50 protein-coding genes (1 of these 50 running past the window's edge) are annotated in these 57,167 nt (G+C 72.5%); 30 read left to right on the top strand and 20 right to left on the bottom strand.

Annotated elements, in window-relative coordinates:
- The 4 genes from SGA01_RS42620 to deoC all read right to left on the bottom strand — a co-directional run.
- A protein-coding gene (locus tag SGA01_RS42620; protein WP_141300284.1) for a TerD family protein crosses the window boundary here: on the bottom strand, window positions 1-1,297 show its 5' portion. 38 nt of this gene lie to the left of the window's left edge; 1,297 of the gene's 1,335 nt are visible here — the first part of the coding sequence; it begins with the start codon at window positions 1,295-1,297; its stop codon lies off the left edge, out of view.
- A gap of 76 nt (window positions 1,298-1,373) precedes the next feature.
- Window positions 1,374-2,270 (bottom strand): aldehyde dehydrogenase family protein, encoded by an 897-nt coding sequence (locus SGA01_RS29955; protein WP_055641684.1) that lies wholly within the window; start codon window positions 2,268-2,270, stop codon window positions 1,374-1,376.
- Window positions 2,263-3,699: an aldehyde dehydrogenase family protein gene (locus SGA01_RS29950; protein WP_141300282.1), complete on the bottom strand. Its 1,437-nt coding sequence runs from the start codon at window positions 3,697-3,699 to the stop codon at window positions 2,263-2,265. The genes SGA01_RS29955 and SGA01_RS29950 overlap by 8 nt, the downstream gene beginning before the upstream one ends.
- Window positions 3,700-3,704: 5 nt before the next feature.
- A complete protein-coding gene (gene deoC, locus SGA01_RS29945) occupies window positions 3,705-4,664 on the bottom strand; it encodes a deoxyribose-phosphate aldolase (RefSeq protein WP_024755353.1) in 960 nt (319 codons plus the stop codon).
- Between the two features lie 273 nt (window positions 4,665-4,937).
- Here deoC and SGA01_RS41470 point away from each other — a divergent pair, with 273 nt between their 5' ends.
- From SGA01_RS41470 to SGA01_RS29885, 12 genes are all read left to right on the top strand, one after another.
- Window positions 4,938-6,737, top strand: a complete 1,800-nt coding sequence (locus SGA01_RS41470) for a hypothetical protein (protein ID WP_174867544.1) — start codon at window positions 4,938-4,940, stop codon at window positions 6,735-6,737.
- 130 nt (window positions 6,738-6,867) lie between these two features.
- Complete coding sequence (locus tag SGA01_RS29935; protein ID WP_141300280.1) at window positions 6,868-7,500, top strand: class F sortase; 633 nt, start codon at window positions 6,868-6,870, stop codon at window positions 7,498-7,500.
- Window positions 7,501-7,681: 181 nt separating this feature from the next.
- Window positions 7,682-8,377, top strand: a complete 696-nt coding sequence (locus tag SGA01_RS29930) for a PH domain-containing protein (RefSeq protein ID WP_141300360.1) — start codon at window positions 7,682-7,684, stop codon at window positions 8,375-8,377.
- A gap of 156 nt (window positions 8,378-8,533) precedes the next feature.
- Window positions 8,534-8,887 (top strand): DUF1508 domain-containing protein, encoded by a 354-nt coding sequence (locus SGA01_RS29925; RefSeq protein WP_167534220.1) that lies wholly within the window; start codon window positions 8,534-8,536, stop codon window positions 8,885-8,887.
- A 78-nt stretch (window positions 8,888-8,965) separates the two neighbouring features.
- The gene (gene pstC, locus SGA01_RS29920; RefSeq protein WP_229918319.1) at window positions 8,966-10,018 is read left to right on the top strand and encodes a phosphate ABC transporter permease subunit PstC; all 1,053 of its coding nucleotides are present in this window, start codon (window positions 8,966-8,968) and stop codon (window positions 10,016-10,018) included.
- A gap of 135 nt (window positions 10,019-10,153) precedes the next feature.
- A complete protein-coding gene (gene pstA / locus SGA01_RS29915) occupies window positions 10,154-11,380 on the top strand; it encodes a phosphate ABC transporter permease PstA (RefSeq protein WP_141300276.1) in 1,227 nt (408 codons plus the stop codon).
- Window positions 11,377-13,281, top strand: coding sequence for a phosphate ABC transporter substrate-binding protein PstS (gene pstS / locus SGA01_RS29910; RefSeq protein WP_218037855.1), 1,905 nt, complete (start codon window positions 11,377-11,379; stop codon window positions 13,279-13,281). The genes pstA and pstS overlap by 4 nt, the downstream gene beginning before the upstream one ends.
- Entirely contained in the window at window positions 13,278-15,920 is a 2,643-nt protein-coding gene (locus SGA01_RS41245; RefSeq protein WP_167534219.1) for a hypothetical protein, read from the top strand. The genes pstS and SGA01_RS41245 overlap by 4 nt, the downstream gene beginning before the upstream one ends.
- Before the next feature lie 130 nt (window positions 15,921-16,050).
- Window positions 16,051-17,025, top strand: coding sequence for a substrate-binding domain-containing protein (locus SGA01_RS29900; protein ID WP_141300274.1), 975 nt, complete (start codon window positions 16,051-16,053; stop codon window positions 17,023-17,025).
- A 187-nt stretch (window positions 17,026-17,212) separates the two neighbouring features.
- Window positions 17,213-18,538, top strand: coding sequence for a hypothetical protein (locus tag SGA01_RS41520; RefSeq protein WP_176602606.1), 1,326 nt, complete (start codon window positions 17,213-17,215; stop codon window positions 18,536-18,538).
- Complete coding sequence (locus SGA01_RS29890) at window positions 18,535-19,413, top strand: sortase (protein WP_141300272.1); 879 nt, start codon at window positions 18,535-18,537, stop codon at window positions 19,411-19,413. The genes SGA01_RS41520 and SGA01_RS29890 overlap by 4 nt, the downstream gene beginning before the upstream one ends.
- 65 nt (window positions 19,414-19,478) lie before the next feature.
- Window positions 19,479-20,282: a phosphate ABC transporter ATP-binding protein gene (locus tag SGA01_RS29885; protein WP_371866213.1), complete on the top strand. Its 804-nt coding sequence runs from the start codon at window positions 19,479-19,481 to the stop codon at window positions 20,280-20,282.
- Between the two features lie 78 nt (window positions 20,283-20,360).
- Here the strand turns inward: SGA01_RS29885 and SGA01_RS29880 are convergent, their stop codons facing one another.
- The 3 genes from SGA01_RS29880 to SGA01_RS29870 form a co-directional block, all read right to left on the bottom strand.
- The gene (locus SGA01_RS29880; RefSeq protein ID WP_141300270.1) at window positions 20,361-22,013 is read right to left on the bottom strand and encodes a phospho-sugar mutase; all 1,653 of its coding nucleotides are present in this window, start codon (window positions 22,011-22,013) and stop codon (window positions 20,361-20,363) included.
- A 266-nt stretch (window positions 22,014-22,279) separates the two neighbouring features.
- Window positions 22,280-23,083 carry a purine-nucleoside phosphorylase gene (locus SGA01_RS29875; RefSeq protein ID WP_141300268.1) on the bottom strand — a complete coding sequence of 268 codons (804 nt, stop codon included), beginning with the start codon at window positions 23,081-23,083 and terminating at the stop codon, window positions 22,280-22,282.
- 201 nt (window positions 23,084-23,284) lie between these two features.
- The gene (locus tag SGA01_RS29870) at window positions 23,285-23,722 is read right to left on the bottom strand and encodes a gamma-glutamylcyclotransferase family protein (RefSeq protein WP_141300266.1); all 438 of its coding nucleotides are present in this window, start codon (window positions 23,720-23,722) and stop codon (window positions 23,285-23,287) included.
- Between the two features lie 259 nt (window positions 23,723-23,981).
- On the opposite strand from SGA01_RS29870, the gene SGA01_RS29865 reads away from it, so the two are divergent.
- Together SGA01_RS29865 and SGA01_RS29860 are read left to right on the top strand one after the other, a co-directional pair.
- Window positions 23,982-25,421: an NAD(P)H-quinone dehydrogenase gene (locus SGA01_RS29865; protein ID WP_141300264.1), complete on the top strand. Its 1,440-nt coding sequence runs from the start codon at window positions 23,982-23,984 to the stop codon at window positions 25,419-25,421.
- A 201-nt stretch (window positions 25,422-25,622) separates the two neighbouring features.
- Window positions 25,623-26,588 carry a DeoR/GlpR family DNA-binding transcription regulator gene (locus SGA01_RS29860; RefSeq protein ID WP_255325285.1) on the top strand — a complete coding sequence of 322 codons (966 nt, stop codon included), beginning with the start codon at window positions 25,623-25,625 and terminating at the stop codon, window positions 26,586-26,588.
- Between the two features lie 88 nt (window positions 26,589-26,676).
- Here SGA01_RS29860 and SGA01_RS29855 read toward each other — a convergent pair whose 3' ends face one another.
- Together SGA01_RS29855 and SGA01_RS29850 are read right to left on the bottom strand one after the other, a co-directional pair.
- Window positions 26,677-27,222, bottom strand: coding sequence for a TetR/AcrR family transcriptional regulator (locus SGA01_RS29855; protein WP_055641668.1), 546 nt, complete (start codon window positions 27,220-27,222; stop codon window positions 26,677-26,679).
- Window positions 27,223-27,307: 85 nt separating this feature from the next.
- On the bottom strand, window positions 27,308-29,062 hold the full coding sequence (locus SGA01_RS29850; RefSeq protein ID WP_141300262.1) for an acetyl/propionyl/methylcrotonyl-CoA carboxylase subunit alpha: 1,755 nt from the start codon (window positions 29,060-29,062) through the stop codon (window positions 27,308-27,310).
- A gap of 375 nt (window positions 29,063-29,437) precedes the next feature.
- Between SGA01_RS29850 and SGA01_RS29845 the strand changes: the two genes are divergently transcribed.
- Complete coding sequence (locus SGA01_RS29845) at window positions 29,438-29,875, top strand: hypothetical protein (RefSeq protein ID WP_371866208.1); 438 nt, start codon at window positions 29,438-29,440, stop codon at window positions 29,873-29,875.
- Between the two features lie 21 nt (window positions 29,876-29,896).
- On the opposite strand, the gene SGA01_RS29840 is transcribed toward SGA01_RS29845, so the two are convergent.
- The 3 genes from SGA01_RS29840 to SGA01_RS29835 all read right to left on the bottom strand — a co-directional run bounded on the left by SGA01_RS29840 (window position 29,897) and on the right by SGA01_RS29835 (window position 31,396).
- Window positions 29,897-30,502: a Maf family protein gene (locus tag SGA01_RS29840; RefSeq protein WP_055641666.1), complete on the bottom strand. Its 606-nt coding sequence runs from the start codon at window positions 30,500-30,502 to the stop codon at window positions 29,897-29,899.
- A gap of 59 nt (window positions 30,503-30,561) precedes the next feature.
- Window positions 30,562-30,690: a morphogenic membrane protein MmpB gene (mmpB, locus tag SGA01_RS42330; protein WP_099054328.1), complete on the bottom strand. Its 129-nt coding sequence runs from the start codon at window positions 30,688-30,690 to the stop codon at window positions 30,562-30,564.
- A gap of 70 nt (window positions 30,691-30,760) precedes the next feature.
- Window positions 30,761-31,396, bottom strand: a complete 636-nt coding sequence (locus tag SGA01_RS29835; protein WP_229918318.1) for a TetR/AcrR family transcriptional regulator — start codon at window positions 31,394-31,396, stop codon at window positions 30,761-30,763.
- Window positions 31,397-31,466: 70 nt separating this feature from the next.
- Between SGA01_RS29835 and SGA01_RS29830 the strand changes: the two genes are divergently transcribed.
- Window positions 31,467-32,861: an MFS transporter gene (locus SGA01_RS29830; RefSeq protein ID WP_141300256.1), complete on the top strand. Its 1,395-nt coding sequence runs from the start codon at window positions 31,467-31,469 to the stop codon at window positions 32,859-32,861.
- Window positions 32,862-32,935: 74 nt separating this feature from the next.
- Here the strand turns inward: SGA01_RS29830 and SGA01_RS29825 are convergent, their stop codons facing one another.
- Window positions 32,936-33,148, bottom strand: a complete 213-nt coding sequence (locus tag SGA01_RS29825; RefSeq protein ID WP_055641663.1) for an acyl-CoA carboxylase subunit epsilon — start codon at window positions 33,146-33,148, stop codon at window positions 32,936-32,938.
- Window positions 33,149-33,175: 27 nt separating this feature from the next.
- The gene (locus tag SGA01_RS29820) at window positions 33,176-34,777 is read right to left on the bottom strand and encodes an acyl-CoA carboxylase subunit beta (protein WP_141300254.1); all 1,602 of its coding nucleotides are present in this window, start codon (window positions 34,775-34,777) and stop codon (window positions 33,176-33,178) included.
- Between the two features lie 134 nt (window positions 34,778-34,911).
- Between SGA01_RS29820 and SGA01_RS29815 the strand changes: the two genes are divergently transcribed.
- The 4 genes from SGA01_RS29815 (at window position 34,912) to SGA01_RS29800 (ending at window position 39,205) form a co-directional block, all read left to right on the top strand.
- On the top strand, window positions 34,912-35,763 hold the full coding sequence (locus SGA01_RS29815) for a biotin--[acetyl-CoA-carboxylase] ligase (protein ID WP_141300252.1): 852 nt from the start codon (window positions 34,912-34,914) through the stop codon (window positions 35,761-35,763).
- A gap of 155 nt (window positions 35,764-35,918) precedes the next feature.
- Window positions 35,919-37,085: an adenylate/guanylate cyclase domain-containing protein gene (locus tag SGA01_RS29810; RefSeq protein ID WP_141300250.1), complete on the top strand. Its 1,167-nt coding sequence runs from the start codon at window positions 35,919-35,921 to the stop codon at window positions 37,083-37,085.
- A gap of 64 nt (window positions 37,086-37,149) precedes the next feature.
- Complete coding sequence (locus SGA01_RS29805; protein WP_055641659.1) at window positions 37,150-37,938, top strand: enoyl-CoA hydratase/isomerase family protein; 789 nt, start codon at window positions 37,150-37,152, stop codon at window positions 37,936-37,938.
- Window positions 37,939-38,056: 118 nt separating this feature from the next.
- On the top strand, window positions 38,057-39,205 hold the full coding sequence (locus SGA01_RS29800; protein WP_141300248.1) for a GGDEF domain-containing protein: 1,149 nt from the start codon (window positions 38,057-38,059) through the stop codon (window positions 39,203-39,205).
- Between the two features lie 168 nt (window positions 39,206-39,373).
- Here SGA01_RS29800 and SGA01_RS29795 read toward each other — a convergent pair whose 3' ends face one another.
- Window positions 39,374-40,153 (bottom strand): hypothetical protein, encoded by a 780-nt coding sequence (locus tag SGA01_RS29795; RefSeq protein WP_174867542.1) that lies wholly within the window; start codon window positions 40,151-40,153, stop codon window positions 39,374-39,376.
- A gap of 284 nt (window positions 40,154-40,437) precedes the next feature.
- Here SGA01_RS29795 and SGA01_RS29790 point away from each other — a divergent pair, with 284 nt between their 5' ends.
- Window positions 40,438-41,004, top strand: coding sequence for a dihydrofolate reductase family protein (locus SGA01_RS29790; RefSeq protein ID WP_141300246.1), 567 nt, complete (start codon window positions 40,438-40,440; stop codon window positions 41,002-41,004).
- On the opposite strand, the gene SGA01_RS29785 is transcribed toward SGA01_RS29790, so the two are convergent.
- The gene (locus SGA01_RS29785; RefSeq protein WP_141300244.1) at window positions 41,001-42,035 is read right to left on the bottom strand and encodes a hypothetical protein; all 1,035 of its coding nucleotides are present in this window, start codon (window positions 42,033-42,035) and stop codon (window positions 41,001-41,003) included. The two genes, SGA01_RS29790 and SGA01_RS29785, sit on opposite strands and share 4 nt — an antisense overlap.
- A 503-nt stretch (window positions 42,036-42,538) precedes the next feature.
- Between SGA01_RS29785 and SGA01_RS29780 the strand changes: the two genes are divergently transcribed.
- Together SGA01_RS29780 and SGA01_RS29775 are read left to right on the top strand one after the other, a co-directional pair.
- Window positions 42,539-43,753 (top strand): esterase/lipase family protein, encoded by a 1,215-nt coding sequence (locus SGA01_RS29780; protein ID WP_141300242.1) that lies wholly within the window; start codon window positions 42,539-42,541, stop codon window positions 43,751-43,753.
- A gap of 65 nt (window positions 43,754-43,818) precedes the next feature.
- A complete protein-coding gene (locus tag SGA01_RS29775; protein WP_141300240.1) occupies window positions 43,819-44,340 on the top strand; it encodes a hypothetical protein in 522 nt (173 codons plus the stop codon).
- 32 nt (window positions 44,341-44,372) lie between these two features.
- On the opposite strand, the gene SGA01_RS29770 is transcribed toward SGA01_RS29775, so the two are convergent.
- Window positions 44,373-45,392 carry a hypothetical protein gene (locus SGA01_RS29770; protein ID WP_141300238.1) on the bottom strand — a complete coding sequence of 340 codons (1,020 nt, stop codon included), beginning with the start codon at window positions 45,390-45,392 and terminating at the stop codon, window positions 44,373-44,375.
- Between the two features lie 75 nt (window positions 45,393-45,467).
- Between SGA01_RS29770 and SGA01_RS29765 the strand changes: the two genes are divergently transcribed.
- The 3 genes from SGA01_RS29765 to hutH all read left to right on the top strand — a co-directional run bounded on the left by SGA01_RS29765 (window position 45,468) and on the right by hutH (window position 49,687).
- Window positions 45,468-45,866 (top strand): hypothetical protein, encoded by a 399-nt coding sequence (locus tag SGA01_RS29765; protein ID WP_024756774.1) that lies wholly within the window; start codon window positions 45,468-45,470, stop codon window positions 45,864-45,866.
- Entirely contained in the window at window positions 45,863-48,001 is a 2,139-nt protein-coding gene (locus SGA01_RS29760; RefSeq protein ID WP_141300236.1) for a tetratricopeptide repeat protein, read from the top strand. The genes SGA01_RS29765 and SGA01_RS29760 overlap by 4 nt, the downstream gene beginning before the upstream one ends.
- 144 nt (window positions 48,002-48,145) lie before the next feature.
- Window positions 48,146-49,687 (top strand): histidine ammonia-lyase, encoded by a 1,542-nt coding sequence (gene hutH / locus SGA01_RS29755; RefSeq protein WP_141300352.1) that lies wholly within the window; start codon window positions 48,146-48,148, stop codon window positions 49,685-49,687.
- A gap of 130 nt (window positions 49,688-49,817) precedes the next feature.
- Here hutH and SGA01_RS29750 read toward each other — a convergent pair whose 3' ends face one another.
- Entirely contained in the window at window positions 49,818-50,093 is a 276-nt protein-coding gene (locus tag SGA01_RS29750; protein ID WP_174867540.1) for a hypothetical protein, read from the bottom strand.
- 111 nt (window positions 50,094-50,204) lie between these two features.
- On the opposite strand from SGA01_RS29750, the gene SGA01_RS29745 reads away from it, so the two are divergent.
- A complete protein-coding gene (locus SGA01_RS29745) occupies window positions 50,205-50,579 on the top strand; it encodes a hypothetical protein (protein WP_141300234.1) in 375 nt (124 codons plus the stop codon).
- A 193-nt stretch (window positions 50,580-50,772) separates the two neighbouring features.
- The gene (locus tag SGA01_RS29740) at window positions 50,773-52,041 is read left to right on the top strand and encodes a L,D-transpeptidase (protein ID WP_141300232.1); all 1,269 of its coding nucleotides are present in this window, start codon (window positions 50,773-50,775) and stop codon (window positions 52,039-52,041) included.
- Window positions 52,042-52,092: 51 nt separating this feature from the next.
- Here SGA01_RS29740 and SGA01_RS29735 read toward each other — a convergent pair whose 3' ends face one another.
- Window positions 52,093-52,959 carry a helix-turn-helix transcriptional regulator gene (locus SGA01_RS29735; RefSeq protein WP_141300230.1) on the bottom strand — a complete coding sequence of 289 codons (867 nt, stop codon included), beginning with the start codon at window positions 52,957-52,959 and terminating at the stop codon, window positions 52,093-52,095.
- A gap of 128 nt (window positions 52,960-53,087) precedes the next feature.
- On the opposite strand from SGA01_RS29735, the gene SGA01_RS29730 reads away from it, so the two are divergent.
- Window positions 53,088-54,140, top strand: coding sequence for an NAD(P)-dependent alcohol dehydrogenase (locus tag SGA01_RS29730; RefSeq protein WP_141300228.1), 1,053 nt, complete (start codon window positions 53,088-53,090; stop codon window positions 54,138-54,140).
- 85 nt (window positions 54,141-54,225) lie between these two features.
- Here SGA01_RS29730 and SGA01_RS29725 read toward each other — a convergent pair whose 3' ends face one another.
- Window positions 54,226-56,622, bottom strand: coding sequence for a glycoside hydrolase family 84 protein (locus SGA01_RS29725; protein WP_167534218.1), 2,397 nt, complete (start codon window positions 56,620-56,622; stop codon window positions 54,226-54,228).
- Between the two features lie 322 nt (window positions 56,623-56,944).
- Between SGA01_RS29725 and SGA01_RS29720 the strand changes: the two genes are divergently transcribed.
- Window positions 56,945-57,167: S-adenosylmethionine synthetase N-terminal domain-containing protein (locus SGA01_RS29720; protein WP_304364581.1), on the top strand; the 223-nt coding region annotated here is incomplete at its 3' end.

The raw sequence follows: 57,167 nt of genomic DNA, 5'->3' as shown, positions 1-57,167 counted from the left end.
TCGGCTGCTTCAGCCGTGCGCGCCACGGGCCGTCCGCCCGCTGCACGTGGACGAGGACCGTGTCCGAGGGCACGGGCAGGGCCTCGCGGCGCCTGCCGATCTCGTTGATGTACGGGAAGCGGGACTTCGGGAGCTTGGCGGGGTCCTTGTGCCCCGTCAGGACGTAGGAGTCGACGATGAAGTTGCTGTCGCCGCGGTAGTGGAAGGACACGTCGGTCGCCTCGCCCGTGTGCAGCAGGACCTCGGGGCCCCAGCACTCCAAGGCGTCCTCCGTCAGGCGACGGGCCGCCGCGAGCGGCAGGACGCGCGCGTGCCAGGGCCCCTCGGCCTTGAGCTTCAGGCGCAGCCGTCCGTCGAGGGGGACGACGGCGAGGAGGCGGCCCCGCCAGTCCTTCTTGGTGCTGTTGACGAGGAGGTCTTCTTCCTTGTTGGCCGGGGTGAGCGTCCAGACGGCCGTGTGCCGCTCGGTCCGGAGGGCGAGGTCGACCAGGACGGGGCCGGGCGGGAGGCCCTCGACGGCGAGGACGTCGTTGCCGGAGCCTTCGAGCGTGTGCGGCTCGAAGAGGTGGCCGTACGGCCAGTCCGGTACGGGCAGGTCTACGGGCGCGAGTGCGGCGGCCGGCACCGGCGCGACCTGGGCCGGGAGCTGCGCCGGGGGCGCCGCGTCCTTGGCGGCGCCGGGAAGGGCTTCGGGCGCCCGCGGCGCCCGGGGCTCCGGGAGCGTCTCCGCGGGCTCCGGAAGGGCATCCTCCGGCGTCTCCTCCGGCGTTTCCTCCGCCGGGGAGTCCTCCACCGGTGCCCCCTCCGCCACCTCCACCCCGTGGTGCACCGCCAGGCCGACGAGCCCGTCGACGTACCCCTGGCCGACCGCACGGAACTTCCAGCCGCCCGCCCGCCGGTACAGCTCCGCGAGGACCATCGCCGTCTCGCCGCCGGCGTCGGTCACCTCGTACCCCACGACCGTCGTGCCGTCGGGTCCGAAGACCTCCACGGAGAGCCCTCGCGCGTCCCGCAGCGCGCCCTCCTCCGCCGACGCGACGACGAGGACGCGGGTGACGGCCTCCTCGACGCCCGCGAGGTCGGCGTCGAGCCACGCCGTCCCGTCCTCGCCGGCGGACAGCCGTACCGCGCCCGACGGGTGCGCCGGAGCGCCGTGGAACACGATGTCGGCGTCCCCCCGGACCCTGCCCTCTTCCGTCACGAGCAGCGCCGCCACGTCGATGTCGTTCCGGACGGCGACGCGCAGCGCCACCGTCGGGACGAAGACGTTGTCTCCCTTGATCAATCCCCTCAGCATGAGCGGATCTTGCGATCGATCGCGGACATGCGCAAGGCCCCCGGGTGCGGACACCCGGGGGCCTTGCGGAGTGGGACTAGTACGAGGAGCCGCTCGCGCCCAGCGAACCCGTGGGGTGCCAGACCGTCTTGGTCTCCAGGAAGGCGGTCATACGGTCCGTGCCGGGGGACTCGGTGAAGTCCTCCGTGCGCGGGCGCAGGACGCGCTTGAGGTTGTCCGCCGCCGCGATCTCCAGGTCGCGGGCGAGGTCGCCCTCGGTGGCGCCGGTGAGGTCGATCGCGTTGACGTCCTGGTGGGCCGCGAGGTGCGGGCCCATCTCGGAGGCCTTGCCGGAGAGGATGTTGACCACGCCGCCCGGGAGGTCGGAGGTGGCCAGGACCTCGCCCAGGGAGAGGGCGGGGAGCGGGGACTTCTCCGAGGCGACGACCACGACCGTGTTGCCCGTCGCGATCGCCGGGGCGATCACCGAGACCAGGCCCAGGAAGGACGACTCCTGGGGGGCGATCACCGTGACGACGCCGGTCGGCTCGGGGGAGGAGAGGTTGAAGTACGGGCCGGCCACCGGGTTGGCACCGCCGACGACCTGGGCGATCTTGTCCGTCCAGCCCGCGTACCAGACCCAGCGGTCGATCGCCGCGTCGACGACCGCGGCCGCCTTCGACTTCGACAGGCCCTCCGCGTCCGCGACCTCGCGGACGAACTGCTCGCGGCGGCCCTCCAGCATCTCGGCGACGCGGTAGAGGATCTGGCCGCGGTTGTACGCGGTCGCGCCCGCCCAGCCGCCGAAGGCCTTGCGGGCGGCGACGACCGCGTCACGGGCGTCCTTGCGGGAGGACAGCGGTACGTTCGCCAGCCACTTGCCCTTGGAGTCGCTCACCTCGTACACCCGGCCGCTCTCGGAGCGGGGGAACTTGCCCCCGACGTACAGCTTGTAGGTCTTGAAGACGCTCAGCCGCGTCGCCGACTCAGACATCGAGGTAGGCCTCCAGACCGTGACGGCCGCCCTCGCGGCCGAAGCCCGACTCCTTGTATCCGCCGAAGGGCGAGGTCGGGTCGAACTTGTTGAACGTGTTGGCCCAGACGACACCGGCGCGGAGCTTGGAGGCGACCGCCAGGATGCGGGAGCCCTTCTCCGTCCAGATGCCGGCGGACAGGCCGTACTGGCTGTTGTTGGCCTTCGCGACCGCCTCGTCGGGGGTACGGAAGGACAGCACCGACAGGACCGGGCCGAAGATCTCGTCGCGGGCGATCCGGTGCGCCTGCGTGACGTTCGTGAAGAGCGTCGGGGCGAACCAGTAACCGGCCGACGGGATCTCGCAGGAGGCGGTCCAGCGCTCGGCGCCCTCCGCCTCGCCCTGCTCCACCAGCGAGGTGATCCGGGCCAGCTGCTCCGAGGAGTTGATGGCGCCGATGTCGGTGTTCTTGTCCAGCGGGTCGCCGAGGCGCAGCGTGTTCAGACGGCGCTTGAGCGAGTCGAGCAGCTCGTCCTGGATCGACTCCTGGACCAGGAGGCGCGAGCCCGCGCAGCAGACCTGGCCCTGGTTGAAGAAGATGCCGTTGACGATGCCCTCGACGGCCTGGTCGATGGGGGCGTCGTCGAAGACGATGTTGGCGCCCTTGCCGCCCAGCTCCAGGGTGACCTTCTTGTGCGTGCCGGCGACGGAGCGGGCGATCGACTTGCCGACCGCGGTCGAGCCGGTGAAGGCGACCTTGTTCACGTCCGGGTGCTCGACCAGAGCGGCGCCCGCGTCCCCGTAACCGGGAAGGATGTTGACGACGCCCTTCGGCAGCCCGGCCTGGCGGCAGATGTCCGCGAAGAACAGGGCGGAGAGCGGGGTCGTCTCGGCCGGCTTCAGGACGACGGTGTTGCCCGTCGCGAGCGCCGGGGCGATCTTCCACGCCAGCATCAGGAGGGGGAAGTTCCAGGGGATGACCTGGCCGGCCACGCCCAGCGGCTTCGGGTTCGCCCCGTAGCCCGCGTGGTCGAGCTTGTCGGCCCAGCCCGCGTAGTAGAAGAAGTGCGCGGCGACCAGGGGGAGGTCCGCGTCGCGGGTCTCCTTGATCGGCTTGCCGTTGTCCAGGGTCTCCAGGACGGCCAGCTCGCGGCTGCGCTCCTGGATGATCCGGGCGATCCGGAAGAGGTACTTGGCGCGCTCGGAGCCGGGCAGCGCCGACCACTTCTCGAAGGCCTTGCGGGCGGCCTTCACCGCGCGGTCCACGTCCTCGGAGCCCGCCTGGGCGATCTCGGACAGGACCTCCTCGGAGGAGGGGGAGACGGTCTTGAAGACCTTGCCGTCGGCAGCCTCGACGAACTCGCCGTCGATGAACAGGCCGTACGAAGGGGCGATGTCGACGACGGACCGGGACTCGGGTGCCGGTGCGTACTCGAATGCAGATGCCATGTTGATCAGTCCACCGTCACGTAATCGGGGCCGGAGTAACGGCCGGTCGCCAGCTTCTGGCGCTGCATCAGCAGGTCGTTGAGCAGGCTGGAGGCGCCGAAACGGAACCAGTGGTTATCCAGCCAGTCCTCACCGACGGTCTCGTTGACGAGGACGAGGAACTTGATCGCTTCCTTGGTGTTGCGGATGCCGCCGGCCGGCTTCACGCCGATCTGCACGCCGGTCTGCGCGCGGAAGTCCCGCACGGCCTCCAGCATGAGCAGCGTGTTCGCCGGGGTGGCGTTGACCGCGACCTTGCCGGTCGAGGTCTTGATGAAGTCCGCGCCGGCCATCATGCCGAGCCAGGAGGCGCGGCGGATGTTGTCGTACGTGGACAGCTCGCCGGTCTCGAAGATCACCTTGAGGCGGGCGCGGTCGCCGCACTCCGCCTTGATCGCGGCGATCTGCTCGTAGACCTTCAGGTAGTGGCCGGCGAGGAACGCGCCACGGTCGATGACCATGTCGATCTCGTCGGCGCCCGCGGCGATGGCGTCGGCGGTGTCGGCCAGCTTCACGGGGAGCGCGGCGCGCCCGGCCGGGAAGGCGGTGGCGACCGAGGCGACCTTGACGCCGGAGCCCGCGACGGCGGCCTTGGCGGTGGCCACCATGTCGGGGTAGACGCAGACGGCGGCGGTCGTCGGGGTCGTGCGGTCGGTCGGATCGGGGTTGACGGCCTTGGCGGCGAGCGCCCGGACCTTGCCCGGGGTGTCCGCGCCTTCGAGCGTCGTCAGGTCGATCATGGAAATGGCCAGGTCGATGGCGTACGCCTTGGCCGTGGTCTTGATCGAGCGGGTGCCGAGGGACGCGGCGCGCGCCTCCAGGCCGACGGCGTCGACGCCGGGCAGCCCGTGGAGGAAGCGGCGCAGCGCACTGTCGGACGCGGTCACGTCGGCGAATGCGGATGCTGCGGATGCAGTGGTGGGCATGGTCACCAGTCGAGCATATCTACGCGCGTAGCGACCTGTACAGGGGAGCTGCTTCGCAGAGCCCGAGGTCACAGGGGTCGGTCGGCGTGGTGGCCGTCGCGCGACGGGGGCCGTGACCCCTGTCACACGGCCGTGACATGGAGCGGACGGGTCCCGCATACAAGATCTTTAGATTTTTATCAGCAGCCAGCCAGACCTCACCGGAACCAGTCGGACCGAGAAAAAGCGGCATGCGACTCACGCCAACCATCTACCTGAATCACAGGAGTCGTTATGCGCACCGCCCTTCGCACCGCCATCGCCACCGCCGTCGTCGCGGGTGTCGCGATCACCCCGGCCCTCGCCGCCGGAGCCGCTTTCGCCGCGGACGGCCCGGTGGCCGTCAAGCCGGCGGCGGCCACGTCCGTCACCGCGACGCAGGCCGGTACTGGCGAGGCTGCGAAGGCCAAGGCTCCGACTACGAAGGCTCCGGCGACCACGGCGCCGAAGACGGAGGCCCCGAAGACCGAGGCGCCGAAGACGGCCCCGGCGGCCAAGGTCCCGGCGGCCACGACCCCGGCGACCGGGATCCCGAAGACGGAGGCCCCGGAGGCGGACGCCGCGGCGGGCGAGGGGACCGGCACCTACATCCGGACCATGACCCTCCCGAACGGCGCCAAGGCCAAGATCTTCAAGGTCGGCTCGCTCCACTTCCGCGCCGAGCTCTACAAGCAGGGCCAGCGCGTCGGCACCCTGGACGCCGACGGCATCGCGGTGGCCGGCAACGACGACGGCACCTTCCTCGCGCTCTTCCCGAACGGCGACGCCCACACCTGGCGCGGCAACCACGTCCCCGGCGCCCGCCCGGGCACGTACGAGCTCGCGAACGGCTCCCGCGTGGAGCTCGTGGTCCAGCTGGGCCGCAAGTACCTCAAGGCCGGGGGCCAGGTCATCGCCGCCGTGAACGGCGCCCGCCAGGTCACCCGCTACGGCAACGCCGTCATCGTCATGGAGCCCGACGGCGGCCTCGCCGCCTACATCCCGGGCTCGGCCACGCAGGCCGCCCCGCGGCTCCTCGTCACGACCGGCCACGTCCGCACCGTGAAGCTGGCGAACGGCGCCGAGGCCAAGATCTTCAAGGTCGCCGACGGCCACCACCGCGCCGAGCTCTACCAGCAGGGCAAGCGCGTCGGCACGCTCGACGCCGACCACTGGTCGGTCGCCGCCAACAACAACGGCGCCTTCTTCGTCCTCAACTCCGACGGCACCAGCTACGACTGGGTCGGCAACTACCTCCCGGGCGCCAAGCCCGGCCAGTACAAGCTGGCCAACGGCATCCGCCTGGAGCTTGTCAAGAAGGACGGCCGCTACGGCATCCAGGAGATCCGCCTGGGCGTCGGCACCGGCGTCTCCTACCTGAAGGGAGACCGCCAGGTCTTCCAGTTCACCGGCGGTGGCCTCGTCGTCCTGGAGCGGGACGGCGGCCTCGCCGCCTACATCCCCGGCGCCGCCAAGCAGTCCGCCCCGATGCCGTACACCCGTGACGACGCCTGCACCATCCACACCGAGGTCGGCATCGGCGCGGGCACCAAGGCCGAGCTCACCATGAGCCCGAACGGCCCGACCGCCACCCTCCGCGACATCGGCAGCGACAAGCAGGTCTACACGACGCTCGACCGCAAGCACCCCTCGCTGCCGAAGAGCGCCGGCATCATCGCGCGCATCGACAACCCCTTCAGCGCCACGCCGACCCTCTACACCAAGGTCGAGGGCGGCACGGCCAAGGGTGCTACGCACGCCTTCCCGAAGATGCTGAAGGGCTGCACGCTCAACCCGGTCAAGGGCACCAGCACCCCCGTCACCGGCACCAACGGCAACACCGGCACCCACGGCAACACGGGCGTCACGGTCAACACCGGCGGCCAGACCTCCGTCGTCCCGCGCGGCGGCGTCGCGGCCGGCGCCGAGCTCGGCACCGAGAGCCCCGCGAACTCCACGGCCCTCTACGCGACGGGCGCCGGTGCGGCCTCCCTCGCCGCCGCGGGCCTCGGCTTCATGGTCCTGCGCCGCCGTGCCGCCGACTCCCGCGCCTGACCCCTCACCCCACCCGTTCCCCGCCCTTTGACCCGAGCGGGAGCACACCCCACCCCAGGCCGGTCGCCGCGTCCCGCGCGGCGGCCGGCCACACCCCGTACCCGCCCGTCCGTCCGCCCGGAGCCCTGCCGTGAACCGTCGCCGCGCCCGTATCCGTACCGCTTCCGTCCTCCTCGCCCTGGTCGCGCTCAGCGGCTGCTCCGCCGGGTCCGACCCCGCGCCCGCCGCCACCCACCCCGCCAGGGTCGCCGAGGCCACCGCCCCGGCGCCCGCCACGAGCGCCGCCCCGGTCAGCCCGCTGGGCCGGTCCCTGCCCGTACGGATCCAGCTGCCCTCCGCCGGGGTCGACACCGGCCCGGTCCTGAGCCTCGGGCTCGCCGCCGACGGCACCGTCGAGGTGCCTTCGGTCGAGGACGCCGACCGCATCGGCTGGTACGACAAGGGCGTCACGCCCGGCGAGACCGGCCCCGCCGTCCTCATCGGCCACTTCGACACCGCGCGCGGCCCCGCCGTCCTGAAGAACGTCTCGCGGGTCAGGGTCGGCGACGAGATCACCGTGACCCGGGCGGACGGCAGGCTCGCGGTCTTCCGGGTCAGGGAGCTGGAGCAGGTCGACAAGAAGACCTTCCCGACGGCCAAGGTGTACGGCGACACCACGCGAGCCGAGCTGCGCCTCGTCACCTGCGGCGGAGAGCTGGTCGACGGCCACCGGCCCGACAACATCATTCTGTACGCGGATCTCGTGGCCACGCGGGCCGCCTGAGCCGTCAACGGCCCGCTGAGGCAGAATCGGCGGCATGACGACCCCGGAGCCGACCCCCGAGCCGACCCCTGAGCCGACCCCCGGGTCGGGCGACGAGCCGACCCCCGAGGCGAGCAAGGACCCGAAGTCCACGCCGAGCGAGGACGCGAAGTCCACGCCGAGCGAGGACCGGAAGCCCGCGCTGAGCAAGGACCGGAAGCCCGCGGCGAGCGAGGCCGCGAAGCCCGCGGCGAGCAAGCAGCCGAAGCCCGCCGCGCCCGCGGACGAGCAGCAGTACGCCGACCGCGTCTTCCGCTCCCCGCTCGGCATCGCCAGCGGGGTCTTCCTCACGCTCCTCGCGTGCCTCTTCGCCGGCGACGCCCTGATCCGCGGCGAGGGCCGGACCCCCTGGATCGCGCTCGCCGGGATCGTCCTCGCCGTCCCGCTGATCGTCGCCTTCACGATCCGGCCCGCGGTGTACGCCAACGACAACCGGCTCCGCATCCGCAACCCGTTCCGGTCGATCACGCTGCCCTGGGCCTCGGTCGCCGACATCCGCGCCGGGTACTCCAGCGAGGTCTTCACCCAGGACGGCGACAAGTACCAGCTGTGGGCCGTCCCCGTCTCGCTGCGGCAGCGGAAGAAGGCCGCCCGGCGCGCCGCCCGCGCCTCGCAGGACGACCCCCACGGCCGTACCTCCGTCACCGCCGACGTCCGGGACAGCACGTCCCGGACCGCGCCCACCGACCGGACCGTCGCCGATCTGCGCGAGCTCGCCGAGCTCCGCGCCGGGGCCCCGGGCTCGCAGGGCGAGCCGCAGGTTCGCTGGGCGTACGAGATCATCGCCCCCGCCGTCGCCGGGCTGCTGCTCCTCGTGATCCTGCTCGCGACGGGCTGACCCCGACGCGCCCCTCCCGCCGGGCGGTGTCCAAGGGGCAACGGTCCGGTGAAGCGTGCCACCGGCAATTGGTTTAGCCCCCAACTTTCACCCCCGTCTCCATAGATTGCGCTTGCCGAGACTGTGGGGGTGGGGGCGATGACCAAGGACACCGGTGTGTCCACGACACGCTGTCTGGTCGACTCAGGGGCCGACGGGCGGTACGGGTGGCGGCTCGTCGCCCAGAACGGGAGGGTCGTCGCGCGGTCGGGGGGCTGCTACGACGACCACGACCAGTGCAGGGACGCCTTCCTGGCCCTGTGCGCCGGACACGCGGCCATGGCCGGCGGGGTGCAGCACGCCGCCGGGGGCAGCGGCTGGGTCTGGCTGCTCCGCGACGCCGAGGGGCGGACCGCCGCCCTCTCCGGCCGCTCCTACGAGCGGCACTCCACCTGCCGTACCGCGTACCAGCGCTTCCGGGCCCTGCTCGCCGTCGAAGGGCAGAGATGGACGGCAACTTCCTTATGGTGAAGGGAAGTTGCCCCGCGCACGCCTCTCGTTCACGTCTCGTGGCGCACACGTCAACCAGGCCGGACTTACGTCCTTCCCGTGACGACCGAGACCCTTGACCCGCTGCCCGGACCGCCGTCCGGACCGCCGTCCGGCGAACCGGCGGGCCCGCCGCCCGACACACCGCGACGGCTCCACGCCGACCCCGGCCTTCCCGACCGGGTCTTCCGCACCGTCGCCCGCACCGGCGGCGGCCTCGTCCTCGCGGTCATGCTCCTCGTCGGCGGCTTCCTGCTCCACCGGGCCTGGCAGGCACTCGACCGCGCCGGAGCCTCCTTCCTCACCACCGAGAGCTGGGAACCGGACGCCGGACGCTTCGGGATCGCCGCCGTCCTCCTCGGCACCGTCCTCATCGCCCTCGTCGCGATCGTCGTCGCCGTCCCGCTCGCCACCGGCGCCGCGCTCTACATCTCCGAGTACGCCGCGCCCCGGCTGCGCCGCACCCTCGTCTCCACCGTCGACCTCATGGCCGCCGTGCCCTCCGTCGTCTACGGACTGTGGGGCGTCTTCTGGCTGGAGGAATCGATCCTCCCCATCGCCCGCTGGATCTCCACCTACCTGGGCTGGATCCCGTTCCTCCGGGTCGACGGCGCCGACCCGGACGACCCGCTCGCCCCGCCCACCGTCTACACCTCGTCCACCTTCGTCGCCGGGCTCGTCGTCGCGATGATGGTGGCGCCGATCATCTGCTCGATCATGCGCGAGGTCTTCTCCCAGGCGCCCGCCGGCGAACGCGAGGGCGCCTACGCGCTGGGGGCCACCCGCTGGGGCATGATCCGCAGCGTCGTCCTGCCCTTCGGCAGGGGCGGCATGATCGGCGGCACCATGCTCGGCCTCGGCCGGGCCCTCGGCGAGACCATCGCCGTCTACATGGTCATCTCGCAGGTCTTCACCATCCAGTGGCACGTCCTGCAGACCGGCACGAGCTCGGTGTCCTCCCTGATCGCCCTGCGCTACGGCGAGGCCACCCCCTTCGGCATGTCCGCGCTCATGGCCGCCGGCTTCGCGCTCTTCGTCATGACCCTGATCGTCAACTTCGCCGCCTCGTCCATCGTCGCCCGCAGCCGCTCCGGCGCCACCAGCGATGCCTAGGACCCGGCCGGCCCGTCCGGCCTGCCCGGCCCTTCCGGCCCTTCCGGCCCTTCCGGCCCTTCCGCCACCTCAGGCCTTTCCCGTCCTGATCCGCCGGACAGGCCCCGGGACCACACCCAAGGGGGACCCGAACCCATGACCATCGCCCCCGAGCGGCCACCGCAGAGCCCGCCCGCCGCGCAGCCCCCGCCGCCGCCCGGACCCGAGCGCCGCCGCCGCACCGGCAGCCTGCGCTCCACCGACGTGTACGCCGTGCTCGGCGCCGCGGCCGCCTCGCTCGCCCTCACCTGGCTGCTCTTCGCCCGCCTGCTGCCCTTCAGCGGCGCCGTCGGCTTCGTCCTCGTCGCGTACGCCCTCTTCCTCGGGCTCTACGCGCTCCTCGTCTCCTTCGACGAGGACGGGCCCGCCGTCCGCGACCGGATCGCCGGAGCCGTCGTGCGCAGCCTGGGGCTCGTGCTGCTCGCCGTGCTCGTCTTCGTCGTCGCCTTCACCCTGTGGGAGGGCCGCGAGGCCCTCGTCCACCTCAACTTCTTCACCGAGGACATGAGCCTCGCCGGCCCCCTCGAACCGCTCGACGTCGGCGGCATCCTGCACGCCGTCGTCGGCACCCTCGAACAGGTCGGCATCGCGCTCGCGCTCACCGTGCCCTCCGGGATCGTCTGCGCGGTCTTCCTCAACGAGGTACCGGGCCCCTTCGCGCGCCTGGTCCGCACGATCGTCGAGGCCATGACGGCCCTGCCGTCGATCGTCGCGGGCCTGTTCATCTACGCGACCGTCATCCTGGCCCTGGGCACGGAGCGTTCCGGCTTCGCCGCCTCGCTCGCGCTCTCCGTGATGATGCTCCCGATCATCATCCGCGCCGCCGACGTCGTCATCCGGCTCGTCCCCGGCACGCTGCGGGAGGCCTCGTACGCCATGGGGTCCTCGCGCTGGCGCACGGTCTGGCACGTCGTCCTGCCGACCGCCCGCTCCGGGCTCACCACCGCCGTCATCCTCGGCACCGCGCGCGGGGTGGGCGAGACCTCGCCGGTGCTGCTGACCGCCGGCTTCACCGCTGAGCTGAACGCGCTGCCGACCTCCGGCGCCCAGGTCTCCCTGCCGCTCGCCACCTTCGAGCTCGTCAAGTCACCCGAACCGAACATGATCGCCCGCGGTTTCGGCACCGCCGCCGTCCTCATGCTGCTCGTCCTGCTGCTCTTCGTCCTCGCCCGGATCGCGGGCGGCCGCGGCCCCGGACAGCTGACGAAGCGCCAGGAGCGGCGCAGGGCGGAGGCGTCCCGGAAGGACGCGGCCCGGCAGGCCGCCGGCCACCGGGGCGCCTCGGGGGGATCCGCATCCGCACCGTCGAGGAGTACGCCGTGAGACCCGTGTCCGTCACCCGCAGCCTCCTGGGCCTCGCAGCCGCCCTGTGCGCGCTGCTCGCCCTCCTCGTCCACCCGCCCGCCGCCCAGGCCGCCGGATTCACCAAGATCACCGGATCCGGCTCGACCTGGAGCTCCAACGCCGTCGAGCAGTGGCGCCGCAACATCGGCGCCAACACCGGACTGACCGTCAACTTCAACGCCAACGGCTCCTCCCAGGGCCGCGAGCAGTTCAAGAACGGCACCGTCGACTTCGCCGTCTCCGAGATCCCGTACGGGCTCAAGGACGGCAACGCCACCGACGTGCCGCCGGGCCGCGGCTACGCGTACATGCCGATCGTCGCGGGCGGCACCGCCTTCATGTACAACCTCCGGATCGGCGGCCGGCAGGTCACCAACCTCCGGCTCTCCGGCTCCGTCCTGGCCCGGATCTTCACCGGGCAGCTGACCATGTGGAACGCGCCCGAGATCAAGGCCGACAACCCCGGCCTCACCCTCCCGGCCCGCCGCATCGTCCCCGTCGTGCGCTCCGACGGCTCGGGCACGACCGCCCAGTTCACCACCTGGCTCGCCAAGGAGCACGGCGGCGTCTGGAACGACCACTGCCGGCGCGCGGGCCGGCAGACGCCCTGCGGCATGACCTCGTACTTCCCCGTCGTGCCCGGCACCACGGCCGTCGCCAAGTCCGGCTCGCTCGGCGTCTCCGCGCACGTCCGCCAGCCGCAGGGCGAGGGCGCCATCACCTACGTCGAGTACTCGTACGCGGTGAACGCCCACTTCCCGGTCGCCAAGATCCTCAACTCCGCCGGGTACTACATCGAGCCGACCGCCTCCAGTGTCGCCGTCGCCCTGCTGAACGCCGAGATCAACGAGAACAGGAACTCGACCGACTACCTGACCCAGATCCTCGACAAGGTCTACCGCTCGGGCGACTCGCGCAGCTACCCGCTCTCCAGCTACAGCTACATGGTCGTCCCCACGACAGAGACCGCCCCGCACACCAAGGAGAAGGGCCGCTCGCTCGGCACCTTCGCCCGCTACTTCCTCTGCGAGGGCCAGCAGCAGGCCGAGGAGCTCGGCTACTCGCCGCTGCCGCGGAACCTCGTCCAGGCGGGCTTCGAACAGGTCCGCCGGATCCCGGGGGCGCCCACCGGCGCCGTCGACCTCTCCGACTGCCGGAACCCCACCTTCTCGGCGGACGGCACCAACACCCTCGCCAAGAACGCCCCGAGGCCGAAGGACTGCGACAAGCGCGGGACGACGCAGTGCGCCGACGGCACGGGAGGCGCGCGCGGCACGAACACCCCGGTGAACAACGGCGGTCCGGGCGGGGGAGGGGCGGCCACGGGCGGCTCGGGCTCCGGCTCCGGGTCCGGCTCCGGTTCCTCGACGGGCGGGGGCGGTACGGGTACGGGTTCGGGCTCCGGGTCCGGCTCCGCGACGGGCGGGGGCGGTACGGGCTCCGGCACCGGCTCCGCGACCGGCGGGGCCGACACGGGCTCCGGCTCCGGCTCCGGATCCACGACCGGGGGCGGCGGTACGGGCTCCGGCCCGGGTTCCGCGACCGGTGCGGGCGGTACGGGGTCCGGCTCCGGCTCCGCTTCCGGCTCCGGCCCCTCGACCGGCGGGACCGGCGGCGCGGCCGTCGACCCCGACACCGGCGAACTCCTCACCGGCGGCGGCGACGGCGGCGCCACGGGCGGCGGCACGGGCACCGGGCAGGACTCCGGCGGCGGCACGATCGTCGGCACCCCGGTGACCCTCGCCGCCGACACGGGCGCCGGACTGCGCGGCCTGCTCATGGCCCTCTCCGCCGTCCTGCTCCTCGCCACGGTCGTCGCACCCCCGCTCGTCGGCCGCGCCCTCGCGGCCCGCGCCGCACGCCACGGAGGCACCCGATGAGGAACGCGACCCGGCGCCGTACCGCCGGCCTCGGCGCGCTGCTCGCCGCCGTCGTGCTCGCCCTGCTCCCGCTGCCTCGGGACACCGTCGCGGTCGCCGCCGACGCGCAGGGCTCGGCGGTGCCGGAGAGCTCGGCCGTGACGAAGCGCGGCACGAAGGGCCCGTACGACGACTTCTCCGGTCTGGAGGTGACCGTCCACCAGACGAGGAACCTGCGGGCCCAGGGCCTGAAGGTGACCTGGAAGGGCGGGAAGCCGACCCGGGGCCGCAACGGCGACTACCTCCAGATCATGCAGTGCTGGGGCGACGACCCGGCCGGACCGAAGCGGGAGCAGTGCCAGTTCGGTGCCGGCGTCAACGGCTCCGACTTCGGCGCGTTCGTCGGCAGCCGGCTGATCCCGGTCGGCAGCGACCCGCTGGAGACCGAGTACGACGAGCAGATCCCCTACCCGGACGTCCCCGGGCAGCTGACCGACCCGTTCGTCCCCTTCACGCCGGTCTCCGGCCCGCCGACGACGAAGCTCACCGACTGGACCTACTTCAGCCCCGGCGACACCAACGAGGAGTACTTCGCCACCACCCAGCCCGACGGCACGGGCGAGGCCGCCGTCAACCTCCAGTCCACCAGGGAGGCCCCGCACCTCGGCTGCGGCGACCCCGTCGGCACGGGCGCGACCCCGCGCGGCCGGAGCTGCTGGCTCGTCGTCGTGCCCCGCGGCTCCCACGAGCCGAACGGCACGACCGGCAACAACCAGCGCCTGCACACCTCGCCGTTCTCCACCACCAACTGGAACCAGCGGATCGTCTTCCCGCTGGGCTTCCTGCCGGTCCGCGAGGCTTGCCCGGCCGACAAGGCCGAGCGCCGCATGACCGGTTCCGAACTCGTCACCGACGCCCTCACCTCCTGGCAGTCGGCGCTCTGCGCGGACGGCACCACCCGCTTCACCTTCACCCAGCGCGGCGAGGACCTGGCCCGGGGCAGCCTGCTGAACCCGACCTCCACCTCGCCCGGCCTCGCCTTCACCGTCGAGCCCGTGACCGGCGGGGAGAAGGCGGGCTTCGTGCACGCCCCCGTCGCCGTCAACGCGCTCACCGTGGGCCTCTACTGGGAGGCGGACACCATCGGCCTCGTCAAGGACCTGAGGCTCAGCGCCCGGCTGGTGGCCAAGCTGCTCACGTACTCGTACCCCTACGACGTCCGGACCCTCAGCTTCACCGACCCGGCGCCCGCCCATCTGAAGGACAATCCGCAGTCCATCGTCCGGGACCCGGAGTTCCTGAAACTCAATCCGGAATTCGAGAGATTCCCGCAGGCGCCCCAGAACTATCCCGGCGGAATTCTGCTCTCCGCCGAGCGGTCGGACACCACGAGAGTCGTCTGGAACTATCTGCGGGGCAATGCGGAAGCACGCGCCTTCCTCGAAGGGGAACCGGACCCCTGGGGTATGCGGATCAACCCCTACTTCAAGGACCTGGGGCTCGCCTCGGCCGGCTCCGACGAATTCCCGAAGGCCGACCCCACGGAGACGGAGCTCTTCCTGGGAGAGAAGAGCATCAAGTACGGCGTCACCGAGCGCTCCCCCTACGCGATCGACCTGCACGACGCCGCCCGCTGGGTCCGGCGCGGCACCAACAACGCCAAGGACCAGGTGGCCCACGACGCGACGACCAACGGGCCGAAGCTCGTCGGGGTCGACGTCCTCCCCGGCGGCCGGCGCGCCTACGGCATCACCGACGCGGCCTCGGCGTCCCGCTACCAGCTCCAGATCGCGGCCCTGCCGAACGCCGACGGCGCGTACGTCCGGCCCACGGCCCCGTCCATGCTCAAGGCCGTCGAGCAGTTCCGGGACTCGGCCGTCCCCGGGGTCCTCGCCCCCGACCCGGCGCGCGCCGGGAGCGGCGCCTATCCGCTGACGATGGTGACCTACGCCGTCGCCTCCACCGGTCTTCCGGCGGACGCCCGCAAGGACTACGCGCGCGTGCTGCGGTACGCGGCCGGAGCGGGCCAGAAGCAAGGCACCGCCCCCGGTGAGCTGCCCTTCGGCTACGCCCCGATGCCCGCGAAGCTGAAGCTCCAGGCGGAGGCCGCGGCCGGGCGCCTGGAGCGCGGCGCCCCGGCCCGCCCGGGCACCACGACCGGGGGCACCGGCTCCGGCTCCGCTTCCGGTTCGGGTTCCGGCTCCGGCTCCGGATCCGGCGCCGACGGCGGAACGGGCTCCGGCCCCGGGGCCGGCTCCGGAGGCACGACGGGCACGTCGGGCTCCGCCTCCGGATCGGGCGGCGCGACGGGCTCGTCGGGCGCGGCCGCAGGCTCCGGCTCCGACGGCGGGAGCGCGAGCGGCGGGACGCCCGGCGGCGCGCAGCCGAGCACCGTCACCGGTCCGCCGTCCTCCGCGGCGCCGCCACCGCCCACCGGCGGGGGCGCGAACGGCTCCGGCGGCGCCCCGGGCGAGAAGCTCGCCGACACCGGCAGCACCCCGTCCCAGCTCCTCGGCGTCATCCGCTGGGTCCTCCTCGCGGTCCTCCTCGTCGGCGGGACCGCCGGCCTCGCCGGACCGGCCGTCCTGGGCTTCGCAGGACGCCGCCGAATTCCCTTGGATTCACCTAGGACAGGAATTCGTCACCTGAAGAGCGACTGAACGTGGTGGTTCCCGGATCCGCCCTTACGGAATTGTTGTTCCCGGCCGGTCGACGGGTCGGCCGGGAAAATGATCCGGATTCTCTTGCGCGTCCATTCCATGACATCCGTTTTCACGGAGGAGATCAGAAGTGAACGTCAAGTCCCGCGCTCGTATCGGTGCCGCCCTCGGTGTGGCCGCCCTCGGTCTCGGCGTCGCCCTCGCCCCCGCCGCGCAGGCCGACCCGAACCCGATCACGCAGTACCGCACCCTCGCCGGTGTCGGCTCCGACACGACCCAGGACGTCCTGAACGGCCTCGGCAACGTCGTCACCAACGTCATCGGCCAGAAGATCATCGCCTCCTGGGACGCCACCGGCACCGCGACCGTCAAGACCAAGGCGAGCGGCTGTGTCATCAACCGGCCCAACGGCTCCTCGGCCGGCATCGACGCGCTGCGCAACGCCGTGGACACCAGCTCCGGCTGCCTCGACTTCGCCCGCTCCTCGCGCGGCCCGGCCGACGTCAGCACCACGGACCTGACCTGGATCCCCTTCGCCAAGGACGCGGTGTCCTGGGTGAAGCGCTCCGACAGCGCCCTGCCGTCCGACCTGACGGCAGCCCAGCTGAAGGGCATCTACGAGTGCACCACCACGTCCCTCAACGGCGTGGCGCTCACCCCGATCCTGCCGCAGACCAACTCCGGCACCCGCCAGTTCTTCCTCTCCTCCATCGGCGTGGCCGCGCCGGGCGCCTGCGTCCAGCAGGGCGTCCAGGAGAACGACGGCACCGTCCTCGACAGCGCCGGTGACATCGCCCCGTACTCCGTCGCCCAGTACACGGCGCAGGAGAAGGGCGTCGTCACGGACCGCCGCGGCACCGCCGTGCTCGGCTCCGTCGGCTCCGTCGCCCCCCGCAACGCCGACAAGACGCTCAACCTCTCCTTCCCCTTCACCCGTGACGTCTACAACGTCGTCCCGACCGCCAAGCTGACCAACGCCACGATCGCCTCGACCTTCGTCGGCTCGACCTCCAAGGTCTGCGCCGCCGGCACGACGATCGCCAACTACGGCTTCGGCACCCTCGGCACCGCCTGCGGCGCCACGACCCTCAAGGGCGAGCGCTGATCACCGCGCTCCCGTAACCGCACACCGGCCGGGCACCCCAGGGTGCCCGGCCCCCCGGCGTACCCGAGCTCGTACGCGCTCCACACCCGAGCCCGTACGCCGCGCCACACCCGAGCCCGTACGAGCTCCGCACCAGACCCGCACCCGACCCGTATCCGCTACCCGACCGTCTCCCGGGGGGACCCGCATGAACCGCCCCGCACCACTCCGCTCACCGGCCTCACCCGCCTCACCCGTCGTGCTCCTCACGGTGCTCGCCCTGGTCTGCGGCGCCCTCGCCGCCGTCCTCGCGCTGGCCGCCCCCGCCAAGGCTGCCACCGTGCACGGGACCTTCACGTTCCAGGGCGCCTCGGGCTCCACCACGGCCGAGACCTTCGCCACCGGCGTCGGCACCCCCGCCGCCTGCCCCGCACCGGCCGACCCAGCCAAGCCCTACGTCAAGGCCCGGCTCGCGGTGATCGACTCCGCCACCGGAGGCATCGCGGTCCTCGCCGACACGGTCGCCACGGGTTCCCTGAGCGACGGCCCCTTCACGCGGGCCCTCGACGTCCAGGCGGACCACTCCTCGCTCCAGGCCGCTCTCCGCACCTTCCTCCCCGAGGGCCCCCTGGACGGCCGCTACGAGCTCCGCCTCTTCTGCCGGACCGCCGTCGGGGCCGAGACGGAGCAGTACTTCTCCTCGATGATCGAGGTCACCGGCGAGGCCTGGGCCCCGATCGCGCAGCTGACCACGCTGCTTGAGGTCGTGTCCGACCCGGAGGTCCCCACCGCCGGGGGACAGGCCACCCTCACCGCCACCGTCCAGCCCAAGGACGCCGCGGGCTCGGTGACCTTCCAGAAGTTCGTGAACGAGGAGCTCGTCGACATCGCCACGGTCGCGGTCGTCGGCGGGAAGGCCGAGACGACCCTCACCGGGCTCGCCGCCACCGGCAACGACAGCCTGCCCGTGCTCGTCACCTTCACCCCCACCGACCCCGAGGCCCACACCGCAGGCTCCTTCGTCCTCAGCCTCGTCGTGGTCGAGCCCACCGCCACCCCGACCCCCACGGGCACCGGCACGCCGACCCCGACCGGCACCGGCACACCCACGGGCACCGCGACCCCGACCCCGACCGACGACCCCACCGGCACCGACTCGCCCACGCCGACGGACACCCCGAGCGAGACCGGGACCCCGAGCGGGACGCCGAGCGAGACCCCCACCGACACCGCGAGCCCGTCCGGCACCGGCACGCCCGCGCCGACGGGCACCGACGACAGCGCCGGCTCGGGCGGTTCCTCGGGCGGTGACTCCGGCTCGTCCGGCGGCGGTACGAGCGGCGGCAGCGGTACGTCAGGCTCCTCCGGAGGATCCGGAAACACCAGCACCACCACCAACGGCGGCAGCGGCTCCCTCGCCGCCACCGGCGCCTCCGCCGCCTCCGCCGCCCTCGGCTCGCTCGCGCTCTGCCTGCTCGGCGCCGCAGCCGTCCTCCAGAACCGCCGGCGCAAGGCGAAGGCCCCCCGCCCGTGACCACCGCGACACCACCCGCAGCCGCCCCCCGTGCCGGGCTCGCCCTGGCCGGGGCGGCGCTGTGCGTCCTCGCCGCGCTCCTCATCGGCTTCGCCGCCAACCTGACCGTCGTCGGCCACCTCCAGCACGCCCGCGACCAGTCCACCGCCTACGACGACCTGCGCGAGCAACTCGCCCTCGGCACCGCGCCCGTGGGCCAGTCGACGTACGACGGAAAGCCCCTCGCCCTCGGCGCCCCGGTCGCCCTCCTCCACATCCCCGCGCTCGGGATCCGCGAGGTCGTCGCCGAAGGCACCACCTCCGGCGTCCTGATGTCCGGGCCCGGCCACCGCCGGGACACGGCCCTGCCGGGCCAGGCAGGGGCCAGCGTGATCATGGGCCGCCAGTGGGGGTACGGCAGCCCGTTCAACGACGTGCACCGCCTGCCGGGCGGCGCCCGCGTCGAGGTGACGACCGGTCAGGGCACGGCCGTGTACGAGGTGACCGCGGTCCGCAGGCCAGGGGACCCGAACCCCGCCCCCCTCGGCGCGGGCGAGGGGCGGCTCACCCTGATGACGGCGAGCGGCGGCGCGTACACCCCCGAGGACGTGCTCCGGGTCGACGCCCGGCTCCTCGGCGAGGCGTGGCCGAGCCCGGCCAGGCCGCTGCGGCCCGGCTGGATCACCGCCGCCGAGAAGCCGCTCGCGGGCGAGTCCGACGTCTGGCCCGGGATCTTCCTCGGAGCCCAGGGGCTCCTCGCCGCCGCCCTCCTCGCCGTCCTCGCCCGCCGCCGCTGGGGCGCCCGGCAGACCTGGGTCGCCGCCGTCCCGGTCCTCGTCGCCCTCGGCGTCCTCGTGTCCGGGCAGCTGACCCGGGCCCTCCCCAACCTCCTCTGACCGCAAGGGAGTCACCGCCCGTGACCGATCTCGCCGACACCGTCACCCTGCCGCCCGTACCGTCCGTGCCGGGGGACGCGCCGGTCCCGTCCCGCGCCGCCGCGCTGGAGGCCGACGCCGTCTCCGCGTGGTTCGGCGACCGCAAGGTCCTCGACCGGGTCTCGCTCGCCATGCCCGCCCGCGAGGTCACCGCCCTCATCGGCCCCTCGGGCTGCGGCAAGTCGACCTTCCTGCGCATCCTCAACCGGATGCACGAACTCACCGGCACCGCCTCGCTCGCCGGCCGGGTCCTCCTCGACGGCTCCGACATCTACGACCGGGGCCGCCGCATCACCCACGCCCGCCGCGAGATCGGCATGGTCTTCCAGAAGCCCAACCCGTTCCCCGCGATGTCCCTGTACGAGAACGTCCTCGCCGGACTGAAGCTGGGCGGCATCCGCGCGGGCAAGGACGCCAAGGACGACCTCGTCGAGGAGTGCCTGACCCGGGCGGGGCTGTGGAACGAGGTCAGGGACCGGCTGCGGCAGCCCGGCGGGGCGCTCTCCGGCGGCCAGCAGCAGCGCCTCTGCATCGCGCGCTCGCTCGCCGTCCGCCCGCGCGTCCTGCTCATGGACGAGCCCTGCTCGGCGCTCGACCCGACCTCCACCCGGCGCGTCGAGGAGACCATCGCCGAGCTGAAGGCGGAGGTCACCGTCGTGATCGTCACCCACAACATGCAGCAGGCGGCCCGGGTCTCCGACTCCTGCGCGTTCTTCCTCGCCGAGCAGGGCACCCCCGGCGTGATCGTCGAGCACGGACCGACCGCCACGGTCTTCGGCTCACCGCGCGACCCGCGCACCGCCGACTACGTCAACGGCCGCTTCGGCTGAGGCACCGAATTCGCCCGGACGGACGAAAGGGCCGGTACGGAATCGCTTCCGCACCGGCCCTCGATGTTCGCCCCGGGGTCAGAGCCCCGCGGCCGCGCTCAGGTCCCGCTTGATCGCGGCGAGCAGCTCCGCGCCCTTGGCGCGCGCCGGCACCAGCTCGCGTGCGTCGGCGACCGGGACGACGACCTCCAGGTAGCACTTGAGCTTGGGCTCGGTGCCGCTCGGGCGGACGATCACCCGGGCCTTGTAGTCGCCCTCCAGGTGGTAGCGCAGCCCGTCCGTCGGCGGGAGCGACTCCGTGCCCTTCGTCAGGTCCTCCGCCGAGACGACGGTCAGACCGGCGAGGGAGACCGGCGGGCGCTCGCGCAGCGCCGTCATGGCGTTCGCGATGATGCTCAGGTCCTCGACCCGCACCGACAGCTGGTCGGTGGCGTGCAGCCCGTGGGCCACCGCCAGGTCGTCGAGGAGGTCCAGGAGGGTCCGGCCCTGCTCCTTGAGGACCGAGGCCAGCTCGGCGACGAGCAGCGCGGCCGTGATGCCGTCCTTGTCGCGGACGCCCTCCGGGTCGACGCAGTAGCCGAGCGCCTCCTCGTAGCCGTAGCGCAGCCCGTCGACGCGGGCGATCCACTTGAATCCGGTCAGCGTCTCCTCGTAGCCGACCCCGGCCGCCTCGGCGATCCGGCCGAGCAGCGAGGACGACACGATCGACTCGGCGAACACGCCCGTCGCGCCCTTGTGCACGAGGTGCGCTGCGAGCAGCGCGCCCACCTCGTCGCCGCGGAGCATCCGCCAGCCGCCCTCGACGGAGGCGTCCGGCACGGCCACCGCGCAGCGGTCGGCGTCCGGGTCGTTGGCGATGACCAGGTCGGGGTCCACGGCCCGGGCCGCCTCGAAGGCGAGGTCCATGGCACCCGGCTCCTCCGGGTTCGGGAAGGCGACCGTCGGGAACGCCGGGTCGGGCTCGGCCTGCGCGGCGACGAGCGCGGGCGGCGGGAAGCCGGCGCGGCCGAAGGCCGCCGTCAGGACGTCCTTGCCGACGCCGTGCATGGCCGTGTAGACGGTCCGCGCGGTCCGGGGGGACTCGGGGGTCAGGACGGCGTCCGTACGGGCCAGGTAGGCCTCCAGGACCTCGTCGCCGAGGGTCTCCCAGCCGGCCTCGGGGCGGGGCACGTCGTTCAGCGAGCGCACCGCGTCGATCTCGGCGGCGATCTCCGCGTCCGCGGGCGGCACGATCTGCGAGCCGTCGCCCAGGTAGACCTTGTAGCCGTTGTCACGGGGCGGGTTGTGACTCGCGGTCACCTCGACGCCGGCCACGGCGCCCAGATGCCTTATGGCGTACGCGAGGACGGGCGTCGGCAGCGGGCGGGGGAGGAGCGCGGCGCGCAGGCCGGCGCCGGTCATCACGGCGGCGGTGTCGCGGGCGAAGTCGGCCGACTTGTAGCGGGCGTCGTAGCCGACCACGACGAGACCGCCCTCCTGGCCCTTGGCCTTGAGGTACGCGGCCAGGCCGGCGGCGGCGCGGATGACGACCGAACGGTTCATCCGCATGGGCCCGGCGCCGATCTCGCCGCGGAGGCCGGCGGTGCCGAACTGGAGCGTGCCGGCGAAGCGGGCGGCGAGCTCGTCGGTGGCGTTGCGGTCGAGGAGCGCGGCGAGTTCCTCGCGGGTCTCCGGGTCGGGGTCCTCGGCGAGCCACGCCTGGGCCCGGGCGAGGAGGTCGTCCTGCGTCACGGTGTGCCTTTCGGGGGGTGCGGGAGGGGTGGGGCGGGTGCGGGCGCGTGAGCCGCTGCGCGGAGCCTTTCCCCACCCCGCCCCTTCCCGAACCGGGGGCTCTGCCCCCGGACCCCCGCGCCTCGAACGCCGGCGGGGCTGGATTGCGGCGGCAACTTCGGCCCGTCCGGCGTTTGAGGACCGGGGTCTGGGGCGGAGCCCCGGTTTCGGGAAGGGGCGGGGTGGGGGAGAAGGCCCCGCGCAGCGGCCCCGTGGGCCGGAAGAACTCAGATCCGGTCGAGGACCCGCGTCAGGAGCTCACCCATCCGCGCGGCCGAGTCACGGCCCGCCTGCAGGACCTCTTCGTGGTTCAGCGGCTCGCCCGAGAGCCCCGCCGCCAGGTTGGTGACCAGGGAGATGCCCAGGACCTCGGCGCCGGCCTCGCGGGCCGCGATCGCCTCCAGGGTGGTGGACATGCCGACGAGGTCGCCGCCCATGGCGCGGACCATGTTGATCTCGGCCGGGGTCTCGTAGTGCGGCCCGGGGAACTGGACGTAGACGCCCTCCTCCAGGGTCTCGTCGACCTCCATGCACAGCGCGCGCAGCCGCGGCGAGTACAGGTCGGTGAGGTCCACGAAGTTCGCGCCGACGATCGGGGAGGCGGCCGTCAGGTTGATGTGGTCGCTGATCAGGACCGGCTGGCCGGGGCGCATGCCCTCGCGGAGGCCGCCGCAGCCGTTGGTCAGGACGATCGTCTTGCAGCCGGCGGCGACGGCGGTGCGGACGCCGTGGGCGACGGAGGCGACACCGCGGCCCTCGTAGAAGTGGGTGCGGCCGAGGAAGACCAGCGCGCGCTTCTCACCGATCTTGTACGAGCGGACCTTGCCGCCGTGGCCCTCGACGGCCGGCGGCGGGAAGCCGGGGAGCTCGGTCACCGGGAACTCGGCCTCGGGGGCGCCGAGCGCGTCGACGGCGGGCGCCCAGCCCGAGCCCATGACCAGGGCGACGTCGTGGTTCTCGACTCCGGTCAGCTCGCGCAGACGGGCGGCAGCGGCCTCGGCGGCTTCGTACGGGGTGGCAGTTGCGTTCACTGACTCTCTCGCCTCGGGGAGGGGAGTCCGAGGGGAGCCCCGGACGGATCTGGTACGCGCAGAAGCGTATCCGGAGAATGCCTACGCGCGTAGATGACGATGCTGACGGACATGCGATCGTTGTCTTGTTGTTTCCGACGAACGGAGTAGGAGAGGTCACGTCGCCGTCCGTCGGGCGTTCGCACATCCCCCGCCCGCGCCTCAGCAGGGCCGCTTGCGCAACTCCATCACGTAGTCGTGCGGGGCGCCCGCAGACTCGGCGGCGTCGGCGATCTCGCCCAGGTACCGCGCGGACGGCAGACCGCCCTCGTAGCCGTTGAGGACGTACACCCAGGCCGGCTCCTCGCCGTCGAGCGTGTCCACCCGGACCCGCATCCGCCGGTAGATGTCCAGGCCTACGCCCTCCCACCGGTCCATGGAGTCCTCGTCCATCGGAGCGATGTCGTACAGCGCCACGAAGACCTGTGAGCGGGGGGCCTCCACGATCGTGGCCAGCGCGCCCTCCCAGCCCATCTGCTCGCCGCCGAAGGTGAGCCGCCAGCCGTTCAGCCAGCCGGTGCCGCGCAGCGGGGAGTGCGGTGCGCGGCGGCTCATCAGCCGCGCGTCGAGGTTGCCGGCGAAAGCGGCGTAGAGCGACATGGCACCGAGGGTACGGGAGCGGGCGGGTTGTCCGCCGGACTCCGGGGCGGCGGCCGTGGGAGCGCGGCCGCACCCGGGGGTCCGGCGGTCGCGGGCCGCCCGGCGTGCTCCGGCGCGCGCCTACGGAGCCCCGGCGCGAGGCCGCGCCGGGCGTGCGGGAGAATGGGGTACGCACTTGAAGCGTGCGGGACAATGGCGTACGCACTGCACCCCAGCGGGGGGACCCCCCGGCAGAACGAGACGCGAGGCGTAGATCCCAGTGACCCGGATCGTGATCATCGGTGGCGGACCCGGCGGATACGAGGCGGCCTTGGTGGGCGCCCAACTCGGCGCGGAGGTGACCGTCGTCGACTGCGACGGCCTCGGCGGCGCTTCCGTCCTGACCGACTGTGTTCCCTCGAAGACGCTGATCGCCACGGCGGAGGTGATGACCACCTTCGACTCCTCCTACGAGGAGCTCGGCATCATCGTCGCGGACGACACCCCGCACGTGGAGCAGGCCGCCCGCGTCGTCGGCGTGGACCTCGGCAAGGTCAACCGACGGGTGAAGCGCCTCGCGCTCGCCCAGTCGCACGACATCACCGCGTCCGTCACCCGGGCGGGTGCCCGGGTGCTGCGCGGCCGCGGCCGGCTCTCCGGCCGCCAGGCCGTGGACGGCTCCCGCCAGGTGATCGTCACCGCCGCCGACGGCACGGAGGAGACGCTCACCGCGGACGCCGTGCTGATCGCGACCGGCGGCCACCCGCGCGAGGTGCCGGACGCCAAGCCGGACGGCGAGCGCATCCTCAACTGGACCCAGGTCTACGACCTCAAGGAGCTCCCCGAGGAGCTCATCGTGGTCGGTTCCGGCGTCACCGGCGCCGAGTTCGCCGGCGCCTACCAGGCACTCGGCTCCCGGGTCACCCTGGTGTCCAGCCGTGACCGCGTCCTGCCCGGTGAGGACCCGGACGCCGCCGCCGTCCTGGAGGACGTCTTCCGGCGCCGCGGCATGAACGTCATGGCCCGCTCCCGCGCCGAGTCCGCCAAGCGGGTCGGCGACCGTGTCGAGGTCACCCTCGCCGACGGCCGCGTCATCTCCGGCACCCACTGCCTCATGGCCGTCGGCGCGATCCCGAACTCGGCCGGAATGGGCCTGGAGGAGGCCGGCGTCAAGCTGAAGGACTCCGGTCACATCTGGACCGACCGGGTCTCCCGTACGAGCGCCCCCGGCATCTACGCGGCCGGTGACGTCACCGGTGTCTTCGCGCTCGCCTCGGTCGCCGCCATGCAGGGCCGTATCGCGATGTACCACTTCCTCGGCGACGCGGTGACCCCGCTCAACCTGAAGACGGTCTCCTCCAACGTCTTCACGGACCCCGAGATCGCCACCGTCGGCTACACGCAGGCCGACGTGGACGCGGGCAAGATCGACGCCAAGGTCGTCAAGCTGCCGCTGCTGCGCAACCCCCGCGCGAAGATGCAGGGCATCCGGGACGGCTTCGTGAAGCTCTTCGCCCGTCCCGGCACCGGCATCGTGGTCGGCGGCTGTGTCGTCGCCCCGAGGGCGAGCGAGCTGATCCACCCGATCTCGATCGCGGTCGACAACAATCTGACGGTCGAACAGATCGCAAATGCATTCACCGTGTACCCCTCCCTGTCGGGCTCGATCGCGGAAGTGGCACGGCAGTTGCACACCCGAAAGTCGGCGGGCGAGGCGTAATCCTCCGCCCCGGAACCGCTCCCGCCTGCGGGAACGGTTCGCCGACTCGGACAACCCCCGGCAAGCCGGGGCATAGACCTGGCGCAGAGCCGAGCAACGACGGGGCCTCCCATACCACTTGGAGGCCCCGTCTGTGCGCATCTTCTGCAATTCGGCGCATACTGCTGAAAAGTATCGGCCGCTCACGTTACTGTCAGTTTCGTGTTCGCTGCAGAACGTCGCCAGTTGATCCTCGAAATGGTGCGAGCCAATGGGGCCGTGTCGCTCCGCGAGCTCGCCCGCGTCGTCCAGACCTCGGAGGTGACCGTACGGAGGGACGTACGGGCACTCGAGGCAGAAGGACTCCTCGACCGCCGTCACGGCGGTGCGGTGTTGCCGGGCGGATTCACGCGAGAATCCGGCTTCCCGCAGAAATCCCATCTCGCCACGGCGGAGAAGACGGCCATCGCCGACGTCGCCGCGAGCCTCGTCGAAGAGGGCGAGGCCATCGTCGTCGGCGCCGGGACGACCACGCAGGAGCTGGCCCGCCGGCTCGCCCGCGTGCCCGGTCTGACCGTCGTCACCAACTCACTGCTCGTCGCCCAGGCCCTGGCCCATGCCAACCGGGTCGAGGTCGTCATGACCGGCGGCACCCTGCGCGGGTCCAACTACGCCCTCGTGGGCAGCGGGGCCGAGCAGTCGCTCCAGGGGCTGCGGGTCTCCCGGGCCTTCCTCTCCGGGAGCGGGCTCACCGCCGAGCGCGGGCTCTCCACGTCCAACATGCTCTCCGCGAGCGTGGACCGGGCCCTGGTGCAGGCGGCGGCGGAGGTCGTGGTCCTCGCCGACCACACCAAGCTCGGCGCCGACACCATGTTCCAGACGGTGCCGACGGACGTGATCACCCGCCTGGTGACCGACGAGCCGCCGGCCCACGACGAGCGGGCCGCCTCCGAGCTCCAGGCCCTCGCCGACCAGGGCGTCCAGATCGCCGTCGCGGGCACGGGCGCGGGACCCGGTGCCACCGGCGGTGAGCAGCACCACCCCCCGGGCGTCCGGCCCCGCCGTGACATGCCGCTGCCCGTCCAGCGCGGACGGATGGCGGCCGGTCAGTTCCGTGGGCCCGGCGGAGGGATGGCGGCGGAGACGCTGGAGCGCACGGCGCGGGTCGCGGACATGCGGCGCCGCTGAGACCGCAGTTCACGGCACAGCACAGCACAGCAAGGCACAGCACCGCGTCGCGAGGGGCCCTCCCCCAGGGGTCCCACGGCCGCGTACGTCAGTTCTTGAGTCCCCGCAGGGTCAGCGCCAGCAGGCGGTCCGCCAGCTCCGCGTCCTCCGGGCACTGTTCCGCCGCCAGCGCGATCGCGTTGGTGAGCTGCATCAGGTCGCCGATCGACACGCCGGCACGCACCTGCCCCGCCTCCTGGGCGCGCCCGAGCAGCGCCTCGCCCGCGTCGCGCAGCGGCACGCTGCACGAGGCGAGCGCCGAACTCCGGTCGTACGAGGCGGACATCAGCGCGTGCGCGAGACCCCGGTACTCGCCCGCGTGGGCGATCAGGGCCCGCAGCCACTCCACGAGCGCCCGGCACGGCTCGGCCGCCTCCGCCAGCTCGTGCGAGCGGTGCAGGAGCGCCGCCAGGGCCTCCTGGAAGACGGCGTTCAACAGCTCGGCCCGGGTGGGGAAGTGGCGGTAGAGGGTGCCGATCCCGACCCCCGCACGGCGGGCGATCTCCTCCAGGGGCGCGTCCGTGCCCTGCTCGGCGAAGACGGCCCTGGCCTCCGTGAGCAGCCGCTCGTGGTTGCGGCGCGCGTCGGCTCGCATGACGTTGGGTCCTCCCCCAGGAGATCGACGGAAGGGCCCGCAGGCTGCTGCCTGCGGGCCCTTCACACCGTACGTGCCGCGACGGTCAGTCCTTGATGTCGCAGATGGTGGCGCCGGAGGTGACCGAGGCGCCGACCTCGGCGCTCAGGCCCTTGACGGTGCCGGAGCGGTGGGCGTTGAGCGGCTGCTCCATCTTCATGGCCTCCAGGACGACGATGAGGTCGCCCTCCTTGACCTCCTGGCCCTCCTCGACCGCGACCTTGACGATCGTGCCCTGCATCGGGGAGGCGAGGGTGTCGCCCGAGGCGGTCGGGCCGGACTTCTTCGCCGCCCGGCGCTTCGGCTTCGCACCCGCCGCGAGCCCGGTGCGGGCCAGCGTCATGCCGAGGGAGGACGGCAGGGAGACCTCGAGGCGCTTGCCGCCGACCTCGACGACGATCGTCTCGCGGCCCGACTCGTCCTCGTCCGCGTCGGCACCGGCCGGCGCGAACGGCTTGATCTCGTTGACGAACTCGGTCTCGATCCACCGGGTGTGGACCCGGAAGGGGTCCGCGGTGAACGCCGGGTCGACGACGACGGCCTGGTGGAACGGGATGGCCGTGGCCATGCCCTCCACCTTGAACTCGGCCAGGGCGCGGGCGGCGCGCTGGAGCGCCTGCTCGCGGGTCGCGCCGGTGACGATCAGCTTGGCCAGGAGCGAGTCCCAGGCCGGGCCGATCACGGAGCCGGACTCGACGCCGGCGTCCAGGCGGACACCGGGGCCCGAGGGGGCGTCGAAGACGGTGACGGTGCCGGGGGCCGGCAGGAAGCCGCGGCCCGGGTCCTCGCCGTTGATACGGAACTCGAAGGAGTGACCGCGGACCGCCGGGTCGCCGTAGCCGAGCTCCTCGCCGTCGGCGATCCGGAACATCTCGCGGACCAGGTCGAGGCCGGTGACCTCTTCGGTGACCGGGTGCTCGACCTGGAGGCGGGTGTTGACCTCCAGGAAGGAGATCGTGCCGTCGGTGCCGACGAGGAACTCGACGGTGCCGGCGCCGACGTAGCCGGCCTCCTTCAGGATCGCCTTCGACGCCGCGTACAGCTCGGCGTTCTGCGCCTCCGTCAGGAACGGTGCGGGCGCCTCCTCGACGAGCTTCTGGTGGCGGCGCTGGAGCGAGCAGTCACGGGTCGAGACGACGACCACGTTGCCGTGGGTGTCGGCCAGGCACTGGGTCTCGACGTGCCGCGGCTTGTCGAGGTAGCGCTCCACGAAGCACTCGCCGCGACCGAAGGCCGCGACGGCCTCACGGACGGCGGAGTCGTACAGCTCGGGGACCTCTTCCAGGGTCCGCGCGACCTTCAGACCGCGACCGCCGCCGCCGAAGGCGGCCTTGATCGCGATCGGCAGCCCGTGCTCCTGCGCGAACGCCACGACCTCCTCCGCACCCGAGACCGGGTCGGGGGTGCCGGCGACCAGCGGGGCGCCGGCGCGCTGCGCGATGTGACGGGCCGCCACCTTGTCGCCCAGGTCGCGGATCGCCTGCGGCGGCGGGCCGATCCAGATCAGGCCCGCGTCCAGGACCGCCTGTGCGAACTCGGCGTTCTCGGAAAGGAAGCCGTAACCGGGGTGGACGGCGTCCGCGTCCGCGTCCTTCGCGGCCTGCAACACCTTGGTCATGTCCAGATAGCTGGTCGCCGGGGTGTCACCGCCCAGAGCGAACGCCTCGTCAGCCGCCCGGACGTGCAGAGCGTCCCGGTCCGGGTCGGCGTACACGGCCACGCTGCCGATACCGGCGTCCCGGCACGCCCGGGCCACACGGACAGCGATTTCGCCACGGTTGGCGATGAGCACCTTGCGCACGATGGCTCCCTCTCCTTGAAACAAGCTGAGTTTAGGGACTGCCGACACGGCCTTTCGACCCGTCCCCAGTGGTGAGCTTGCCCACACGGAGCGTGACCCCGGGCCTGCTCGGGTCGTGAATTCCCTTGTCGCACCACGGTACGCAGGGTTCCTTTACGGCACAGTAGCTCCGAGGTGTGGCGCAGGTCTCTGTTCGTGCGGCCAGTCGCCATTCGGGTTTCTTTGTCGGGTCTCTACGAATGGCCCGGTGATTCTTTGCCGAGCGGGCGGCCGCCGTCGTTCGTGTGCGAACTCTTGTCCGGCGGTTTACCGGCCAGTAGCCTTCGCGCAGTCGATCGTACTGTCGGTAACAGGCGAATCCAGGGGGTGGCCGAGGTGGCCCGCAGACCGATAGCCCTCGTGACGGCGGCGGTGCTCTTCCTCGAAGCGCCCGGCATCGTCGCGATCAACGGAGTCATGGCGGGCTTCGTGGAGGCCCAGTCGATGTCCCTCGACGGCATGGACCCGGACGCCATGGTCGCCGGCACCTGGGGCCTCGGCATCGGCTCCGGTGTCGCGCTCGTCCTGTGCGGCCTCGTCGCCCTCGTCGCCGGCATCCGCGACCGCCGCCCGGGCCGGGCGGGCCGGGGGCTGCTCGTCGGCTGCGCGGTCGTCCACGGCATCCTGGGCGCGGTCGCCGTCGGCCTGATCGGCTGGGGCGCGTTCGCCTTCCTGATGGCCGTCGTCGGACTCGTCGTCCTCACCCTGGTGGCGTACGGGAAGGGCCACGAGGAGGGGGCCGGCGCCCCCGAGGAGGCACCGGCCGCCGTCTGAGCCCCGGGGGCGCGTCGCCGACTAGCTCCAGAGGTCGGTGATCTCGACGTCCAGCTTGCGGAGCAGCGTGCGCAGCAGCGGCAGGGACAGGCCGATCACATTGCCCGGGTCCCCGTCGATGCCGTCGATGAACGGCGCCGAGCGCCCGTCCAGGGTGAACGCGCCCGCCACGTGCAGCGGTTCGCCGCTCGCCACGTACGCGGCGATCTCCGCGTCGGTCGGCTCGCCGAAGCGGACGACGGTGGAGGCCGTCGCCGACTCGTAGCGCTTCGCGGCCGTGTCGTACACGCAGTGGCCGGTCTGGAGGATGCCGACCCGGCCGCGCATGGCCTTCCAGCGGGCGGTGGCCTCCGCGGCGTCGGCCGGCTTGCCGAGGGCCTGCTTGTCGAGCTCCAGGACCGAGTCGCAACCGATGACGAGCGCGCCGAACACCTCCGGCCGGGCGGCCACATGGGCGGCCTTGGCCTCGGCGAGGGCGAGCGCGAGCTCGGCGGGGGTCGGCGCCTGGAGCTTGTCCTCGTCGACGCCGCTCACGATCACCTCGGGGGTGATTCCGGCCTGCCGGAGCAGCCCGAGCCGGGCGGGGGAGGCGGAGGCGAGGACGACACGGCGCGGATCAGCAGTCATGGGGTCAGCGTAGTCAGTGCGGTGCGTCCGTTCGCGCCGAACCGGCGCCGGTCACCGGCTCATCGCGCGTTGACGACGAACATCGCCACCACCATCGCCAGTGCCAGGAGCACGCCGGTGCGGCGGAGCATCGCCTGCATGTCGCGCAGGAACTTCGGCGGCTGGTTCTTCGGGTCGGACCACAACATGCTCCGATCCTCCGGGCGGGGCGCGCGGGGCGCCTGAGTACGGATACTCAAGCGCCCCTGTGCCGAAGGACTATTCGCGGACGAACACGCCGGCGCGCGCCGCCGCGAGCGCCGCCTCCGCGGCCCGTCCGGCCACGTCCCCGGTGAGCTCCTCGTGGGTGACGGCGAAGCGGTAGTAGAGCGGCGCGGAGACGGCGCGGAGCAGCTCCACCGGGTCCGTGCCGGCGGGGATCTCGCCGCGTTCCGCGCCTCTGGCGACGACCGGGGCCCATTCGGCGAGCCGGGTCCGGTAGAAGCCGGCGAGCGCGCGGGCGCACTCCTCGTCGCAGGCCGCCGCGGCGATGACCGCGTGGAAGACGGCGCCCATCCGGGGGTGGGTCAGCGTGTCCCGGACGAGTTCGGCGTTGGCCCGCAGGTCGCCCGCGAGGGCGCCGGTGTCGGCGGCGGGCAGGGACTGCTCCGCCATGTCGTGCAGGAGGTCGGTGACGAGGCCGACGGGGGAGCCCCAGCGGCGGTAGACGGTCGTCTTGCCGACGCCCGCGCTCGCGGCGATCCGGTCCATGTTCAGGGCGTGGAAGCCGGTCTCCGCGAGGGCGTCCCGGGTGGCGTCGAGGACGGCCCCGCGGACCTTCGCGGTGCGGCCGCCGGGGCGCAGGGTGCCGGGCGAGGCCGGTCGGCTCTCAGTCAAACGGGTCTCCTGTTCCATTAAGTCCTTCGACTCTGCTACGGTACGGGACATCTTAACGGAACCATCTTCCCATTAAGGGGTTGTACGCATGGTCGCCCTGGATCTCCCCACCCCCACCGAACACGCCGAAGCCCGGATGACCGGCCGGATGCGGCTCGTCCTCGTCGTGCTCCTCCTCGCCCAGTTCATGCTGGCCGTCGACTTCTCGATCCTGAACGTGGCGCTGCCCGTCATCGGTCAGGGACTCGGCTTCACCCTCGGCGGCCTCCAGTGGATCGCCACCGCCTTCGCCCTCGCCGCCGCCGGATTCACCCTCCTCTTCGGGCGCGTCGCCGACCTGATCGGCCGCCGCCGGCTCTTCCTCGGCGGCATGGCCCTCCTCGGCGTCTCCTCGCTCGTCGGAGGACTCGCCACCGGCCCCGAGATGCTCATGGCCGCCCGGGTCGCCCAGGGCCTCGCCACCGCCGCCGTCACCCCCGCGGGGCTCTCCCTGCTCACCGCCTCCTTCCCCGAGGGCCCGCTGCGCGCCAAGGCGCTCGGCCTCAACGGCGCCCTCATGTCCGCGGGCTTCACCACCGGCGCGATCCTCGGCGGCGTCCTCACGGACCTGCTCTCCTGGCGCTGGGCGTTCTTCGTCAACGTGCCGGTGGCGCTCGCCGTCCTCCTCGTCGCCCCCGCCGTCCTGAGCGAGAGCCGCCCCGCCGTCCGCCCCCGCCTCGACATCCCCGGCGCGGTCACGGTCACCGGCGGACTCCTCGCCCTCGTCTACGGCCTCACCGTCGCCGGAGAGCACGGCTGGACCGACCCCACCGCGCTCACCGCCCTCGCCGCCGGCGCGGCCCTCCTCGTGGCCTTCGTCCTCGTCGAACGGCGGGCCGCCTCACCGCTCGTCCCCGTCCACGTCCTGAAGCGCCGCACCGTCGTCTGGGGCAACCTCGCCGGGCTCGTCGCCTTCGTCACCGAGACCTCGCTGGTCTTCCTCATGACGCTGTACCTCCAGGACGTCCTGGGCTTCTCGCCGCTCGCCGCCGGGCTGTCCTTCGGCGTCCTCGGCGCCGGCACGATCCTCGGCGGCGTCCTCGCCTCCCGCTTCATCGGCCGCTTCGGCGCCCGCTCCGCCCTCGTCTCCGGCGGACTCCTCCAGGCCGTCGCCACCCTCTCCCTGTACGGGCTCGGCGACGACCGCGGCAGCCTCGCCCTGCTGCTCGCCGCGACCTTCGCCGGCGGCGTCGGCAACATGCTCGCGATCGTCGGCTTCATGGTCACCGCCACCTCGGGCATCCCCGACGGCGAGCAGGGCATGGCGACCGGGCTCGCGACCATGACCCAGCAGATCGGCATCACCATGGGCACACCGGTCATGAGCGCCGTCGTCGTCACCGCGCCCGTGCTCCTCGACGGCATCGGCCTCGCGGTCCTCGTCAACGCCGCGATCGTCGCGGTCGGAGCCGTACTCGCCGGCGTCTTCCTCCGCCGTACGTGAGCGCCCGCCACCGAGCGGACATGCGAAAGGCCGGACCCCCCGCACACGGGGTCCGGCCTTCCGGCGTGGAACGGCTACACGGGCCAGTACGACCTGGCCCAGGCCCTGGGGCCCGGCCGGTGCCGTACCGCACGTGCGATCCGCGAGGGATCCGACCACCCTTCCGGTATCGCCGGGCCGCCACCCTCGGCGGACGCCGCCGCCGTGGCCGCGGCCCGGGCCTGGACCACCGCCAGTGCGGCGGCCAGCTCCTCGGGCGTCGGGTTTCCTCGTACGACCTTGATCACATCGGCTCCTTCGACGCTCGTACGTGGCTACAGCGGGATGTTGCCGTGCTTCTTCGGGGGAAGGGATTCCCGCTTCGTGCGCAGCTGACGCAGCCCCTTCACGATCTGCGGGCGGGTGTCCGAGGGCATGACCACACCGTCGATGTAGCCGCGCTCGGCCGCGATGTACGGGTTGAGCAGGGCGTCCTCGTACTCCTGCATCAGCCGCGCCCGCACTGCGTCCGCATCGTCCCGGCCCTCCGCATCCGCGATCGTCCTGCGGTGCAGGATGTTCACCGCGCCCTGCGCGCCCATCACCGCGATCTGCGCGGTCGGCCACGCCAGGTTCAGGTCGGCGCCCAGGTGCTTGGAGCCCATGACGTCGTACGCGCCGCCGAAGGCCTTGCGGGTGATGATCGTGATCAGCGGGACGGTCGCCTCGGCGTACGCGTAGATCAGCTTCGCGCCGCGTCGGATGATGCCGCCGTACTCCTGGTCCACGCCCGGCAGGAAGCCGGGCACGTCGACGAAGGTCAACACCGGGATGTTGAAGGCGTCGCACGTCCGGACGAACCGCGCGGCCTTCTCCGAGGCGTTGATGTCGAGGCAGCCGGCGAACTGCATCGGCTGGTTGGCGACGACACCGACCGGGAAGCCCTCGACACGGCCGAAGCCGGTCACGATGTTCGGCGCGAACAGCGCCTGCGTCTCCAGGAACTCGCCGTCGTCGAGGACGTGCTCGATGACCTTGTGCATGTCGTACGGCTGGTTGGCCGAGTCCGGGATCAGCGTGTCGAGCTCGCGGTCCTCGTCCGTCACCTCGGTCTCCGCGACCTCGGGGAAGGCCGGCGCCTCGGAGAGGTTGTTCGACGGCAGGTAGGACAGCAGGGACTTCACGTACTCGATGGCGTCCTTCTCGTCCCCCGCCATGTGGTGGGCCACACCCGAGGTCGAGTTGTGCGTCCGCGCGCCGCCCAGCTCCTCGAAGCCCACGTCCTCGCCGGTCACCGTCTTGATGACGTCCGGTCCGGTGATGAACATGTGCGAGGTCTGGTCCACCATCACCGTGAAGTCGGTGATCGCGGGGGAGTACACCGCGCCGCCCGCACACGGGCCGACGATCAGGGAGATCTGCGGGATCACCCCGGACGCGTGGGTGTTGCGGCGGAAGATCTCGCCGTACATGCCGAGCGCGCTCACACCCTCCTGGATGCGGGCGCCGCCGGAGTCGTTGATGCCGATGACGGGGCAGCCCGTCTTCAGCGCGAAGTCCATCACCTTGATGATCTTCTGGCCGTACGTCTCGCCGAGCGCACCGCCGAAGACCGTGAAGTCCTGCGAGAACACGGCCACCGGGCGCCCGTCGACCGTGCCGTAGCCGGTGACGACACCGTCTCCGTACGGGCGGTTCTTCTCCAGGCCGAAGTTGGTCGACCTGTGTCGGGCCAGCTCGTCCAGCTCGACGAAGGAGCCCTCGTCGAGGAGCAGGGCGATCCGCTCGCGCGCGGTCAGCTTGCCCTTCGCGTGCTGCTTCTCCACCGCGCGCTCAGAGCCGGCGTGCGTGGCCTCGTCGATACGGCGCTTGAGGTCCGCGATCTTGCCCGCGGTCGTGTGAATGTCGATCTCGTACTGCTCTGCCGGCTCGGACATCGGGATGCGGCTCCCTGCCTGGTCACGGGGGGTTCGTTGACTACGAATGGGCTACTGCTGGCCTACTGACCCGTAGCGTATCGACGCGGATACGGTTCGGCACTGCGGTCTTTGCCACACCTACTCTGGCTTGCATGACGACCTCTCAAGGCTCCGACCGGCCCTGGTCCGACCTCGACCGGCCCCCGCTGAACGCCCCCGCCCTGCGCCGCGCGCTCGTGCAGCCCGACGGTCTGTGGACCTCGCTCGACGTGGTCACCAGCACCGGCTCCACCAACAGCGACCTCGCCGCCCGCGCCGACGACCTGCCCGAAGGCGCGGTACTCGTCGCCGAGGAGCAGACCTCGGGCCGCGGCCGCCTCGACCGCAGCTGGACGGCGCCCGCCCGCTCCGGACTCTTCCTCTCCGTCCTCCTCAAGCCGGCCGTGCCCGTGCACCGCTGGGGCTGGCTCCCGCTGCTCACCGGCGTGGCCGCCGCGACGGGCCTCGCGAAGGCCGCCGGGACCGACATGTCCCTCAAGTGGCCGAACGACCTGCTGGTTTCCGTCGGCGGCGAGGAGCGCAAGACCGGCGGCATCCTCGCCGAGCGTGCCGGAGAGGACGCCATCGTCGTCGGCCTCGGCATCAACGTCACCCTCCGCGAGGACGAGCTCCCCGTCCCGGGGGCCGGCTCCCTCCTCCTCGCCGGCGCCGTCTCCACCGACCGGGACACCCTCCTGCGGGCCGTCCTGCGCTCCCTCGCCCAGTGGTACGGCGACTGGGTACGGGCCGACGGCGACCCCGCCGCCTCGGGCCTCCAGCAGGCCTACGCGGCCGGCTGCGCGACCCTCGGCCGCCGCGTCCGGGCCGACCTGCCCGGCGAGCGGATGCTGGAGGGCGAGGCGGTCGCCCTGGACGGCGACGGGCGCCTCGTGGTGGCCACGGAGGGCGGCGGCACGGAGGCCGTCGGCGCGGGCGACATCGTCCACCTGCGGACTCCCGCCTGACGGCGCGGGCGGCGCCGGGACGGGCCGGACACGGCCAAGGGACGGAATGGCTCGCCGTTCAGGCGTGAGCCATTCCACACCTGCCGTATCGTGGAGCGCGATCCAGGCGACAGATCGGCAGGACAAGTGGGCAGGGAACGGGCAGGAGGCGGCCGGTGACCGTCGACGACGCGAACGCGGGCGACGGCGCCGAGCCACCCGCGAACCCCAACCCCGAACCGCCCACGTATCCCACCCCGCACCACGAGGTCGACCACACGGCCGAGCCGAGTGACGACCCCCTCGCCATCCGTCTCGAACAGCTGATCCTCGGCGCCGACCGCCGCTACACGCCGTTCCAGGCCGCCCGCACCGCCGGTGTCTCCATGGAGCTCGCCTCCCGCTTCTGGCGCGCGATGGGCTTCGCCGACATCGGCCAGGCCAAGGCGCTCACCGAGGCCGACGTCCTCGCGCTGCGCCGCCTCGCCGGTCTCGTCGAGGCCGGACTGCTCAGTGAGCCCATGGCCGTCCAGGTCGCCCGCTCCACCGGCCAGACCACCGCCCGGCTGGCCGAGTGGCAGATCGATTCCTTCCTGGAGGGCCTCACCGAGCCGCCCGAGCCCGGTATGACCCGCACCGAGGTGACGTACCCCCTCGTCGAGCTGCTCCTGCCCGAGCTGGAGGAGTTCCTGATCTACGTGTGGCGGCGGCAGCTCGCCGCCGCCACCGGCCGGGTCCTCGTGCAGGCCGCCGACGACGAGGAGATGGTCGACCGGCGGCTCGCGGTCGGCTTCGCGGACCTCGTCGGCTTCACCCGGCTCACCCGCCGCCTGGAGGAGGAGGAGCTCGGCGAACTCGTCGAGGCCTTCGAGACGACCTGCGCCGACCTCGTCGCCGCGCACGGCGGCCGGCTCATCAAGACCCTCGGCGACGAGGTGCTCTACTGCGCCGACGACCCCGGCACGGCCGCCGAGATCGCGCTCCGGCTCATCGAGACCCTCGGCCACGACGAGACGATGCCCGCGCTGCGGGTCGGCATCGCCTTCGGCACGGTGACCACCCGCATGGGCGACGTCTTCGGCACGACCGTGAACCTCGCGAGCCGCCTCACCTCGATAGCGCCGAAGGACGCCGTCCTCGTCGACGGCGCGCTCGCGGCGGAGCTCTCCAGGGCCGGGGACGCGCCCGCCTCCGAGACGGAGGCGGCCGAGGAGGCCGTCCGCGCGGAGAAGGAGGGCCGGGAGGCGGCGCGCTACCGCTTCGCGCTCCAGCCGATGTGGCAGAGGCCGGTACGAGGCCTCGGTGTCGTCGAGCCCTGGCTCCTGACCCGCCGCCCGACTTAGGATCTCGGGTGAACGCCCGTTAACCATCGTTGACGGGCCCGAGCGGGTCGGGAGGGCGTACGGCATGTCCGAGCAGCGTTTTGGTGAGTTCGTGGTGGTCCGGAAGGACGGCCATGTGGCGGAGCTGGTCCTCGACCGCCCCAAGGCGATGAACGCCGTCTCCTCCGAGATGGCCCGCTCCCTCGGCGCGGCCTGCGACGCGCTCGCCGCCGACGCCTCGGTCCGCGTCACCGTCCTCACCTCCTCGAACGACCGGGCCTTCTGCGTCGGCGCCGACCTCAAGGAGCGCAACTCCTTCACCGACGCCGAGCTCGTCCGCCAGCGTCCGACCGCCCGCGCCGCCTACACCGGCGTCCTCGAACTGCCCATGCCGACGGTCGCCGCCGTGCACGGCTTCGCCCTCGGCGGCGGCTTCGAGCTGGCCCTCGCCTGCGACGTGATCGTCGCCGACGGGACCGCCGTCGTCGGCCTCCCCGAGGTCTCCGTCGGCGTCATCCCCGGCGGCGGCGGTACGCAGCTCCTCCCGCGCCGGGTGGGCGCGGCGCGCGCCGCCGAGCTGGTCTTCACGGCGCGCCGCGTGGAGGCGGCGGAGGCCCGCGAGCTGGGCCTCGTCGACCTCCTGGCCGAGGACGCGCGGACGGGCGCCCTGGAGCTGGCCGGGCGGATCGCGGTCAACTCGCCGGTCGGGCTGCGCGCCGCCAAGAAGGCCATGCGCCTCGGCCAGGGCCTGGACCTGCGGGCCGGCCTGGAGGTCGAGGACGCGGCGTGGCGGTCGGTGGCCTTCTCCGGCGACCGGGCGGAGGGCGTGGCGGCGTTCAACGAGAAGCGGAAGCCGGAGTGGCCGGGGGAGTGAGGGAGTGCCCTCTCCTGCCCTCCTGCCCTCTTGGCCCATCCGTCCCTATTTGCACTAAATGTCACTTTCCGTGACGTCTCGCAGGGGAAAACGGGTCAAACCTCCCTAAGCTGGAGGAATGGGTGAGGATGTGCGGCTGCGGGCCGTAGTGGCGCTGGCGCAGGGGATGGCGGCGGCGCACACTCCACGCGAGTTCTGGCGGGCGGCGGCGCTCGGGTCCTGCGAGGGGCTCGACGGGACGTTCGCCGCCCTCTCCGTCTGGGAGCGGGACCACGGCAGACTCAAGGTCCTGGTCAACGCCGGGGAGCGGGCCGTGGGCGAGGAGGAGTTCCCGGACTCGGAGACGTATCCGGTGCACCAGTTCCCCGAGATCACCGAGTTCCTGCACGAGCAGTGGGCCGGCGGCGGCGAGCCTGACGCCTGGGTGGAGACCGCCGACGACCGGGTCCCGACCGGCCGCGTGACGGGCCTGCGCAGGCGCGGACGGGGCTGTTGCGTGGTCGCCCCGATCGTGCTGCACGGCCGGGCCTGGGGCGAGCTGTACGTGGCGCGGCCGCCCGAGGCGAAACCTTTCACCCGGGCGGACGCCGACTTCGCGACCGTCCTCGCGGCGGTCGTCGCGGCCGGCATCGCCCAGGCGGAACGCCTGGAAGAGGTCCGCAAGCTGGCCTTCACCGACCCGCTCACCGGGCTCGCCAACCGGCGGGCCGTCGACACCCGCCTGGACGAGGCCATCGAGCGCTACCGGGTCGACGGCTCCGTCGTGAGCCTGCTGGTCTGCGACCTGAACGGCCTCAAGCGGGTCAACGACACCCACGGCCACGCCGTCGGCGACCGGCTCCTCGAACGCTTCGGCTCCGTGCTCTCCCGCTGCGGCGCCCGGCTCCCCGGCGCCCTCGCGGCCCGCCTCGGCGGCGACGAGTTCTGCCTCCTCACGGTCGGCCCGACGGCGGACGAGGTGGTCGCGGTCGCCGAGGAGCTCTGCGTACGGGCGGCGGAACTGGAGCTCGGCGAGGGCGTGGCCTGCGGGGTGGCGTCCACGGGCGACCCGATCGGCCCGCTCAGGTCGGCGCGCCGCCTCTTCCGGCTCGCGGACGCCGCCCAGTACCAGGCGAAGGCCGCACGCTCGGCGAAGCCGGTCGTGGCGGGCCGCGACGGCACGGTCATCCGCCTGGCCGACGCCCCACCGGGAGCCCGCGACCGCCGCCGCTTCCGCGACGCACCCCCGATGCCACCACGCGAGGACCTGCCGCCTCGGGAGCCCTGAGGCGGCACGGGGTCGCCGCGCAGCCCGGGCAGAGCGTCTCGTCGGCGACGGGCCGGAACAGCATGGGCTGGACGTGTCTCCCGGAGCACTCCACGGCGCCTTCGAGGCGCGCGGAGAGGCGCGGGGGCCCCTGCGGGGCAGGGGGCGGGGCGAGGGGCGGTACGTCCTTCAGGAGGTACCGCACGAGCCCGCCTGGCCGGCGTACGGGCGTCCCGGCGCCGGGCAGGCCGAGCCGGAGGTGCTCGTGGACGTCGGCGGAGGTGTGCCCGGCGGCGAGCCAGCGGGCGACGAGGAGGGTGAGCTCGTCGCGCATGCCGGGCGGGATGCGGCGGAGGGCGGGGGAGAGGGGGGGAGGGCGCCGACGAGGGCGCGGGCCTCGACGAATTGGGGGTCGGGCCCGGGTTCGCCTTCGGGTTCGGATTCCGGATCGGACTCGGGATCGGGCTCCCGCTCCGGACGGGGCTCGTGCTCCGGCTCGGGCGGAGGGTTGGAGGTCTTTCCCTCCGGTGTTTTCTCTGGATGACCGTCGGTCGACGGGGGTGTCGGACCACCGACGGCCGGAGGGCGGGCACTCGGCGCCACCTGCGGATACACCCGCTCGATGCCGGTGTGGGCAGGCAGACGGGCGAAGACCTTGGCGGCTTCCTCGGGGCGTAACGGCGTGCTGGAGACGAGCTGTTGGGTGGCCCAGAGCCCGCCGGTCATCTGGACCCTGCGCTCGTGCACGTACCCCTCGGCCTTGAGCTGCCGCTTGGCGGTGATGAAGGAAGTGGCCCCGATCCGGGCGCGCTTGGCGGTGTCGGAGAGGGTTTCGCGGGCGTGTGCCGGGAGGGAGAGCTGCCAGGTCAGGAGGCGCGTCGCGTGGGAGTCGAGGCGCGGATGCCGGATGAGGGCGTTGGTCAGCTGGGTGAAGTCGCGCGAGGGCGCGATAAAGTTGCGATAGATCACGGGTGGACTGTTCTTCCACTAGTGGTTCAGGCCCTCGCCGACGGTTCCAGCCGTTGACGGGGGCCGATTTGTTGCGAACGTACCGAACGGCATATGCCCGGAACGACACGCTGGGCGAAGACCGCCCGTACGGGTGACGCTCGGCTTCCCGGGCCGTCCTGGCCGAAACAAGTTGGCCGAAAGAACGTCTCCAGGGATGTCGAACGGCGTCGCCCGGCTCCGACTTCATGGCGAGAGCGAGCCGCAAGGGCGGTACGCGCCACCGGAAGTCAGGCGGAGACACCATGGGTCGGATCATTCACTTCGTGCACCAGTCCCTCGACGGCTTCATCGCCGGGCCGAACGGGGAGTTCGACTGGCCGGCCATGGGCCCCGAACTCTCCGCGTACACGGAGGAACTGACCGCCGGTGACACGGTCTTCCTCTACGGCCGCAAGGTGTGGGACCTGATGTCCGGCTTCTGGCCGAACGCCGAGAAGTACTCGCAGGACCCGCACGACCTGGCCTTCGCGCCGGTCTGGCTGGAGGCCCCGAAGGTCGTGGTCTCCCGGACCCTCGCCGGCCAGGACCTCGACTGGAACACCACGCTCGTCTCCGAGAACGTCGCCGAGGAGCTGAGGGCGCTCGCGGCGACCGGAAAGAACCTGGTGCTGTTCGGCGGCGCGGACCTGGCCGCCCACCTCGGCGCGCACGGCGCGATCGACGAGTACCGGGTCGTCGTCCACCCCGTGGTCCTCGGCGGCGGCACCCCGGCCTTCCGCCCCGCCGAGAACCGCACGGAACTGGAGACGGTCGAGACCCGCACCTTCGACGGCCGCTCGATCCTGCTCCGGCACCGTGTCGTGCGCTAGCGGGTGTCCGGCGGACGGGCCTCCGGGGGCGTCGCGGTGGCGCAGACGGGGCGGGTCCGGGCGGCGTAGGAGCGTGCGGCCGTGAGGAGGGCGAAGCCGAGGCCGCCGAAGGCGGTTCCGCCGAAGGCGGCCAGCCAGAGAGTCCCGGAGAGGGTGGCGCCGAGATCCGTGTCGAGCCTGGGCGCCGGCAGCATCCCGAGGGCGGCGAGCGGGGCGTAGACGATCAGGAAGACCCCGTACACCGACAGTCCGAGCGCGGTCAGCCAGGCCGGGACCAAGGGCAGCAGACGCGGTACGCGGCGCCCGGAGAGGAACAGGGTCCAGCGGGGAAACACCTGCCCCCACGGGTACATCAGCCCGGCCAGCAGAAAGAACCCGAGTCCCGCGGCGAGGACGGTGACGTCGATGCCCACCTCGGCGAGCGCCTTGGCCACCTCCGAACCGCCGGAGTTCGACTCCCGCCACTTCTCCGCCGTGATACCGAGCGCGTCACCGCCCAGCGTCCAGACGGTCTTCACTCCGGCCCAGGGCAGCAGCCCGCACATCAGCAGGTAGGCCAGCCTCCTGGTGCGCCGGGAGGCGGTCGTGGCACCAGGGTGGACGAGTGGGCCGTCGTGGCCGCCGGCGTGCTGCTGCCCGCAGCGGGGGCATCTGCCGGTCAGCCGTCGGCGGTACGAAAGAGCGACGAGCGCGAGCGCGGCGGTGAGGGCCGTGCTCAACAGCACATGAGCCAGGCCGGTGGCGCTCTCCAGCCCGGAACCGGCCGCCAGGGTCACGACGTACGCGGGCAGGCTCGTCGCACCCATCGCGAACACGGGGACGGTCAGAACGAGCGCACCCCCCACCGCCGTTCGACCGGGCCGGCCCAGCTGCCGCCCGGTGGCCCGGCAGGCGACACCGGCGGCGACGGCCAGGCCGGCCAGGATCAGCTGGACGGCCGGTGAGTAGCGGATGTGCGGGGTGAAGGGCACCGCTGTTCCCGTCACGGCCCAGGTGGCCTCGACGACGGCGTACGCCGCGCCACAGGTCATGGCCGCGGCAGGAGCCCACTCGGGCCACCGTCGGTGAGGTGTTGGAGCGAGGGGCGGTGATCCCTCGCGTGTCCGTGTCGTTTCGGGGACAGCCACCGTGACCTCCGGCTTCCGTGGACCTGGTAGTTCACGCTCCTGCCGGGCCCGCCCCGGTCACATCGGCCCCGCGGACCGCTCCCCTCCCCCGCGTGGGGGAGGGGAGGTGCCCCGTGGGGCTGACGATCGGACTCAGAAGGCGCCGTTCAGGCCCCACCAGAGGCCGTTCTCCTCGCCTGCCCGCAGGCCTCCTGTGCCGGTGCCCCCGGTGACGGCGAACGGGGGGCGCGCGGAACATATGCGCAGTTCACTACCCGTCCCTTCGTACGGATGAAGGCCCGGGCGGGTCGAGGCTGCCGGGCGACCGCACCGCTGACGATGGGCCTGTCCCCGCGCTGTTCACAGTCCCCCAGTCCGCTTTCGGAGCGGGCTGCTGTGCCCTGCGCGTGAATCGAAGGAGAAAGATCTTGTCCGAGCAAGAGCAGGCCGAGCGGATCGTCGGGGAGTTCACCCTCGCCACCCCCGTCGGCGCAGAGTCGCCGGTCCCGCTGCCGTATCCGGTCCCGACACCGGACGCGGAGTGGGAACTGCCGAACGGTTTCGCCCACGTCTTCTACGGCGAGGGCAACCAGGGGATCACCCGGCCGGTGATCCTGTGCGACGGCTTCAACCTCGGCAAGAGCGACCTGACCGCGCTGTACGCCGGCCTCGACCGCGACTACCCGCTCCTGACCCAGCTGCGCCGCCGGGGCCGTGACGTCATCCTGCTCGGCCTGGACGAGCGCTCCGCCTCGATCCTGGACAACGCCGAAGCGGCGATGGCCGCCATCCTGCGGACCACCGCCGAGCAGCTGGGCGACGCGCCGCTGACCGTGGGCGGCTTCAGCATGGGCGGCCTGATCACCCGCTACGCCCTGGCCAAGTTGGAGCTGCGGCGGATGGACCACCGCGTCCGCCTGTACTTCTCCTACGACACCCCGCACCGCGGCGCTGTCGTGCCCGTCGGCCTCCAGGCGTTCTCCCACTTCATCCCGGTGCCGAACCCCTTCGCCCGGCAGATGAACAGCCCGGCCGCCCGGCAGCTGCTCTGGCGGCACTACGACCCGAAGACCGGGGAGATCGGGATCGCCCCCGAGCGCAAGCAGTTCCTGGAGGAGCTGGAGCAGGTCGGCAACTGGCCGCAGATTCCCCTCAAGCTGGCGCTCGCCAACGGCCGCGGCGACGGCACGGGCCTCCCGATCCCGCCCGGCGAGACCGCGCTGAAGGTCGAGCGGATCTACCCGGGCACGACCTTCTACACCCAGGCCGAGGGCAAGGACGTCATCGTCGCCGAGCTGAAGCGGAGGTTCCCCCCGGCCGAGAAGCCGATCACCACGAACGGCTTCCCCGAACTCGACGGCGCCCCCGGCGGAACCCTCCGCTCGTACGGCATCCTCGCCGACACGCTGAAGAAGGCCGGCGCGCAGACCGACCTGCGGCACGAGAGCGTCTGCTTCGTTCCCACGGTCAGCGCGGTCGCGATCCGCGACATCGACCAGCAGAAGGACCTCTACGCGCACGTCGAGGACCTGCCTCAGGAGGAGAGCGAGGTCGACGAGTTCATCTGGTCCTCGGAGACGACGGGACACACCGCCATCACCCAGGAACTCGGCGAGTGGCTGCTGGAGCGGCTGCCCGACTGATCCTCCGTGGTGCGTGGTTCGGGCTGTCCGCCTGCCGGGCGGCCCGAACGGGTAGCGTCAGCCGGATGACCGACGAAGCCGCCCGATGGGACCGGTACGCCACGCTCCTCCCGCCCGCCGAGGCCCAGGAGTTCACGGACTGCCGGCAGATCGGAGAGCAGGAAGCCGGGCTCGACCTCCTCGTCACGACGCTGCTGAAGCACCGGGTGCCGATCAGCGACACGACGCGGGCGGAGATCGCCGTGGCCGCCGAGGAGTGGGGTGTGTGGGGGACGCTCGCTCCCGACCTCGGGCGGTGCGTCGACGGTGGCCCGGGCGATGGTTCCCTGAAGCTCATCGAGCAGGCCGACGCCGTCAGGGCGGACCCGTTTGTCGTCGTCCCGTGGCTCGCCTGCCCCCGTTGCGACCGGACCCTCGCCCGCATGCACCACCGCGAGGGCTGGGGTGACCACTCCCTCGGCGCGATCCGCTACGTCCTGTCGGACGGGGACGCGCCGGTCGGACTCTTCGACCGCGAAACTCTCTGGGACGCCGTCACCGAACTCCGGTCGCCCTGCGGTCGCTTCGCGCGGGAGCCGAGGTACTGAGCGACTTCCCCTGCGCACCCGCGGTCCGACCCCTACTGCACGCTCCAGCGCGGCGGGTGGTCCGGATCGGCCGGGCAGCCGAAGACGTTGAGCCGGCCGTGGTTGCCCACGACCACCCCGGTGGGTACGGCGTGCGGGTACGGGCGCAGGCCCACGTCCTCGATCGGGGTCCAGCTCTCGTATCCGCCGCCCCACTCGGACGTGCCGACCGTCAGCAGGAGGCGCATCGGCGTCGCGCACGCCGCGCAGTCCATCGCGTACGGGTCCGTGACGTGCCAGGACGCGTATCCGCCGGCCTGCCAGCCGGGCGGGATCGACAGGTCGAACTGGTACGAGACCGGGTCGTCCTCGTCGTCCCGCTCCTCGGCCTCCTCCTCCCACGCATAGATCCGCTCGCACAGCTCCTCGGGCAGCAGTCCCGCGAAGGGGAACGTCTCCACCTGCTCCGGGTGCAGCTCGCAGGGCTCGGGGACGTACCCCTCGTAGCCGACGACCTGCGGTTGCGGCGGGGACGTCAGGATGTTCTCCACGTCCACCTCCCCCGACCTGCGCCAGCGCACGTCGAGGAACATGCTGTAGCCGGTGGGGCGGTGCGCGTCGAAAGGGCACCAGAAGACCTGGAGCAAGTCGGCGCCGTCCGGGCCCGGCGGGAGGTCCGGGACGTCCCGCGCGTACAGCTGCGCGAGGGCGAGCAGGGGCAATGGGTCGGTGTCGCTCGCCTCCGGCACCCGGTGTTCGCGGTCCAGGTCCTCGACGAGCCGGAGTTCCTCCGCTGCCATGCCTTCGTACGGCTCCCGCGTCCACGCGGCGGCCTGGACTTCGCGCTTCCGGCGGATGTCCGCCGGGCGCCGCCCCCGTCCCCGTCCATGCGCCTCCGTGCACACCGGCCACGGTTCGTCCGCCGGCCACAGCATCGGACCGCCGACCGAGCTCGCCGTCACGTCGGGCTTGCCCGGGCGCGGGTGCAGGCGGGTGGTCGTGCCTCGGTGGGCGGCCAGTTCCGGGAAGAGTGACGCGACGTCGAGTGGGCGGGGCGGGGTGGTTCTCCTCATGGGGCGACCCTATGTCGGTGCGCTCATTTAGCCTGTTGTGAGGGTGTGTTGGCCGAGGTGCGAGCGGGGTGGGGCATGACGACGACGGGGCGTGTCGTGGCGTGGGCGGCCGGGGTCGTCGCGCTCGGACTGATCGGGGTCGCCGTCTTCGTCGACCTGGACAGCGGCGACCGGATCGCCAGTGTCGTCGGGGCGGTGGTGGGCCTGGCGGTCGCCGCGTACACCTTCGTCGGTCCCTCCGGCTCGTCCGGGCGGCGCATCAGGGCCGGGCGGGGCGCGACCGTGATCGACGGGGACGTCAGCGGCAGCGCCGTCGGGCGCGGGTCCAAGGTCGTCGGGCCGCGCACGGCACCCCGCACAGGGCCCCGGCGTGCTCGTGGCAGTGACGACGACGTGCGGGTGGGGCCCGAGAGCAAGGTGGTCCTCGGTGACGTGACGGACAGCGCGCTCGGCGACGAGAGCGAGCGCCGGTGACCTTCTGGCGCAAGCGCGGGACCGAGCGTGTCTCCGTCGGCGGGGACTCCTCGTACAGCGCGGTCGGGCCGTACAGCTCTGTTGTCGTGCACCAGCCGTCCCCGCAGGGCGAGTTCGCCATCGGCTGGCCGCTGGAGGTGGGCGCCGTGCCCGCGCTCGCCTCCGCCTTCCAGCCCCGGACGGGGCTGCGGGAGCGGATCGACGCCGTGCGGGAGGAGGGCGGGACGGCGGTCCTCACGCAGGTCCTGTCGGGCGGCGGCGGGGTCGGGAAGTCGCAGCTCGCCGCGTCCTATGCCGCTCAGGCCGTCGCCGAGGGCGTGGACCTCGTGGTGTGGGCGCCGGCCGGTGAACTCCAGCAGGTCGTCACGCGGTTCGCCGAGGCGGGGGTGCGGGTCGCGGCGCCCGGGGTGACCGGCGCGGACCCCGAGGCCGACGCCCGGGCGTTCCTCGCCTGGCTCGCGACCACCTCGCGGCGCTGGCTCGTCGTCCTCGACGACATCACCGACCCCGGTGCGGTGGAGGGGTGGTGGCCGGTGAGTCGGACCGGCAGCGGGTGGGTGCTCGCCACGACCCGGCTCCATGACGCGCGGTTGACCGGGGGCGGGCGGCGGCGGGTGTCCGTCGACGTGTACGAGGCGGGGGAGGCCGCCGCGTATCTGCGGGCGCGGCTCGCCGACGAGGGGGGGCTCGCGGACGGGGCCGTGGACGAGCTGGCGGAGGAGCTGGGGCATCTGCCGCTGGCCCTCGGGCATGCCGCCGCGTACATGATCAACCACGGGTTGGGGTGCGGGGCCTACCTGGAGCTGTTCCGCGGGAGCCGGTCCATCGCGGAGGTCCTTCCGCCGTCCGCCGACGCCGAGGGGTACGGGCGGCAGATCGCGACGACGCTGCTCCTGTCGCTGGACGCGGTGGAGGCGGCGGATCCCGCGGGTGTCGCTCGGCGGGTGCTGGGGCTGGCCGCCCTGCTGGACCCGGCGGGGCATCCGGAGGCCTTGTGGCGAACGAAGGCGGTTCTGGAGTACCTCGGGGGGTGCGAGGCGGCCGCGACGCTGCGGGCGCTCCATCGGTACGCGCTGCTGACGTGCGACGCGGGGGTGGTCCGGATGCACGCGCTGACGGCGCGTGCGGTGCGCGAGGCCACGTCGGTGGAGGACATGCGGGCCATGGCGGTCGGGGCGGCCGACGGCCTGTACGAGATCTGGCCCTACCCGGACCAGCCGCACCGGGACCTGGCGGCCGTTCTGCGGGCCAATACGGAGGCCCTCGCGGGGACTGCGGGGGGGTATCTCTGGGACCCCACGGGTCATCTCGTCCTGTACGCCATCGGCTACAGCCTGCTCGATGCCGGCCTCATCGATGCCGCGACGGACTATTGGGGCGAATTCGCGGGCGCGAGTGTGCGGATCCTGGGGGCGGATCATCCGTACACCCTGGAGGCCACCGCCAACCTGGCCGTCGCCCACTGGCGCGCGGGTCGCAGCGCCGAGGCCATCGCCTTGGAGGAGCGCGTCCTCGCCGTCCGCACACGGGTCCTGGGCCCCGAGCACGTTCACACCCTCAGGAGCAAGAGCAACCTCGCCAGCTCGTACCGGCAGGCGGGGCGGCTCGTCGAAGCCACCGAGCTGATGGAGCAGGTGCTCGCCGACCACGAGCGCCTCTTCGGGCCGGAGCATCACGGGTCGATCTCGGCCCGGTCGAACCTGGTGGTGCACTACTACGAGGCGGGGCAGCTCACCGAGGCAGTCGCCTTCGGGGAGCGAGCCCTGGCCGACAGCGAGCACGCTTATGGCGCGGACGACCCCCGCACGCTCATGACCCGGCACAGCCTGTCGACGGTCTACCACTACGCCGGGCGGCTCGGCGAAGCCGTCGACCTGGAGGAGCGCGTGCTCGCCGACCGGGTGCGGGTGCTGGGCGCCGACCACCCCCACACCGCTCTCGCCCGAGCCAGCCTCGCGATGTCCTACTGGGAGCTGGGCCCGCGAGACCCGGCCCGCGACCTGCTCGCCCAGGCGGTGGCCGAGCTCACGCGACTGCTCGGCCCCGAGCACCCCGACACCGTCAAGTACCGGAAGTCCCTGACGGCGTTGCGCGCCCCCTCCCGCCCCCTCTGGCGCCGCATCCTGCGCCGTTGACGCCTGAGCGCGGCAGACTGGAAGCCCACCAGTGATCACCGGCTCGACGGTCGTCGGTCGGTAAGGGGCCGTCCCCTGGCGAGCCGGTGACGAAATCACCTAGTGACAGGTCGGTCTTCAGTCCGTAGGGTGCTGAATATGGATATGCAGACAGTCGTCCTCGGCACGTCCGGCACGACCCCGCAGGATGTCATCGACGTCGCCCGCCACGGCGCCCGCGTCGAGCTGTCGACCGAGGCCGTGCGCGCCCTCTCCGCCGCCCGGGACGTGATCGACGCCCTCGCCGCCAAGCCCGAACCCGTCTACGGCGTCTCCACCGGCTTCGGCGCGCTCGCCACCCGGCACATCAGCCACGAGCTCCGTGCCCAGCTCCAGCGCAACATCGTCCGCTCGCACGCCGCCGGCATGGGCCCGCGCGTCGAGCGCGAGGTCGTGCGCGCGCTGATGTTCCTCCGGCTCAAGACCGTCGCCTCCGGCCACACCGGCGTCCGCCCCGAGGTCGCGCAGACCATGGCCGACGTCCTCAACGCCGGCATCACCCCCGTCGTCCACGAGTACGGCTCCCTCGGCTGCTCCGGCGACCTCGCCCCGCTCTCCCACTGCGCCCTCGCCCTGATGGGCGAAGGGGACGCCGAGGGTCCCGACGGCGAGCTGAAGCCCGCCGGCGAGCTGCTCGCCGCGCACGGCATCGCGCCCGTCGAGCTCAAGGAGAAGGAGGGCCTCGCCCTCCTCAACGGCACCGACGGCATGCTCGGCATGCTGGTCATGGCCCTCGCCGACCTCGACACCCTCTACAAGTCGGCCGACATCACCGCCGCGCTCTCCCTCGAAGCCCTCCTCGGCACCGAGAAGGTCCTCGAGCCCGAGCTGCACGCCATCCGTCCGCACCCCGGCCAGGCCGCCTCCGCCGCCAACATGCTGGCCGTGCTCAAGGGGTCCGGACTGACCGGGCACGCCCTCGCCGGTGAGGCGCCCCGCGTCCAGGACGCCTACTCCGTGCGCTGCGCCCCGCAGGTCGCCGGCGCCGGCCGCGACACCATGGCCCACGCCCGGCTCGTCGCCGAGCGCGAGCTCGCCGCCGCCGTCGACAACCCCGTCGTCCTCGCCGACGGCCGCGTCGCCTCCAACGGCAACTTCCACGGCGCCCCCGTCGCGTACGTCCTCGACTTCCTCGCGATCGCCGCCGCCGACCTCGGCTCGATCGCCGAGCGCCGCACCGACCGGCTCCTCGACAAGAACCGCTCGCACGGCCTGCCGCCGTTCCTCGCGGAGGACGCCGGCGTCGACTCGGGCCTGATGATCGCCCAGTACACGCAGGCCGCCCTGGTCAGCGAGATGAAGCGGCTCGCCGTCCCGGCCTCCGCCGACTCCATCCCGTCCTCCGCCATGCAGGAGGACCACGTCTCCATGGGCTGGTCCGCCGCCCGCAAGCTGCGCACCGCGATCGGCAACCTGAACCGGATCATCGCGGTCGAGCTGTACGCCGCGACCCGGGGCATCGAGCTCCGCGAGGGCCTCACCCCGGCGCCCGCCTCCCAGGCCGCCATCGACGCGCTGCGCGCCGCCGGTGTCGAGGGTCCCGGCCCGGACCGGTTCCTCGCGCCCGACCTGGCCGCCGCCGACACCTTCGTCAGCGAGGGGAGGCTGGTCGCCGCCGTGGAGCCCGTCACCGGGCCGCTGGCGTAGTCGTCCCGTACGTACGGCGAAGGCCGTATGTGCGGCGAAGGGCCCACCCGGAGTCCGGGTGGGCCCTTCGGTGTGTCCAGGGCTCAGAGGCTCCGGGCTCAGAGGCTCCGGGGCTCCGGGGTTCAGGGGTTCAGGAAGCCCTGCCCCGCTGTCTCATCGCCAGGGCCACGAAACCCGCGCCGACCCCCAGGAACCCCGTCCCGCCCAGCAGGTACGGCGTCGTGTCCAGGTTTCCGGTCTCCGCGAGACGGGCCTCGTCCGCGGCGGGGTCGTCGTGGATGATGCCGATCCCGACCCGGACACCGCCCTGCTCGTCGGTGGCGTTGGCGGACGGTACGAACCACAGGGCGCACAGCAGTGTTCCCGCCGCGGTGGCGGTGAGAAGTGGGCGTCGGGCGGCGGACACGGAAATTTCGATCCCCCTTTGAGGAAACCGCACATCGGTCGGTCCGCAGATGCTAATGAAAACAGCGGGTCGCGGGAAAGCCGGGAGCCGGGTGACCCTACGCTCCGACGCATGAGTACTTCCGAGACAACGCGCTTCGTGCGACTTCGTGTCGATCTGGTCCTGGAGATCGACGGTCCCGCCGAGCTGACCGAGGCCGCAGAGGGCCGGATCGACGGCGACGAGTTCATGCCCGAGGAGGAGCGCGTCCAGGCCCGCGCCGCCGCCCGCGAGGACAGCGCCGAGGCCCTCGCCTACCTGGTCGAGCCCTTCGACCTGATCCGTGAGGTCCCCGGGATCGAGATGGTCCAGGCCTCCTGGAGCACCGAGGAGGTCGAGTACGACCCCGATGCCCTGGAGTGGGACCTGGGCGAGGAAGATGGGGAAGCGGAAGACGGGGAAGACACCGAAGACACGGAAGACATGGACGGCGACGGCCGGGCCTAAGGGGAGCGGACCACCGGCTCACAGGCCTCGGGACGGTGTCCCGGGGCCTTTCTCATGGCCTCGGGAACCATGCGTACCACCCGTGCGTGTCGAACAGTGGTGTTCCCCACAAACCGTCCGGTTCCGGAACCGGACGGGGTGTCATGGGTATTTAGGTAAGCGTTGGCAAGCATTGGCTAGGGAATCGGCGACGATGGAGATGCGTGTGATGACGGACGGCAAGCGCCGCAAGAGCCTGGCGGTCGCGGCCGCGGTGCTCGGCGGCGTGCTGGTGCTCTCGGCGTGCAACGACGACAACGGCGGCAGCGCCTCCGGGTCCACGACGCCACCGTCACAGTCGCAGGTCGACGAGGCGGCCGAGGCGGCCAAGACCTCGAAGGCGCAGATCACCATCGCGCCCAAGTCCGGCACCCAGAACGCGTCGATCAACAACGACGCCAAGGTCACCGTCACCGAGGGCAAGCTCACCGACGTCACCATGACGTCCGCCGAGGGCGCCGCGGTCAAGGGCGAGATAGCGGCCGACGGGCTGAGCTGGAAGCCGAGCGAGCAGCTGGAGCGGGCCACGGTCTACAAGATCGCCGCCACCGCCACGGACGCGGCCGGCCTGGAGGCCCACGAGAACTCGTCCTTCACGACGGTCTCGAAGGCCAACAGCTTCATCGGGAGCTTCACCCCGGAGGACGGCTCGACCGTCGGCGTCGGCATGCCCGTCTCGATCAACTTCAACAAGGCGATCACCGACAAGGCCGCCGTCCAGGGCGGCATCACCGTCACCTCCAGCGCCGGTCAGGAGGTCGTCGGGCACTGGTTCAACGGTCAGCGCCTCGACTTCCGCCCCGAGAAGTACTGGACCGAGGGCTCCACGGTCACGCTGAAGCTCGACCTCGACGGTGTCGAGGGCGCGGACGGCGTCTTCGGCGTCCAGCAGAAGACCGTCACCTTCAAGATCGGCCGCAACCAGGTCTCGACCGTCGACGTCGCCACCAAGACCATGACGGTCACGCAGGACGGCAAGACGATCAAGACGATCCCGATCTCCGCCGGCTCCCCGGACAACCCGACCTACAACGGTCAGATGGTGATCTCCGAGAAGTTCAAGGAGACCCGGATGAACGGCGCGACCGTCGGCTTCACCGACGACGACGGCAAGGGCGAGTACGACATCAAGGACGTGCCGCACGCCATGCGCCTGTCCACGTCGGGCACCTTCATCCACGGCAACTACTGGGGCCCGGACTCGATCTTCGGCTCCGCCAACACCAGCCACGGCTGCGTCGGTCTGAACGACGTCAAGGGCGCCGGCGACCCGAACCAGCAGGCCGCCTGGCTCTTCGACCACTCGATCGTCGGTGACGTCGTGATCGTCCAGAACTCCAAGGACAAGACGATCGCCCCCGACAACGGCCTCAACGGCTGGAACATGAGCTGGGCGGACTGGAAGGCCGGCTCGGAGGTCTGATCCCCCCGTGTACGCAGACGAGGCCCCCTCCTGGTGGAGGGGGCCTCGTCGTCACTCCCGTACGGGAGCGGGCTCGTCCACGCCCCATTGGGCGAGCAGCCGCAGCGCGTCCGCCGAGGCCGTCCCCGGCTCCGCGTGGTACGTCACGAGCACCAGGTCCGGATCGTCGCCCGCCACCTTCATCGACTCGTACATCAGGGTCATCTCGCCCACCAGCGGATGCCGCAGCCGCTTCGTCCCGTGCCCCTTGTCGGCCACCGTGTGCGCCGCCCACAGGGAGCGGAACTCCTCGCTCTTCACCGACAGCTCGCCCACCAGCGCGAGCAGCTGCGGATCGTCCGGGTAGCAGCCCGCGTACAGCCGGAGCACGCTCACGATCTCGGTCGCCTTGCACTCCCAGTCGATGTACAGGTCGCGCGCGTTCGGATCGAGGAAGATCATCCGGGCCATGTTCCGCTCCTCCGGCTCCCAGGCCGCGAAGTCGCCCATCAGCGCCCGCGCCATCCGGTTCCAGGCCAGGATGTCGAGGCGCCGGCCCACGAGGGCGGCGGGCACCCCGTCCATCGAGTCGAGGAGGTGGAGGAGCCCCGGACGGATCCGCTGCGGACGCGCGATCGCCGCCCGCTGCCGCTTCTTCATCGTGGGCTTCGCCAGGTGCGTCAGATGCGCCCGCTCCGTGTCGCTCAGCCGCAGCGCCCGCGCGATCGAGTCCAGCACCTCCATGGACACGTTCCTGCCGTTGCCCTGTTCGAGGCGCGTGTAGTACGCGACGGAGACACCGGCCAGCTGCGCGAGCTCCTCCCGGCGCAGCCCCGGCACGCGACGATGGCGCCCGAACTCCGGCAGCCCCACGTCCTCCGGCTTCAGCCGGGCCCGGCGCGAGCGCAGGAATTCGCTGAGTTCGGCACTGAGATCCATGCGTCCCGATTATCCCAGGTCGTACGACCGGGCGGACGTACGTACCTGTCCCTGCCAGTGGTAGGCACAGCGGTCGTAGGCAGAGCAGGTGTCTGGGTGATGTCCGAGGCTTCCCGCAGGCTGGAGCCATGACCACGAACGCGACCACCGTCCCCGCCTACGCCGCACCCGCCGCCAACGCCCCGCTGGAGCGCACCACCGTCCCGCGCCGGGCCGTCGGCGAGCACGACGTCCTCATCGACATCAAGTACGCCGGCATCTGCCACTCGGACATCCACCAGGCGCGCGACGGCTGGGGCGAGGGCATCTTCCCGATGGTCCCCGGTCACGAGATCGCCGGCATCGTCGCGGAGGTCGGCCCCGGGGTCACGAAGCACAAGGTCGGCGACCGGGTCGGCGTCGGCTGCTTCGTCGACTCCTGCCGTGAGTGCGCGTACTGCCGGCAGGGCCTCGAGCAGTACTGCACGCAGGGCATGACCGGCACGTACAACGCGCTCGGCAAGGACGGCGAGCCGACCTACGGCGGCTACTCGACCCGGATCGTCGTCGACGAGAACTACACCCTCCGCATCCCCGAGGGCATCGCCCTCGACGAGGCCGCGCCGCTGCTCTGCGCCGGCATCACCCTCTACTCGCCGCTCGCCCACTGGCAGGCCGGCCCCGGCAAGAAGGTCGCGATCGTCGGCCTCGGCGGCCTCGGGCACATGGGCGTCAAGATCGCCCACGCGCTCGGCGCCGAGGTGACCGTGCTCAGCCAGTCGCTGAAGAAGCAGGAGGACGGCCTCAAGCTGGGCGCCGACCACTACTACGCGACGAGCGACCCGGAGACCTTCACGAAGCTCGCCGGCACCTTCGACCTGATCATCTCCACCGTCTCCGCGCCGCTGGACTTCGGCGCCTACCTGAGCCTGGTGAAGACGGACGGCGCCCTGGTCAACGTCGGCGCGCCCGAGGAGCCCGTCGCGCTCAACCTCTTCTCCCTCATCGGCGGCCGCAAGACCCTCGCCGGGTCGATGATCGGGGGTATCGCCGAGACGCAGGAGATGCTCGACTTCTGCGCCGCACACGGTCTCGGCTCCGAGATCGAGGTGATCGGCGCGGAGCAGATCAACGAGGCGTACGAGCGGGTCGTCGCGAGCGACGTCCGGTACCGCTTCGTCATCGACACGTCGACGATCTGATCCTGTGACGTAGGGGGAGGGCGCAGGAGGGGGCCGGGGCGTGCCGCCGCCCCGGCCCCTTCGTCGTGACGACCGCGTGCGGTCGTCAGCTCACGCGGAACTCCCGCACCGTCAGCCACGTCTCCAGACCGGTCTGCGCCTCGGTGGTCCGCAGCCTGACGTACCGCGCCCTGGTGCCGGCCGGGGCCGTCAGGACGGTGTCGGGGCCGCCCGACAGCTCGCCGAGCGGCTGCCAGTCCGTACCGTCCAGGGAGTGCTCGACCACGCCGCGGCGGGGGTAGCCCTGCGGCCGGTCGGACGCGCCGAGCGCCAGCTCGACCCTGCCGACCGCCCGCTCGGCCCGCAGGTCGAGGCCGACGAGGGCGCCGGGCTTCGGGTCCCAGAGGCCGCGGAAGTGCGTCGAGTCGTCACCGTCGACGGCGCGCGGGATCAGGTTCTCCTGGTCCGCCTCCAGATTGGTGAAGGCCTTCGGGCGGGGGGTGACGCCGAGCGAGACGTCGTGCTCGGCGACGGCGTCGAGGACGAAGGCGTCCAGCACCCCGTCGGCGACGATGACCGGGATCTTCAGCCCGTACAGGTGGGTGTACGTGTAGGACTGGGCGTGCGCGACCCGGCCCGGGAGGAGTGCGCGCAGGCGCGCCGCCTCGGCGGTGTCGCCCTCGCGTACGGCGCCGGTCAGGGCGAGCGCGGTGCGGGCCGCTGTCCCCCAGGCCTCGGCGGAGTTCAGCCAGGGTCCCGTCTGCTCGACGAAGCGGCGGTCGGGCAGGTCGGCCCGGAGGACGGCCGGAGCGTTCTCGAACGCGGCGAGCTTCCCGTCCAGGACGGCGGCGGCGGCGCGGTCGCCGGTGGCCGCCCTGCGGAAGCAGGCGATGGCGGCGGCGAGTTCGGGGGACTGGCGGCCGGTCGTCCGGGAGAAGAAGCTGCCGTCGGCGAAGGTCCGCAGCGCCTGCCGGACGCGCCGGTCGCCGCCCGCGCGCTCCGCGAGCGCGGCGGTCCACGCGGTGCCCGGGTCGTAGGCGCGGTCGCTCCAGAGGTACTCGGCGACCGTGAACAGCCCGATCTTGGAGGCGTCGGCCTGCGGCATCGGGTTCGCCGTGTAGCCGGCGAGGTCCCCCGGGAGGCCCTTCTCGCGGCCCTCCAGCGGGCCGAGCATCAGCCGGCCGGGGACGTAGTCGTTGACCGGGAAGTTGTCCCAGAGCAGCACGTCGTGGCCGAAGAGCCGCTTGGCCTCGGCGGCCTGGGCGCGGGTGATGGCCGGGGCGATGCCCGCGGTGCCGGTCCACTGGACGAGGACCCCGTCCGCGAGCTTCTCCTCCAGGACCTTCTTGTACGGCGTCGCCTCGAGGTCGTAGTACTCCGTCGGCACCGTCTGGAGCGGGGCGGCGTCCGGATGCGCGGCGCGCAGGCCCTCGTTCACCCGGTTCACGAACAGCGCCTGGGCCTCGCCCGCGGCGGCGCCGCCCGTGCCGAACCGCTCCTTGTCGGCCTCACAGTTCCACGTCGTGTAGTTGATGTCGTCCAGCGGCACGGAGAACGACCGGACGCCGATGCCCCAGACGCTCTCCAGCTTGGCGACCAGCGCCTGGGCCTCCTCGGGCGCGCTGTAGCAGACGGAGAGCCCGGGGGAGACGGCGTACGTGAAGTCGACGTGCCGTGCGCGGGCCCGGTCGGACAGCTCCCGGATCCGGGTCACCTCGGTGGCCGGATAGGGCTCGCGCCACTTGGCCCGGAGGTACGGGTCGTCCTTCGGCGAGTAGATGTACGTGTCGAGCTTGTGCTCGCCGTAGTAGTCGAGCTGGTCGAGGCGGGTCGCGTGGGTCCACGGCGTGTCGTAGAAGCCCTCGACCACACCGCGCGCGGCGGCGGCCGGCCAGTCCCGCACGGTCACGCCCTGGAGGCGGGCCCCGGACAGGGTGGTGCGCGGCAGCAGTTGGCGCAGCGACTGGGCGGCGTAGTAGGTGCCCCGGGCGTCGACGCCGGAGAGCACGATCCGCTCCGTGCCCTCGGCGGAGCGGCCCGCCGCGAGGACGTAGCCGTCGGCGGGCAGGCCGGCCGGGCCGGGGACGCCGAGGGCGGTCAGGGCGCCGGCCGAGGCCGGGTTCTCCCGTACTCCGCCGACGTGGACGGTCAGTTGGCCGCGGACGGGGGCGGCGGCCTTCTGGAGGGTACGGGCGCCCGCGTCGCGCAGGGCCTTCTCGACCACCTGGAGGGCGGCCGGGTCGGTCCGCGGGTCGGTCACCAGCGTCACGGTCGGGGTGACGGTGACGGCGTCGGCCCGCTGCGCGAACTGCTGCGGGGTGGGCGTGACGGCGGCGGTGGCGTACGCGGTGGGGGCCGGGGCGGAGTCCGCCGAGGCGGAGTCTGCCGGGGCCGCGCTCGCCGGCAGGGCCAGGGGCAGTCCCAGGGCCAGGGTCAGCGCGGCGGCGGTGGCGATCCGAGGCGGGGTGCGTCCGGGTTCGCCTGTGATACGGGTCGAGGGCATGGGGGCGCTCTCCACGGGTCGCGCGCGGACGGGCCGCGGGTATCGGTCAGGAGCACTAGGGACCACATCAGCCCTAAGGGCGCAGGTCAACGCCCCTAGGTAGGGGGGTGGGCGCACGGCCGCCGGCCGTGCGCTCCCTGTGCGCCAATAGGGGGTGGGCCAGGGGGATTTATCGCCCTCTTCAGGGGGGAGTTGCTCTGGCGGTGCCTGGAGCGGCCGGATTCAATGTGATCCGGTTCGGCCGTCCGTCGGCCGTCCGCCGGCCGGTCCGCTTCCGGTCCGTCATGTGTAGTCAGCAGCCGCTGCAACCCCAGGGAGCGTTGTGTCCCGTCGTCTGTTCACCTCGGAGTCCGTCACCGAGGGTCACCCGGACAAGATCGCTGACCAGATCAGCGACACCATCCTCGACGCACTGCTGCGAGAGGACCCCACGTCGCGCGTCGCGGTCGAGACGCTGATCACCACCGGTCTGGTGCACGTCGCCGGCGAGGTGACGACCAAGGCCTGGGCGGACATCCCCGCCCTCGTCAGGAGCAAGATCCTGG

This window comes from Streptomyces gardneri, assembly GCF_006539185.1.
In the GTDB taxonomy this organism is placed as follows: domain Bacteria; phylum Actinomycetota; class Actinomycetes; order Streptomycetales; family Streptomycetaceae; genus Streptomyces; species Streptomyces gardneri.
Note: the sequence above shows the minus strand (reverse complement) of the source record. Positions and strands in the feature narration are given on the sequence as shown.

Coding starts and splice junctions, on each gene's coding strand:
- SGA01_RS29955 (WP_055641684.1), bottom strand. CDS start 2,270: ATGTCTGAGTCGGCGACGCGGCTGAGCGTCTTCAAGACCTACAAGCTG.
- SGA01_RS29950 (WP_141300282.1), bottom strand. CDS start 3,699: ATGGCATCTGCATTCGAGTACGCACCGGCACCCGAGTCCCGGTCCGTC.
- deoC (WP_024755353.1), bottom strand. CDS start 4,664: ATGCCCACCACTGCATCCGCAGCATCCGCATTCGCCGACGTGACCGCG.
- SGA01_RS41470 (WP_174867544.1), top strand. CDS start 4,938: ATGCGCACCGCCCTTCGCACCGCCATCGCCACCGCCGTCGTCGCGGGT.
- pstA (WP_141300276.1), top strand. CDS start 10,154: ATGACCATCGCCCCCGAGCGGCCACCGCAGAGCCCGCCCGCCGCGCAG.
- SGA01_RS41245 (WP_167534219.1), top strand. CDS start 13,278: ATGAGGAACGCGACCCGGCGCCGTACCGCCGGCCTCGGCGCGCTGCTC.
- SGA01_RS41520 (WP_176602606.1), top strand. CDS start 17,213: ATGAACCGCCCCGCACCACTCCGCTCACCGGCCTCACCCGCCTCACCC.
- SGA01_RS29870 (WP_141300266.1), bottom strand. CDS start 23,722: ATGTCGCTCTACGCCGCTTTCGCCGGCAACCTCGACGCGCGGCTGATG.
- SGA01_RS29855 (WP_055641668.1), bottom strand. CDS start 27,222: ATGCGAGCCGACGCGCGCCGCAACCACGAGCGGCTGCTCACGGAGGCC.
- SGA01_RS29840 (WP_055641666.1), bottom strand. CDS start 30,502: ATGACTGCTGATCCGCGCCGTGTCGTCCTCGCCTCCGCCTCCCCCGCC.
- mmpB (WP_099054328.1), bottom strand. CDS start 30,690: ATGTTGTGGTCCGACCCGAAGAACCAGCCGCCGAAGTTCCTGCGCGAC.
- SGA01_RS29835 (WP_229918318.1), bottom strand. CDS start 31,396: ATGGAACAGGAGACCCGTTTGACTGAGAGCCGACCGGCCTCGCCCGGC.
- SGA01_RS29830 (WP_141300256.1), top strand. CDS start 31,467: ATGGTCGCCCTGGATCTCCCCACCCCCACCGAACACGCCGAAGCCCGG.
- SGA01_RS29820 (WP_141300254.1), bottom strand. CDS start 34,777: ATGTCCGAGCCGGCAGAGCAGTACGAGATCGACATTCACACGACCGCG.
- SGA01_RS29815 (WP_141300252.1), top strand. CDS start 34,912: ATGACGACCTCTCAAGGCTCCGACCGGCCCTGGTCCGACCTCGACCGG.
- SGA01_RS29805 (WP_055641659.1), top strand. CDS start 37,150: ATGTCCGAGCAGCGTTTTGGTGAGTTCGTGGTGGTCCGGAAGGACGGC.
- SGA01_RS29800 (WP_141300248.1), top strand. CDS start 38,057: ATGGGTGAGGATGTGCGGCTGCGGGCCGTAGTGGCGCTGGCGCAGGGG.
- SGA01_RS29790 (WP_141300246.1), top strand. CDS start 40,438: ATGGGTCGGATCATTCACTTCGTGCACCAGTCCCTCGACGGCTTCATC.
- SGA01_RS29785 (WP_141300244.1), bottom strand. CDS start 42,035: ATGACCTGTGGCGCGGCGTACGCCGTCGTCGAGGCCACCTGGGCCGTG.
- SGA01_RS29775 (WP_141300240.1), top strand. CDS start 43,819: ATGACCGACGAAGCCGCCCGATGGGACCGGTACGCCACGCTCCTCCCG.
- SGA01_RS29770 (WP_141300238.1), bottom strand. CDS start 45,392: ATGAGGAGAACCACCCCGCCCCGCCCACTCGACGTCGCGTCACTCTTC.
- SGA01_RS29765 (WP_024756774.1), top strand. CDS start 45,468: ATGACGACGACGGGGCGTGTCGTGGCGTGGGCGGCCGGGGTCGTCGCG.
- hutH (WP_141300352.1), top strand. CDS start 48,146: ATGCAGACAGTCGTCCTCGGCACGTCCGGCACGACCCCGCAGGATGTC.
- SGA01_RS29745 (WP_141300234.1), top strand. CDS start 50,205: ATGAGTACTTCCGAGACAACGCGCTTCGTGCGACTTCGTGTCGATCTG.
- SGA01_RS29740 (WP_141300232.1), top strand. CDS start 50,773: ATGGAGATGCGTGTGATGACGGACGGCAAGCGCCGCAAGAGCCTGGCG.
- SGA01_RS29735 (WP_141300230.1), bottom strand. CDS start 52,959: ATGGATCTCAGTGCCGAACTCAGCGAATTCCTGCGCTCGCGCCGGGCC.
- SGA01_RS29730 (WP_141300228.1), top strand. CDS start 53,088: ATGACCACGAACGCGACCACCGTCCCCGCCTACGCCGCACCCGCCGCC.
- SGA01_RS29725 (WP_167534218.1), bottom strand. CDS start 56,622: ATGCCCTCGACCCGTATCACAGGCGAACCCGGACGCACCCCGCCTCGG.